Raw genomic sequence first — 57,671 nt, forward strand, 5'->3', positions numbered from 1 at the left:
GAACCACGTCCACGGATCTGTAGCAGACCCTGGCCCACCGACTTCCGCAACCAGGTGATCATCCTGTGCGTGGATCTCGTAACGCTCCCGGCGACAATTCTCGCCGATCTATTTCCACTCGGCGATGGTGTCCTCACCAGCATGCGGATCAAACAGTTTTCAACGAGCCCCGGTTCTCACACACGGACCGCACCCTGCTGATTTCCCTGTCCGCGCTACCCCGCCCCGGTTCCTGTCTGGCGGGCTTGCTCCTCACGGGGCGACCTGAGAAACGCCGAACCATCCGATCCTGCTCCACGCCCCCAACCGCCGCAATCTCACCCACACGGGTGCTGTTGGACGGATCAGCCTGCGGCACACGCTGCGACAGGCAGATCAAGAATCGATCACTGCGGGTCGTACGGCACGGATCATGCGGGGTGTTGTCCGCATCATCTGTCGTCAGGCGTCACCTCGGTCTGACACAGGCAGTTACCCTGCCACCGACACGCCATCGGCGCATACTCCCCGGTCTTATCGACCACGGCCAGACACGCGGGACGCATCCATGACAGGCACTGGGCGGGGCACCTGGTGGGAAACATTCCAGTTCAGACCGTAATCATGCACTCAACGTCACAGTGGCATGTGTCCCGTCCGATCAGCGGCTGCTTCGTTGCGCCCGGGGCGATCTGCTCGATTACCCAACGCTGCCCGTTACGCACCATATCCCCCACACCCGTGTCGCCCCCTCACAAACGCTCGGTCATCTGACCGCGCTCCTTCACGGCCTTTAGCGCCACACGGTTCAGAGGTCCCGCTTCGGGGCCACCAGATATTGCCCACTCTCGGCGGTACCACGCTTCCAGTCGTGCGGAACACCGTTCATCATGACGGTAGTCGAGCCTGCGGCCGAGCGGTCATGATCCGGTGGAGGTCCGCCGCACTCTCCGCATCTGGCAACTCGTGGGTCAGGATGGTCAGCAGTCCACCGTGCACCTTGCTTCGCTATGCTGCTGCGCGGTACCAAACAGCGACGCGAGCCTGTGTGCCGGGTGATTTTCAGGGTGCGCACCGTCTCCCGGGGGAGCATGCCTACCTCATCCACGAGGCCACAAGATTTTCGGCGTTCCGGCCGAACATCTGCCACTGCGGCCACCGGTTCCGCATCAGTCGTGCGGCCCGGAGCCCGGGCGATCATCTGCGCCGATACGGCTACGCTCCGCCCCTCTCCCATCTCGTCAGCCACTTTTTCCCATCAGAACCAACCCAACACCAGTTTTGCCGGGGTTCTTCCACACACTCCACACCGCCCTGAGCATAGGATGTTTTGTTGGCGCAGGCCGGGACAACGACAAAGCTGACACTCGAGGTCGGGGGTTGCCCTCCTAATACACCGTGAGCGAATCAACCGGCAGCGGCATGCCCGGCTCCTTCGCTTTCGCCATCATCTTGCTCCCGTACTTTCCGAATTGTGCACGGTATCCAGCTGGACGGATCCTCCTTAGCACCCGGACCCGATCCACCGACCGGAAAGGCCCGGTCCCGCTCGGGGAGAGCGGGACCGGGCCTTTCGTCTGGGACGAACTCGTCTAGATCGACACCCCGAGTTCGATCCCCAGTCCGGGAACGGAGTCGATGAGGTCCCGGGTGTAGGCCTCCTTCGCACCGGCGAAGATGTCGTCCGCGGTACCTGCCTCGACGACCTGTCCCTGTTTCATCACGACGATGTCGTCGGCGGTCTGCCGCACGACGGCGAGGTCGTGGGTGATGAAGAGGTAGCTGAGGTCGAGTTCCTCCTGGAGGTCCGCCATCATCTGGAGGATCTGGTTCTGCACCAGCACGTCCAGTGCGGAGACGGCCTCGTCGAGGACGATGACCTCCGGGTTGAGCGCGAGTGCGCGGGCGACGGCGATGCGCTGGCGCTGGCCACCGGAGAGCTCGTTGGTGTACCTGCGCATCGTCGACCGTGGCATGGCGACCATGTCGAGGAGCTCCGCGACACGGTTCTCGCGCTCCTTGCGGTTGCCCACCTTGTGCACCTTGAGGGGTTCCTCGATGCACCGGTAGATGGAGTACATCGGGTCCAGGGAACCGTAGGGGTTCTGGAACACGACCTGGAGCTTGCGGCGCATGGCGAACAGTTCGCGACGGTTCAGCGTCGACAGGTCGGTGCCCTTGTAGTACACCTTGCCGGAGGTGGGGTCCAGCAGGTTGAGCACCATGTTCGCGACGGTTGATTTGCCAGAACCGGATTCGCCCACCAGCGCGAGGGTCGTTCCCCTCCGGAGACCGAAGCTCACGTCGTCGACGGCCTTGAACTTCTTCTTGGCGCCCTTCGCACCCCGGATGTCGAAGACCTTCGTGAGGTTCTCGACCCGGATGACCTCCTCCGCGACCTCCGCGGAGGAGTGGCTCAGCAGTTCCGAGCTCTCCACCCCCTGTTCCTGTGCGGAACGGATGCGTGCACTCGCCAGGGACGGAGCGGCCTTCACGAGACGCTGGGTGTAGGGGTGCTTCGGGTCACGCAGGATCTCGAGTGACGGACCGGACTCCACGACGCGTCCGCGGTGCATGACGACGAGGTGCTCGGCACGTTCCGCAGCGAGTCCGAGGTCGTGGGTGATGAAGAGTACGGCGTTTCCGAGTTCATCCGCGAGCGTTCCGAGGTGATCCAGGATCTGCTTCTGCACCGTCACGTCGAGCGCGGACGTCGGTTCATCGGCGATGAGGAGGTTCGGCCGCGCGGCGAGACCCATCGCGATGAGCGCACGCTGGCGCATACCACCGGAGAACTCGTGCGGGTACTGCTTCGCACGGCGTTCGGCATCCGGAAGTCCTGCCTCCTCAAGAAGCTCAGCGACCCGCTTGTCCGCGCGGGAACCGGTCGCGATGTTGTTGGCCTTCAGCGACTCCTTGATCTGGGTTCCGATGCGCCACACCGGGTTCAGGTTACTCATCGGGTCCTGGGGGACGAGGCCGATCTCGGATCCCCGGTAGCTCTCCATCTCCTTGGATGAGAGCTTCGAGATGTCCTTGCCCTTGTACAGGATTTCGCCGTTGGTGACTCTGCCGGTTCCCGGCAACAGCCCGATCACGGCCATGGCGGTGGTGGACTTACCCGAACCGGACTCACCTACGATAGCGACGGACTGCCCCGGGTAGATCGTGAGGTTGACGTTCCGGACCGCCTCGACGGTGCCGGTGGACGAGGTAAACGAAACGCAGAGGTCCTTCAGCTCAAGCAGCGGATCATCTCCGTGGCGGTGCCCCATGTGGCGGGTGCCGTCGGCGTCCTGGGTGGTGGGGTTCACGGGATCGCTCATCGCTTCCTCGCCTTCGGATCGAGGGCGTCACGTACGGCATCGCCCATCATGATGAAGCTCAGCACGGTCAGTGCCAGAGCCATAGCCGGGTAGAAGAGAACCATCGGCTGAGTACGCAGCGAACTCTGCGCCTTGGAGATGTCCCCACCCCAACTGACGATCGTCGTCGGTAGGCCGATGCCCAGGAATGACAGCGTGGCCTCGGCCACGATGAACACGCCCAACGCGACGGTGGAGTAGACGATGATCGGTGCCGCCGCATTTGGCAGCACGTGGCTGGTCAGAATCTTCGCCGGTGAAGCGCCGACGGCACGGGCCGCCGTGACATATTCCTCGTTCTTCACACTCATCACGGCACCACGGGTGATGCGGGCAATGGACGTCCAGCCGAATAGACCGAGCACCAGAACGACGGTGATGATGGTGCGCTGTTCCTTGAACATCTGCATCACGACGATCGCGGCGAGCACCAGCGGAACAGCGAAGAATGTGTCGGTGATACGGGAGAGAATGGCGTCGATCCAGCCACCGATGTACCCGGCGAGCGAACCGATCACCGTTCCGATGAACACGACGAGCGCGGTCGTGAGGATACCGACGGTCACCGACGCACGGGCACCGTAGATGGTACGCGCAAAAATATCGCATCCTTGCCTGTCAAATCCGAAAGGATGCCCTTCACGGGGTCCTTCGAGAGAGTTCGACAGCTCACACAGTGCAGGATCAGTCGACGTGAACATCCCCGGGAAAACTGCCAGCAACACCGCGATAAGAATCAGAGTCGCAGAGAACCAGAACAGCGGGCGACGACGCAGGTATCGCCACGACTCGCCCCACACGCTGGTGGGCGCAGATTCATCGGCGACCGCATCAACGGCACCAAGACCTGTCTCGTCGGTCTCGGCGATGAAATGGTTCTGGCCACGCCGGTTCGAGGGGAACAAGGTGCCTGCGGCGTCATCGACGGTCGGGTTGGGCAATGGCTTGTCAATGTTGTCATGCATAGCGGATCCTCGGGTCGAGTACGGCGTAGAACAGGTCCACGAGAAGGTTCGCCAGGATGTAGACGACGACCAAGACGGTGGTGAAACTGACCACCGTAGTCGGCTCGCCCTTCAGGATGGCGTTGTATATCGTGCCACCGACCCCGTTGATTCCGAAGATACCCTCGGTGACGATGGCTCCGCCCATCAAGGCGCCGAGATCCGCACCGAGAAACGTGGTGACCGGAATCATCGAGTTCCGCATCACGTGGCGAACCATGACGTTGTTGTTGCTCAGGCCTTTTGCACGTGCTGTACGAACGTAGTCGGCGGTGAGATTCTCGGATACCGATTGGCGGGTCAACCGAAGGACATAGGCGAGGGAAACGGCTCCGAGAACCAACGCGGGCATGAGGAGGTTTTTGACCGTGTCGTGAGGTCCGACCGTGGACGGCAGGAGACTGAACTTCACTCCGACGACGTACTGGAAGACGAAGCCGATGACGAAGCTGGGTACAGCAATGACGATCAGGGACATGACGAGCACGGTGGAGTCGAAGATGCCACCCCGACGGACTCCGGCGATAAAACCGAAGCCGACACCGATGATGGCTTCGAAGATCAGAGCCATCACCGCCAGCTTGATGGTCACCGGGAATGCGGTGGCCATGACCGAGCTAACGGGTTGACCGGAGAAGGTGGTACCAAAATCGAGGGACAGGATTCCCTTGAGATACAGCAGATACTGAATGATGAACGGTTTGTCCAGGTTGTACTCGGCACGGATTCGCTCGGCGGTGGCCTCGGTGAGTCCACGATCACCTCCGAGGGCTTGCACCGGGTCACCGGGCATGAGGAATACGAGCGCATAAATCAGGAATGTCGCACCGAAGAAGACCGGAATCATCTGGAGCAGACGGCGCCCTACGTAACGCAGCATGGGGGTTCCTTCTGTCGAGGGAAGTGGGGGCGGAACAATCCCGGTTAGGAAAACACCGGGCTACCGCGCCAGGCCCCGGGTCGCCGGAAAACGGAGACCCGGGGCCTGGCGTCAACCCAGCTCACCTGAGTACTGGTCCGATCCGTTGGACGAATCGCACTACGGTCGGTGAGGAGTCGGTGGTACCGGGCGAACCGGCACCTCTGATTACTTCTTGGTGATCCCGTAGTAGATGGGCTGCGAGTTCCAGCCGAACTGGACGTTGTCAACAGCCGAGGACCAACCAGCCGTGACATTGGAGTACCACAGCGGGATGACGGGGAGGTCCTGAAGCAGGATCTCCTGCGCCTCATTGTAGAGCTTCGTGGATTCCTCAACACTGGATGCACTCGCGGCCTGCTTCAACTTCTCGTCGAACTCCGCCGAAGAGTAGTCGCCGTCGTTGGAGCCGGCACCGGTACCGTAAATCGGAGCGAGGAAGTTACCCACGGACGGGTAGTCGGCCTGCCAACCGGTACGGAACGCACCGGAGATCGTGCGGTTGGTCACGTCATCGCGCAGGGACTTGAAGTCCGGGTAGGGGTTGCCCACTGCGTCGATGTCGAGGGTGTTCTTGATAGAGTTCGCCACGGCATCGACCCATGCCTGGTGTCCACCATCAGCGTTATAGGAGATGGTGAACTGACCGCTCCACGGGGAGATCTCGTTGGCTTTCTGCCACAGTTCCTTGGCCTTCTCCGGGTTGTAATCGAGAACGTCGGAGCCCTTGAGTGAATCACTGTGGCCGTCAATCACGGGGGATGAGAAATCCGTCGCGGGAGTCCGGGTTCCGTCGAAGATCTTGTCGGTAATCTCCTCGCGGTTAATGGCCATTGAGATGGCCTCACGGCGGAGTTTACCTTCATCACCACTAAAGTGCTCCAGCTTCTCCGGGATGGTGAAGGACTGGAAGACTGCTGAAGGCTCGTTGACCCAGCGTCCGTCGAGCTCATTCTTGTACTTGGTGAAGGCAGAGTCCGGAATTGCATCGAGGACGTCAAGGTTACCGTCGAGGAGTGCAGCATAGGCCGAGTCCTGTTTGGGGTAGAAGACGAACTCGATGCCATCGTTCTGCACCTTGCGTCCGCCGTCGTAGTTCTCGTTGGGAACCAACGTCAGGGACTGGTTGTGCGCCCACTTCGCAACCTTGTAGGGGCCGTTACCGATCGGTTCCTGGCCAAAGGCATCCATGTCTTCGAAGGCTGAATCAGGCAGAGGATAGAAGGCGGAGTACCCGAGACGCAGCGGGAAATCCGCTTCCGACTGAGCCAAGGTAACGGTGAAGGTGTGATCATCGTTGATCTCGAGTCCGGTCAGCGGTTTGCCGTCCTCATAACCTTCGATCGGCTCAAAGAAGTAACTGGACAAGGTTTCGTTCTCGACAGCATAATTCCAGGCGTCCACAAAGTTCTTCGCCGTCACCGGGGAGCCGTCAGAGAAGGTCTCCCCTTCCTTGATCTTGATGACGAACTTCTTATTGCCATCCTCCGGAGTGATGGACTCAGCAAGGTCATTGTGCGGCTTACCCTCTGCGTCGTAGTACACCAGACCCGCAAAGATACTCTCGACGATGCGCCCACCACCGGTCTCGTTGGTGTCCTGCGGAACCAGCGGGTTCTGCGGCTCGGAACCCCAGGCAGTGATGTACTTACTATTTGACCCACTGCCGCTGCCTGTATCCGACGACGAGCAAGCGGACACGGAAACAGCAAGCGCAGCCGCGGTCATCGCGGCAATGGTCTTCTTCAAAGTCATGCGGGAACCTCCCAGTGTGGATGAACGGAAACCCGACAGTTGGGCGAGACTGAGCCCGTACCAGATTCAACTGCCTGTTTCATTGTGGGTCATTTTAACTGTGACACACCTCAATTATCGAGAACGGCACCCGCATCTGTCACATAGTTCACCTGCAGCAATTACACTCCACCGCACCAAAGCAAAGGAATTACCAGCACTTTTTCGGAAACACGGCCGATGCAGACCTTACGCGCGTTATTAAATCGTTATTGACACCGAGGTAAACGGGAAGTGAAACGACCTTGTAGATCGACGGCACGAGATCGTCAACACAGTTCCGGGAACACCACGTCCCGGCTGAGAGGTGCAAGATCCGGATCCGTCGAGTCCAGAGGAAAGAACCGGGCTTCAGCGATCTCAGCCAGAACTTCCGGCACACCGTGCAACGGGTGCAGGTAGGTGAATACGTCACAGTCCACGGTGCACCCGGCCTCATTCGCAGCTTTCGCACTGAATCGCCCGAGAGCAACAAGTGAGGCAGGTTCCAGGTCAATTCCAAGTTCCTCGAAAATCTCACGGACCGCAGTCTGACGTGCGCCCTCCCCTGGTTCGAGTTTTCCACCCGGAAGCATAAAAGATGCGGTTCCGCGCTTACGCACACTGAGAACATCGCCCGCCACATTACGGAGCACGACTGCCGCAATCCGTATCACTGTCATGCCAAACCAGCCTACCCGCCGTCAACAACAAGATCGACGGTGCTCAGGACGTTCTTCGGATCAGCAGCATGGCTTATTTCCTGTTCCTCCCAGTATCTCCACCAGTCAGCGAACCCTGGATCACGAGATAGCGCCCGATTCCGTCGAGTCTCAGTGGCAAGCTCCATCCTGACGGTGAAACACGGACCACGCCGGAGGGCAGCCCGCAAATTAGCCGGAGTCAGGGCCCCAACCCCCTCGACGATGAAGGTCTCCTCCGGATCCAGTGCGACCCACTCCCCCGGACGGTCCCTGCACCAGTCCCACCTGGTATACCCGGGAGCAATCGGATCCAGGACATCACGGGCAACCATCAGGCTGCCCTGTGCAAGCCCTCCCCAACCAGGGTAAAAGTCATCGAGGTGAATCACTCGGTGCCCCGTCCGTTCACCCAACCTGTCTGCGAGCGTCGTCTTGCCGGATCCCGAACGTCCCCCAATCAGAACTGTCCGGACCCCTCGGGCACAAGCATCGACAAGAACATCCACGACATCGTTCGACACATTTCTCAACATTACGCACCCAGGAAACGGAAGTCACCGGTCGCGACAGCAACCCCGAGTGACAGAAGTGACGCAGCGAGACAGACCGCCATCAGCAACCAATCCCATCCGGACAACCGAGTCGGACGCGCCCAGGTGCGCGGAACATCCGTCCCGAACGCTCTGGCCTCCATCGCCGTGGCCAACTTCGCACCGCGGCGTAGTGCAAGAACCAGCAGACCGAAGAGCATCGTCACCCCCCGGATGAGGCGAGCGTCATCAGCTAAACCACGGGACCTCCTGGCCCTGCTCATCGCCTGCCAATCCCGCTGAAACAAGGTAGCAAGCCGCACCCCGGCAACGGCACCGATGACAAATCTGGCGGGTAGACGCCAGATCTGCGCGAGGCTGTCCCCTAGATCCGTGGGGTCGGTCCTACCGATCAGAACCATTGCCGGAATCCCCACCGCAAACACGCGGACCATGATTGCCAACGCCAGTTGAATAGAGTTATCGGTAATGTGGATCCAGCCGAAGGAGAAGTATTCGGCCCCTTCCGGTCTGCCATACAGTGCCATCGACACGCCGGACAATGGAGCGGCGAGAAACAGGGGCCAGGCACGGATCAACAATTGCCGGATACCCGTACCAGTGAACGGCAACGCGACGATGATCAACGCCAGACAGCAGGATGCGGAAACGACATCGACGGAGAGCAGCAGCGGGGTAGTCAGGAACGCCAGCGCCGTGATCCTCGCGACTGGGTTTGTACGCGCCAACAGGTCAGGCATGCCCATCAACCTCTATCCTATGATCCCCGAGAACATGGGCAAAAAGCGGATCGTGTGTGATCGAAGCCAACGTGACCCCGTCATCCACCAGATCCCGGAGCAACAGGATGAGTTCCGTGAACGTCCTGCGATCCTGTCCGAACGTCGGTTCATCGAGAATGAGGACGGAAGGAGTCGTCACGAGTGCCGTCGCCACGCTCAACCGACGTTTCTGTCCACCCGACAGCGAGAACGGGTTGGCCTCTGCCAGATGCTCGAGACGCAGCCGCTCAAGGAGTTCATCGACCCGGGCACGGTCTGCCGCGGTGACAGCGTCCGCCGGAGGGTGACCCGTGAGACGCCGCCACAGACCGAAGCGTCCTCGGCGGCCCGCGGTAACCACTGGTCCGATCAACAACTCTGATCGAACTGTCCGGGCCACGAACTGGTGCTCAGGGTCCTGGAACACGAAACCGATCCTCGTGGCCAGCTCACGGGAGGACCAGGAGTGCGGCCCCCCGGACAGCTCCTCCGCCACCCTGTCACTCGCGAGCACCTCCCCACCGAGAGGGGACATCAGGCCTGCGAGAGTGAGCGCAAGAGTGGATTTACCGGCGCCGTTCGGTCCGGTGATAACGGTGGAACGTCCCTCGGGAAGGCGGAGGTTGCGGGGCGATCCCACAGGGCGTCCTTCCTCCCATCCGACGGTGAGTTCCCTGGCTTCCAGGGCGGGATCGGCATCCGTTCCTGGAGCGTGAGATCGTACCGGAGGAAGATCGAGGGGGATACCGGGGATCCAGACCCCTTCCTCCGCCAACCGGAGGCCCTCGGACGCGATGACCTCGTCAAGTGGACCAGCCGCGACTAGTCCCCGGTCAGCGCCCCCAAGAACCAGCGCGTAATCAATGATCGGGGACCAGATCTCCACCCGGTGTTCGACAACAATCAGGGTAGCCCCGGTTTCCCGCACGACCCTGTCGACGGCGTCACGAACCTCGGCGACGCCGTCCGGATCAAGGTTGGCGGTCGGTTCATCCAGGAGAATCAGGCGCGCCCCCATAGCGATGACACCCGCGAGGGCGAGCCGTTGTTTCTGACCACCCGATAGTTCGGCCGTGGGGTGATCGAGTGGAAGATCCAGGCCGACCATTTCCAGTGCACGGCCGACGCGGCGCCAGATCTCGGAACGCTCGACCCCGAGGTTCTCACAGCCGAAAGCGACGTCGTCACCCACACGTGATGAGATGACCTGGGAGTCCGGGTCCTGGAGGACCATTCCGACAACACCCCGAGCTTGTTCGGGAGGACGTCCCTCAACGAGCAACGAACCTGTCCGGTCACCTTCGTCATCACCACCAAGGACACCAGCGATCGCAGCGAGTAGGGTGGATTTTCCGGATCCGGATTCACCGAGCAGGAGGACCCGCTGCCCAGGTTCAATGTCAAGATCAAGATCCGAGATGGTGGGGCGGAGTCGACCAGCATGCCGCCAACCGAAACCGACGGCTCGGACTGTAGCTCCCCGAGGTCGATCACCGTGATACGACTCCGGCACCACGTTCTAGACCTGCCGCTGACGTTCACGCCCAGCAGCGAAACGGTCGAGTGCACCGGTCGCCGCAAGTGCCCGAACGAGCAGCCAGGAGAAAACACCGGCGATGACAGCACCAGAGATCAGGAGCGTGACTAGGTAGGTGACCTGGAACTCGGTGGATTTGGCAAAGTTACCGGAGAGGAAGCCCTCGAGAATCCACGCACCTGCACCTGCACCGGCACCGGCGAGTGCCGCGATGACCGGGCCAAAACGGTGGTAAAGGAAGATCGCAAGAATGATCTCGGCACCAATGCCCTGTGCGATACCGGAGTAGAGAGTACTGATCCCCCACTGGTTCCCGAGCCCAGCAGACACCGAGGCCGCGATAACTTCACAGAGTAGTGCGGCACCCGGTTTGCGAATCACGAGGCCTCCCAGAACCCCAGCGAACAGCCAGGGGCCGACTGCAAGACCACCGAGTCCGGGGGTCACTGCGTCGACTGCCTCGTAGAGTGCGTACCCCGGCCCGTTGTAAACCCAAAACACAAAACCTGCGGCGACACCGAGGACGGCAAGCGCAATGATGTCAATCACCCGCCAAGCCTTCCTCGACGGTGCGGTGACCGTGATCGGTGTACGGGATTCAGGCACAGATGTGCTCATTATTTTTCCTCTTCTCCCTAGCGCCGGCATTACCCGGATCAGGTTGTTACGGTCACCGGTACGCCACGCGGTGTGCACCGCGCGGTCAACCGACGTCTCAGCCCGATTCACGCTCGGGCACCCGTGGGACCGGACCAATGATACAGACCGCTATCAACCAACGCGAGGATGCCCACTGCAGCCATGTTCGCAGTAAGGTGGCGATTATTCCCCCCGATCACCCCACCCGAGAGCATGACCCCAACATCGGCAGTGAATATGCTATCCGGCGGCGCATGCCCAGCCCGAAGAATGCCACCACCGGCTACACAGGCTAACCTTAAGGAATGAAGAGCCACAGCAGTCCCGGCGGTAACACCAGTCACCGACTGCGCACGCTCCGGATTCACAACGATCGGAGTCTGATCATCACGGCCGCTGCCCTCGCAGTGGGATCAACCTTGATTACCGGATGTATAGGGCAGAACGCATCCGAGGTGTCGCTCATGGGAGACACCGGTACTGACCACATAACGACCAGTGGATCAGCCCCTTCCTCCCCCGAATTACCCGATGTCTCCCCTATCTGCTCCGCGGATCGACTCACAGCAACAATTGATTCAACCAGCGCCGGGGCCGGACACACCTTCCACGTCATCCGGCTGACCAACATCGGTGATCCTTGCACACTATCCGGATACCCTGGAGTATCGCTCATCGATGCGACCGGCAGCCAAGTGGGAGCGGCATCTGACAGGGAAAGCGGGGCGGAAGGATCCCCTGCGCTGCTCTATACAGGTGGTTCAGCGGTCTTCTCCGTGAGCTTCAGTCAGCCCTACGCCTACGGCCGTGATATCTGCGAACCCACCGAACGTGCCCGGCAACTGAAGATCTACCCACCGAACGACACCGGCTGGTTGACAGTGCCGATGAATGAACCGACCTGCGGATCGGAACAGGTTTCCACAATCTCCGTTACCGGGGTGAAACCGGGCTGATCGAGCTCCCCGAGATCTGTCATGGCAGCCACCTTTGGCTTCGTGCAATCGTGGGGCGTCTCAGCTCACACCCATAGAGTTCGGGGATTCAGGCATATTGCCGTCACCGTCGGCAGTCCGGGGCACAGATCCGGATTCAAGTCGTGCGCGCACAATCGCACGGTACCGCACGCCCCTCACCACGGGTAGGTTCTTCAGACATGGCCAGTGGACTCCTCGATTCAGCAGTACTACTCGGAACCGGTCTGCTTGGAATCTGCATCGCAGCAGGTCTCCTGGCCCGCCGCGTCAGAATCCGGCGCACCTGGTATCACACCGAAGGAACGGTGATAGACGCCATCCCACGTCCCGGCGCGCCCTCTGACGACCCATTCCTCTGTGCGGTGGTCAGCTTCACCGCCCCGGACGGCAGCCTGAGCCAATGGATAGACCCTCACCACACGACTTTCGCACGGGAACAAATCGGACAACGGGTCGAGCTGTTCATCACAGAGCACGGATCCGGCAAGGTTCTTCGCCCGCCGACTGTGGATCCCTTCTTCTTCCTTCTCACATTCCTCTCCGTCGGAGGTCTCGCCCTGATCATGACCGGTGTCGTACTCGGCACCGAGGCGACACTGCGTTAGCCCGTCTCCGGTCAACGACACGGTATGAGGCATTCGCCCGGGTGGTCCTCCGTCAGTAATACTGTCTCCATGCACACACCCGAATCCGAACGATCGCGGTCCATCTGATGGCCGGTGGACTCGCCGCTCTGCTTGATGACGTCGCTCTCATAGCCCGCTCAGCGGCAGCCAGCATCGACGATGTCGCGGCGGCAGCCGGTCGTACCAGTGCGAAAGCCGCCGGGGTGGTCGTCGATGATGCGGCGGTGACACCACGCTTCGTCCAAGGGGTACGCCCTGCAAGAGAACTGCCCATAATCTGGCGGATCGCCAAAGGATCCCTATTCAACAAACTCATCATCATCCTGCCGCTGGCCCTCCTGCTCAGTGCTGTTGCACCGTGGCTACTCACCCCGATTCTGATGCTGGGCGGCACCTACCTCTGCTACGAGGGCGCGGAGAAGGCGTGGGAGAAGTTCGTCGGTACCGGTGAGGGACACGACACCCCTGTCCGGGAATCCGGACCGAATGCAGAAGACAAATTGGTGAAAGGGGCGATCACCACCGATCTCATCCTAAGCGCCGAAATCATGGTGATCTCCCTCAACGAAGTATCCACAGAACCGTTCTGGACCCGGACATCAGTACTGATCATCGTCGCCCTGGGCATCACCGCCCTCGTCTACGGAGCTGTCGCCATCCTGATCAAGATGGATGATGTGGGTCTGAGATTCGCACAACGCCCGGGCCGCAGGTCAAAAAATTTCGGTCGTGGCCTAGTGACGGCAATGCCGAAGGTTCTGGACACCATCGCGGTCATCGGCACCTTCGCCATGCTCTGGGTAGGCGGACACATTCTCCTCGTCGGACTGGACGAACTCGGATTCCATGCCCCACACGGGTTCGTACACCACCTCGAAGAGAGTGTACGCGGCTGGTCCGCTATCGGAGGAACCGCGGCATGGATCGTGAACACGTTCTTCTCCATGATCCTCGGTGCAATCTGGGGCGGCATCGTCCTCGCCGTCATCCATGCGCTTCCATTCGGGAAGAAACACTGACCTGAACAACGACAACGGCTCCACCCCAGTACAGAGGGCGGAGCCGTTTTGTCGTGCAGCACAGAATCTAGCGGGACGTACCGAGTCGACGGTAGAGGATGTAGCAGCCGACGAGGATCAACAGAATCGGCAGAATCTTGAAGATTCCTACAACCGCACCAACGAAAGCAAGGATCAGCGCAATGGATGCGAGAACGATGGTCGCGGCCCCGAGAGCAAGCGAGTACATCTTGTTGCGCTCCCAGGTGAAGAAGCCTGCCACTCCCGTAATCACGGCGAGGACAGTAAAGGTAACGGTGGCACCGAACATGATGTGGTTCTCCTGTGTTTTTGTCTGCCCAAATGGGCTTATCAACGTCGCAACCGTGAAAGGACCGGCCGCGGATGTTCGATCATACGTTACTTTCCCGTCCGATCCGCACTCGCGGTACACAGATCAGAAATCACGGGAAACACTACTGCACGAACGTCAGGTAGATGAGCAGGAAGTTGAGGGCCACGATAGCCACCGAGATCGCGGCCATCGCCGAACGCACCCACACGTTGTCCCGCCACTGCCCCATCACAGCCCTGCTCCGTCAAGCAGAATGATGGTGAGCGGGATACCGAAGGAGGGCGCAACCTGCGAGAGAACCGGCGCCCATCTCGGGTCCGGATAGAGCCAGAGGATCAGCAGGGCGGGAATCAGGGTGATCACCCGCGTAGCACCAGCGGAACCCGGGTGTTCAGGAGAGCGGCCATGATCTCCGAGCCGGCCTAGGCACCGACGGAGGTGGACGCCAGGCCGGAGGCGAGCAACCCGATGGCGAAGATGACACCGATCACCGGGCCCAGCGCCTGCTCGATCGCGTGGTGCGCGCCCTCGATACTGTTTTCAGGTACAGCAGGAGGTATCCAAAGGAGTTCGCGGCGGTTCGCACGGAATGCGAGGCGAGAGTCGCGGAGTCACGGACGTGGAGGTAGCGTGCAGGTTCCACGCCACCGCGAAACGAACGTTGCATGCGTGAAATCTACGCGTCTGCAACCAACCCTACGAACCCCCACTAGGTCGCCCGGATTGAGGGAACAACGGGCCATGTCCCGGACCGCCCATTAAGGATCGACAATCCGTTGGCCGGGCTTCTCTCTCATTCACGCCCCACCTCCGCGACTCAGATCAGTCGAAGGACAGACCGTGACGGACCGGGTCACCGTTGGAGGCGACCGGCCTCAAGCACCAGGTCCTTGAGTGGCCTGATCCCCTCAGGAGTCTCAAGTGCCCAAAACGCGAGACCACCCATGTTGGTCACGCCCAGGAAATGAGAGGCTTCTTTCAGTGACTCGAACTGCTCCATACCGTCGATCACCAGAATTCCGTCATCATTGATGACGGCGTCGACGACCCAGTCCGGGGCCAGAGGATCGAGAAGATCGCCGGGAGCCAGGATTCCGGACTCGATCAACTCGGCCAGTGAAGGTTCATCGATCGTTTCGGCAAACTGCGGAACCCGCTCCATCGTCTTTCCCGCGGTCGATCCAGAAAGAAGCTGATAGGCGTCGCGAGTGACCCCGGCCATAAGGCGCCGCCTCTCGCTGAGGAATTCCTCGTAGCTCATGTTCTCCCAATCCTGGGGAAGCGCATGCCAGTACATCTGCTTCTCCAACCACTCAGCAGAGACGGAACGCTCCTCGACGAGCTTCGGCCAATAGTCGGACGGCGAACCATCCGCGATCCTGATGTTGGTGTTCCAATCCGTCGTCGCAAAGTTGGCTGCCTGATTAATCCTCTTGATGTCGGTGATCCCCAGCACCTTCTCCTGATACGCCCTCGGGAACAGGTGATGCCCTTCGGTTCCTTTGACCGCAGGCTGGGAGGGGTCCATCCAATCGACCACGCGATCATCCAGCATGAACATCTTCGCGTCGAGCACGTTGAGGGCCGCCAGGTAGCACTGATAGTGCGGGGACAGTCCCGGTCCTGAGGTGATGAGATTCTGCGGAAGGTTGTACTCCCAGAAATCCGGCGTCAGCTGTGAACCGATGATTTCGTCGAGCAATGCCACGAAGCCTCCGGCATCCCCCTCATCAACACCGGAGATACGATCGAGATCCTTCTGGATCTGGGATTCCGAGGAACCCGTGTACCGGCCGGTCATCTGGGCCATGAACAACCAGCGTGCACTGAGATTCCGTAGGACAGCCAGTTCCACCTGGTACCGTGTTCGCCCCAGGAGGAAGACAACATAGGAGTAGATGATGTTCATGTTCGACGTCAGGTTCGCGGCCTGACGGAAAACCCGCCGTCCTGATCGCCCGCACATACTCCGTCCAACTGACCTGGTTCGTGACCACCGGAAGTGCGGACATGAACTTCTCGAGCTCGACTTCCTGACGGGATGAATCGACTTGGCCCGTGGTCTTGTCTTTCGCCTGCAGTGCAGCGTACGCATCCTGGAGTCGACCGCGCCCCTGCCCGACCGCGACCAGGGCGCGAACAACGTGGCCGGTCTCGACCTCGATGTAGGGGTTCTGGGCCGTCCAGGTGACCGGAGCACCGGCGATCTCCGAGGCTCGTTGCGGGCTGATCCTCGAATTCCTCGCGAACGCCTCGATCTGTTCGCGCCCCTCCGGCCAGAAGACACTGAGCCAGGTCAGGATGTAGTCGTAGGCCTTCAGCCGTACCCCCTCAGAATTGATCCGGACGAATACGTCCGCCACGAGCTTCTTGTCCACGTCCTTCTGAATGTGCACCACATTGAACTGATAGTTTTTGAGCTCGGTGAGCCGTGCGAAGACCGACTCCACACGCTCCTCCTCGTCCTCCGAGAGTTCGATCTCCGCATTCTCACAGCGTTTCAGGAAAGCTTTACGGGCAGCGATGGGCGAGGTGAAGCAGGTCGAGATGTCCTCGACCCACTGCACTGATTTCGCCAGCGCGGGGGTACGGACCTCAAATCTCTCACTGAACGGGTTGAAGGAGATGACGATTCTGCGCTGTCGGTACGCTTCGTCCCGGACAGGATGCCCCTGCATGGCCGCATAGAGACTTGTCAACCGCTGTTGACCGTCGATGATCTGATGGCTCGCGGACATCTGCGCGGAAGCACTGATTCCTCGCGTCTCGCCCTCCGCGGGCACATCCCAGAACATCAGTTCCCCGACCGGGTATCCGCGGTACATCGAGTCAAAGAGATCCCGAACCTTGGTCGCGGGCCAGACGAAGGGCCGTTGGAGATCCGGAAGCTGAATCTGTCCCGTACTGACACCATTGACGAGCTGCCCCACCTGCCAGGGGACGGTCTTGAAGATTGCGGTCATGTTCTACCTTCCACCGGGCTTCAGCGCCCTCGGATATATCGGGGAGATGAACACATTCAACCATCAGCGCACTGGCGGCGAACATACACGGGGAACGCCGTGGCCGACTCATCGGCCGGACGGGTCCCGAGACTCACTGGTCAAGCAATTTTTCCATCGTAGGACCACTTCCCCCGTGAATGCCCCTGACAGCTCCCCTGTTTTCCTGAAAAGACACGGAAAAGTCCCTGCCACCACTTCACAGGTGAAGCGCCAACAGGGGCTGTGCAGCGTGAATCAGACGTTGAACTTGAAGTCCACGACGTGTTGAGTAGGTCTAACGTCGCACATTAGATCGGAACTCACCACGTCACCAGAGTTAGTGACGTCAGGTTCGGACTGTAGCTCTCGTTTCCCTAGCGTTTCCCGTGGCGTCGGTCCACGTAACCACGCAGTCGACCGCGTCAGGTGACCCCATAGCCAGCAGCAGCGGGAATCGCACTTCCTGATTGGGCGGAATCGTTCCGAGAGGACCTTTCTCTCGATGAACGTGGAACAGTGCGTTCTCCTGCAGATCGAGGAACTCAAAGTCGACACCGCTTGCCGGCCCGCGGGAGGAGTTATGGAGCACGAGTGACCAGTGCCGCTGGGTCTTGATTCGGCCCTTGCTGTCAGTCGTCACGTTCTCGCGCACCTCGGCGCGCGGCCACACCCCCTCAGAAGGGTCCGTCTCCTCTGGCTGCACATCCTTCGAGGACTCGACCGCCTGCTGGAACTGCGCCGTCGCTCGGCTGAGGAAGTTATTGAGGTGACCAATGAGAGTCCCGTCGTTGCCGTACTCAAGGACGAGTGCGGACCTACGCAATTTTTCCAGGTAGATACCGAGCCGGTGGCGCTCATCGAGCGCCGTGCCACTCAGAGGCGGGCGCGGAGTTGTGTTGACGAGGACCGCCACCGACTTTCCCGACGCCACGAGGGCCTCGATCTCTTCGGCCGTGCCCGACTCGGCTTCACCGGTCGGCGTCCCAAGACGATCTTGGAATAGCGCCACAGCGAGGTCAGCCTCCTCGACAATCTGATGGTTGAGGATCGCCTGCGGTCGTTCGCCGAACTCGGAAGCGGCATGCTCGGTCCAGGACACGGGCAGAACCGTGAGACCGACATGGCGACCGAGGTTGAGATTCCACTGGCTGATGGTCTTACGGATGACGGCCATGTCCTCGAGTGGCACGTCGCCTGGGGCAGAGATGAGTAGGTGGAGTGCGAGCGTGGGATAGGCCATTAGTAAGGATCCTTGGTCGTCAGAGGATTAGGGGAACGGTCACGTATGGCGCAGAGGTCATCCGTCGCCGACGATTCGCAGGACCGGGCGCTCGTCGATGTCGCCAAGGAGGTTTCGGACCTGCCGGGGGCTGATCTTGAGGGCCTCGGCCAGGGCCGGAACGCCCGCACCGTGCTCCCCGGCGAGTTCGGCGGCCTTCCTCAGCAAAGTCGGCACCTCGCCCGGGTAGGCGCTCGAGGGGTCGGCCGACAGATCGTTGACCATCTCTAGGCGCTGATAGGCCCTGCGCGCCGACGACTCCGTGGTGCGACCGCGCTCGACCATCCGGCGCACCAGCGAGTGCGGAGACACGCCCCACGTCCGTCCCAGACGGTCGAGTGCGGCGAGGTCGAGACGCTGCGGCAGAGCTGCATCCATGGATGCGGCAGGGGTGAGGAACGCCGCGGCGAACTCGTCCGCTTCCTTCTCGACCGCAGCGCTCTGCTCACCGGAATCGGCGTGCAGCAACAGGTGCCCGATCTCGTGGGCGATGGAGAACCGGTGCCGGAACACGTTTTCGCTCCGTCGCGGTGTCGTGACGATGATCGGCCGGTCGACGATGACGACCGAGAACGCGTCCACGGCATCGATCTCGTCGCGTGGACGGACCGCGACGACGATGCCGTGCGACTCTGCTGTGGCGACCAGATGCTTGACCGGGCCGTCGGGCAGACCCCAGTGGCGTCGCAGGAGTGCGGCTGCTTTGGCGGGCGAGCTGCTGAAGTCAACTGTTGGGAGGTCGACCTCGGGAAGCCTGACGTGACGTTCGAGGGCGAAAGTCAGTTCCCACATCAGAGTCGCCGTCGCCAGTGCCTTCTGGCGGTCACTCACGCGAGCCGACCTCAGGCTGCGGAAATGAGCGTTGACCGTGTCAATGCGAGCCAGTGGCCGGCCGACGGCGAAGAAGTCAGGACGGACGTCCAGCGCCTTCGCCAAACGGTCTAGGACGTCGGTACGAGGTGAGTTTACGCCCGCCTCGTACTGGCCGATCGCTGCGGGGGAGACGCCTACCTCGGAGGCCAGGGCGGACTTGGTCACCGACCGACGAACGCGAGCTTGGGTCAGGCGCGCCGGCTCAAAGCGGCCGTGTATCTGCGCCGTTCCCGAGACGTCGAACAGGCTCGGGGTGTCATAGCGCATCGGGATCGATGCCTTCCTGTTCACGCGGCTCGACGACGGGCTCGACCGGAGTGCCGTGGTCGAAGGACTCGGCGTCGGAAACCTCCGGCACAATATTCCCCTCCGGCTCCCAAATGGACTCGCGCCCATGCAGCTTGACTTCGCCAGAATCGTCAAGCTCAGCGACAGCCCACTCGATCGACTGTAGCTGGCGCGGCGAGGAGTGGACCATGACAAGCACCACGGGCATAAATCCGACCACCTCGCTCAAGAGGCGCTTGACTTTGGCCTCATCCGTGTTCTCGGACACCCCCTCGTGATCAAACTCATCCCCAAATCCGGATTCAAACAGAGTAGGGGCTGGCGGCTGGGCTGAGAATACGTTCTTCCTCGTCGGACTCGACGCGAAGTCGCTCTCCGCGCCAAGAGTACTCGAGACCCTCCAAGTGTAGAGAATACAGTCACTAACAACGGGGAGCTTGTAGCCAGCAGGTGACAGCTTGTGCGACTGATAGCCACGATTGGCAAACGCCTCCTGCACGTCGTCGAGCAGGTCACGCCACTGGCTACCGAACACGATAAAGTACCGCGAGTCCGATACCTGGTGGGCTTCCGCCGCGCGGTCGTGGCGGGACCGGATGACCTCAACGAGCAGGTCGCGAGTATCGTGAGCGCGGGAGCCGAGAGCCTCGGCGGGTGAGCGTGGAACCATCGTGGACCTTCCAGAATTAGCGCGTCCTCAGCCGTGAATTCGGCCAAGACAGTAACTTTAGTATACGGCGCGAATCGAGCACTGGCACTTTAGGACTCACTACGGAGTTTACCGAGGATGGTCGCACCCCCGGGGGATTGACCGTGCCCCGTCAGAACGCAGAATCCCGCGTGTGCTCAACCACAAGCCGCGGAAGAAGACGGTCCCCCACGTCGCCACGCGATGCCACGTCGTCGAGAGAGACGATGATGTCGACGTTAGATCACGGCTCGAACCTCCCGGCTAAGCCCATCGCCTTGTTGCACACGTTCCGGGGAGTCGTCCCTACCCACGGACAGAGTGACTCCAGATTCCACTGTGACAGCAACGACGCAATCAAGCTTTGACACATCTAGTCAACGGCATGAACCGGTCGGCGTAGCCGATGAGACTCGTGACCAGCATCAGAACCTGGACACAGTTGCGCTTGCTGAACTGACGCGAGGAGACACCATGCACGCTCGCATGGCGCGAGTAGTAGTTCGGCACCTTGTCGCCCTTGTGCTGCCAGAACTCTTCGTGGGCGTTCCAGATCGGCAGCCAGACCATCGCCTCGTGGACGCCCATTTCATCAATGGCGCTCGGCACGTCCGCGTCCTTCTTCCGATTCGTGATGGGCCGTCGGGCGGCCTGGTCGGGGTAGAAGCGGTAGATGAGTGTGTCGAGCGTGACGGTAAACATCGCTTGGGCCGAGCGGAAGTGCCCAGAACGCATCGCGCCGAGCCCGTCGAGTACAAACTCGAGCTCGTCGCCGACTACGTCGTGGTTCGCCTGCTCAAGAACAGTGGCGCAGTCATCGGTGATTGTCTTGTAACAGTCGCCCAGCACCCGCCGACGACCCGAGCGGTTCTGTGCCCGAAGCAGGCGAAGCGCTGTGCGGCCGCGCGGCACTAGGTAGAGCGGGATGCCCTCCTGCTCGAGGAACTCACGCACTTGATAAGCCTTGATTTCGTCTACGTGGCTCCTCAGATTAGGCGGGAGGAGCGTACGGTTGAACTCGCGCAACACCGGGTCGAAGAGCGGCTTCAAAGAGCCGCGCAGCCCGTCAAGCACCGCTGATTGCTGGCTCACAATCTGCATGGGTATCGATTCGACCGCTGGACTGACTCCCACGCCCTTCAGCGCCGGAAAGTCGAGCATCTGAGTCGTGAACGTCGGAAGGCCCGCACTGATCGACGCCACCTGCGACTGGACACGCTCATTGTACGGCTCGAGTACTTTATTGACTAGGGCGTTATAGTCAGGAAACAGCAAGTTCATCTGCTCCTCCAAACGCCGGTTCATCGACCTCGTGATGTCCCGCGCGTATACCGAGGTATCCGGAACCATCCCCTTCATCTGCGCCCGTATGGGCTCAAGCCTTTTCGCGACGACGTCCCTGCTGGGCCCCAACAACGACGCATATCCTGGCGACAGTCGAAACCTCGCCTCGTCGTCCGCAGCAGGGTCTCCGCTCTGCTCGCTCTCAGAGTTGCGCTCGCTCTCTTGGGCGGGCTCGAGATCGTCCTCACGATCATCGTCGTCGCGTGTCATAGCACTCTCCTTGTCGCCCACGCTCGCCCACACCGACGCTGCATCATTGAGACCGCTGTCGGCACTTTCAGAAACTCTTGTGAGCATCACGTCGCTGAGTCGGTAGCACCTAACTGTGCAGCAACGTGGGCTGCGAAGGTCGGATCGTCGTGGATTCGTGCGACGACGTCATCAGCGATCTTGTCCACGTCAAGGGGGCCAGCATATTCCACGGATGGTGTCGGCCAGTGAACGTCGACTCTGGGAGTGTAGGCACTTTCGCCATCATCACCGTAAGCGGTAAGGACGTGATCGAAAACCATCTGCACCTTGGAAGTGAAGATCTCTCGGGTGTAGGGCATCTCGGGTAGCTCCCGGTCCAACACTCGTCGGATCGTGCTGTCGACGTCGTTCATCACATCAACTTTACGACGCCAGTCCTGCACGAGCTTGTCGTGCAGGTGTTCCAGCAGTTTCTTGGAACTGGCTTTGACCAAGTCTCGTTCCTCGTCGGTGAGCACAGGATCGGGATGGGTCAAGAGGTCGAAGATTGCCAGCTCTTCCTCAGTCATTCCTTCTCGGACCGCGCGCTCTTCCTCAGCCGTCAATGTATTCGAAAGCTGGATCAGACGACGAAGGTACTCATCAATATTCACGCTGCCAGCGTTGTAGTCATCGATCAGCTTCTCGATGCGCTCAACCAGTTCATAGCGAGTCGGGTTACGGGTCGCTGCGCCGATGGCCTGCTGTCGCAGCAGTTGGGCCAACCGGTCTGTTTCCGCTCGCTTCCGACCAGCGAGCTTGGCTGCCAAGCCCTCGAAGTCGATTTGCGACAGGTCGATGAGCGGATCCGGTTTGGCGCCCTCTGCAGCGGCCCGGATGACGTATTCCTCGGCACCCACGGACCGGTCAAGCAGCGCATCAACAGCGTCTGCGGCGGCCCCCAGGTCTGCCCCAGGTGGTCGCGTAACCTCTGCGATGCGTTCGGCGAGAACTCTGATTGCTGCAACATTGCGTTGTTGGGCGGCGGCTTTGGGATCAGGCAGGAGCGCCTTGAAGAGTTTCCGCACCTGCCGGGCGCGCTGCTGAAATTCGGACCGAGTCTCTTCGTCGACCAGTAGCGCTTCGACGGCTGCGTCACGCTTGGCGACGTGGTCAAACCCTTCAGCATCGCGCATCGCGGCAAGGTCCACTCCCACACCGGAGCAGAAGGTGAACAGATCAGCAACCGATACGTCCAGCTCGCCGGAGAGTGCGTCGATGATCTCGATCGGCGACTCACCTACCCCGGCAGCGCCGTAGATCGCCAGGGCTTTCTCCAGGTTCCGGAAGACTCCGACGTAATCGACGATTAGGCCGTTGTCCTTCTCAGGGAAGACCCGATTAGCACGAGCGATCGTTTGCATCAGTGTGTGGTTACGCATCGGCCGATCGAGGTAAATAGTCGAGACACTAGGCGCGTCGAACCCGGTCATCCACATGGCACATACGAACACCAGGCGCAGCGGGTCGGCTGAGTCCTTGAACTTCTCTGCGAGGTCCTCGCGGTTCATCCGCTCACGATGCGGACGGATGTCCAGTCCCAGGTCGTCGAGCATCTTGAGTTCGTTCTGGCTCTGCGAAACGACGACCGCCATGTCGGTGCTTTCCATCAACTCGATTCGTGACGCCAGCCAAGGACGTTCCAGCTCAGGGAGACCGTCATGCTTAGCCCTCAATTCGGCCAGATGCTCGGCCCAGGCTTCCTGAACCAGGTCGTACATCCGCACGGCGACTGCCTTATCGAGCCCGACGTACATCGCCTTCCCAGAGAACCCACGACCGACGAAGTGCGCTACTAGGTCTTTGGCAATAGCCTTCAGGCGCTCAGGACGCGTCAGAAGCGTGTACTGCGTGCCGAAATCTCGGGCCAGTTGTCCTTCCGCATCCTCGTCGAGTTCAGCATTTTCGAGCAATTCCTCAAGTTCTTCGGAAAAGTTCTCATTGATCAGTTGGAGTTCCGGGATACGGTTCTCGTAATACAGTGGAACCGTGGCCCCGTCCTCGATGGCGTCGCGGAAATTATAGACACTGACGTAATCACCGAACTGTTCGCGAGTAGCTTGTTCCTCCCCTGCAATCAGCGGTGTCCCGGTGAAGCCCATCATCGAGGCGTTGGGCAGGGCTGTGCGCATGTTAAGGGCCAGGGTGTCGTACTGACTGCGGTGAGCCTCGTCGGTAATGACGATGACATCGGAACGATCCGAAAGCACCGGCATCTGCTGCTCCCCCAGCCCCTTGGACAGTTGGAACTTCTGAATCAGTGTGAACACATACCGGTGATCGGCGGCCAACAGTTCGCGTAGGTGAGTAACCGACTCCGCGTGCACCCTAGCCTCCGGTGAGATCGCGCCAGCGTCGGCAAACTCGCCATGCAGTTGGGTGTCGAGTTCCTTGCGGTCGGTGACCATCACGAACGTCCATTTGCCGGGCACCTGGCGCAGCACCTTCTGGGTGAACCACAGCATCGACAGGGACTTGCCCGAACCTTGGGTGTGCCAAAAGACCCCGAGGCGTTTATCCCGCTCGGCACGCGCCCGATGAAGGTTATCGATTGCCGCGTTGACTCCCAGGTACTGATGCGAGCGCGCCATGATCTTGATAAGTCCACCGGGGCGCTCCGTGTAAACAACGAAGTTCTCAACAAGGTCGAGCAGTACCGCTGGGTCACAGGTGCCACGCAGCGCAGTTTCCAAGGCAATTGCTCCACGCGTGCCCTGTGCGTCGATAACTTTCCAGTCGTTGAAGAACTCATACGGAGAATACGTCGAGCCGACCTTAGCTTGGCGGCCGTTAGACAGCAGCACGAAGCAGTTCGGGATGAAGAGCTGCGGGATGGTGTCGCGGTAATCAGTCAGGTTGTTGTCATAGGCAGACTTGACCGACTCGTTCGGCTCCTTAAACTCCATGAGCACCAACGGGATGCCGTTGACGAAAAGCGCTAGGTCCAGTCGTCGGCTATGCAGATTGCCCTTGACCCACATTTGCTGCACCGCCAGCAAATCATTGTTCAACGGTGCGCTAAAGTCGATGAAGCGCAGCAGCTCCATCTGCTTTTCCCCCTGCTCGTCAGTCCACTCGGCCTGGTAGCCGTCACGCAGCAGACTATGAACCTCACGGTTGGCCCTCACTCGGTCCATAGCCGAGCGGTCCTTGGCCAGCACCTCGATCGCCTCGTCGATTGAGGTGTCGGGTACGTAGTCCGTGTTTATCTGACGCATCGCGGCACGCAGACGGTGCGTGAGCACAATGTCACGTCGGGAATCTCGTCCCAAAGTGCCCTCGGGTCCCAGAACTTCCTGAAAGGCATCTACCGATGTCCAGCCCAGCTCCGTAAGAAGCTCGATACTAGGCTTTTCGACGTAGTCGTACTCCGGCCCCCGCGACAGCATCACACCTCCGCCTCCTCGCCGAATGAGCCTGTAGCAATCAGCGCATCGAGATCGAGCGTCGACACATCGATCTGTCCCGTCACCAACTTCGGGAGGAGGAGGTCGCGCAACGCCCCAAGCCTCATGGATTCATCGAAGAGGACGGCAGTCTGGGATATAAGCGGCTCTACTGTGGTCTCGAACTCGTTCGCCAGCCATCCCGGCGGAGTAGCAAGCCGATACGAGTCAAAACACTCGTTTCGCACACGCTGACGACCGCTGGCCCCGCTCATGCTCGCAATGGCGTGCCCACGGAAGCTCTCCTGTCTCGCCAAGCAGTACGTGAAGGCTGATCCGATGAGCCTACCTCGTAGAACAATGAACTCGGTCGATCCGAGACCAACTTCGCTTTCAGCCAGAGACTGTACGAGGCCAATCTTACCGTTCTGAAGGCATGGAGTAATTCGGGCGAACAAGGTATCACCTTGCTGGAACTTCGCTCCGCCCCCTCCCGTACGAACACCGCTCGGACGACACCCCATGTTTCGTCCATCGAGGTCACCCATTGTAATCAAGGGGTGTTCGGCCGATCTGTCCAGCTTGATGCGAGGGTTGATCTCAATGGCTTCAGAAGCAGAGACAACCTCCCATCCCTCGGGAATCGGACCGAGGGCGGAGTCGACCATGGGCACATCTTTATGACCGGGATAGCGGAACTTCACGAACCACTCGCGGTAGATGGCCCGCGCCATCTCCTCCAGAACCTCCACCCGTCGCCGATTGTTCTCGATCAGGTCGTCAAGGGACCGAAGAATCGCTCCGATCTTCCATTGTTCTGGCAACGGAGGCGAAGGAATCGTGATTCTCTCGCAATCCGGAACCCTCAGATGTTCAACTGTGGAGCCCGAGCCAAGACTCTTAAGCTCTGCCTGAACACCTGGCCCCATCATGCTGTACATCAGGAAGTGAGGATCGCACTCCGTCTCATCGGCCCTATACATGACGAGACGCTGTCCGAGAAACACTTGGTCGTCACTTCGGATCATCCCCACATTGCCAAAGGGTGCCTCCCGGGTCAAGATAATGTCGCCTCGTTTAGGGACCATCCGCCGTGTCCACTTGGTGTAGGTCGCATAATCTACATATTTGACGCTCTCGGTATCGACCCAGCCGCCACGGACATTCGTCGTACGCAACATCTTGTATGGCGTAGGAGGCGACTGTTGCGACGGCGCTGTCTTGTTAACGCAATCCACGACCGCTAAGCAGAGGTCTTTGATGGACCTATCGACCCATAGACTCATAGGTCGAAAATCCCTTGAACAGCCGCATCCACCTTCGCGCGGAGAATATCGGCCTCGTCGCTCAGCTTCGTGAACTCCTCATACAGCGCGCCGAGATCGCCCATGAAATCGACGTCGCTCTCTTCGACTGCTGCGGTACCGGTGTATCGGCCAGGGTTGAGGCTCCAGCCTTGCGCTTCGATCTCAGCGCGAGTGGCGACCTTGCAGAGGCCACCAACATCGACGTACTTTCCATCCGGGAAGTTCTCGTTGAGCAGCGTCTCGCTACCGTCGATGGTCTCCACTTCCTCGCCTCGGTAGAGCCGAACAATGTTGGCGAGGAACTCGATCTGCTCGGGTGTGAAATCACGATGAGCACGATCAATCTGGCGGAAAATGCTTCGGGCGTCAAGGAACAGCACGGTGTCCTCGCGAGGCGTACCAACCTTGGCCTTGTCGAGGAACCACAGCGTCACCGGCAGAGTTACGGTATAGAAGAAGTTCGAGCTAATCGCAACCATGACGTCGACTGTCCCGGACTCGATGAGCTGTTTGCGGATCTCCATCTCCGAGTGGCCCGCATCGCCGGCCGAGTTGGCCATAACAAAGCCGGCGCGACCCTTCGGCGAGAGGGCCGCGTAGAACTGCTGTATCCACAGAAAGTTACCGTTGTCGGCCCTCGGCAGTCCGAACGGGAACCGCTTGTCGCCGGCCATCTGATCCTTCTTGATCTTGTCGACATTGAACGGCGGGTTGGCCATCACGTAGTCGAATACCCCCACAGCGCTGTGCGGGTCCTCGTAATAGCTGTTGGCCTGACGAATATCGCCAGACAGTCCATGGAGGGCAAGGTTCATCTTGGCAAGCGGAACGGTATCCTCAGTCTTTTCCGTACCGAATACCGAGAGCTTGCGGCTGGCCGACTCGTGGTGACGTTCAACGAACTTCGCACACTGCACGAACATTCCCCCTGAGCCACAGGCAGGATCGAAGACGCGCCCCTGGAACGGCTGCAGGATCTCGACGATGAGACGGACGATGGAGTACGGCGTGAAGTACTCACCGCCGCCTTTGCCTTCTTGGGCGGCGAAGTTAGAGAGGAAGTCTTCATAGATGAAGCCGAACGCATCACCCTCGAGCTGGGTCGGCAGCGGAGCGAAGAGCCGCAGCAGCTCGATCAGGGTCGAGCGCTCCAGCTTCTGGTAGCCGCGCGGCAAGATGTCCTTGAGTTCGGGGTTGGCGGCCTCGATGGCCTTGATCGCCTCATCAGTAACCTTGCCGATGTCCTCGCCTTCGGGCAGATCCACCAAACTGGAGAGTCGAGACTGCTGGGGCACGTACAGAACCGACTTCGCCTTGTAGTCTGCGATCGTCGCCGGGTTGCGGGCGCTGGTGTTGGCCTCGACCTCACCTCGAACGGCTTCGAACCGGTTCTCGGCATACGCGAGAAACACCAGGCCCAGTACCGGGTCACGGTACTGGCCTGGGGTGAGTTTGGAGTTGGCACGCAATTCGTCGGCAGCAGCCCACAGCGTGGCGCGCACATTGGAGAGATCGACTGTCTTCACTTCTTGTCTCCAGACGTACTTTCACTAAACATTGAACTTGAAGTCCACCACGTCGCCGTCGGCCATGACGTAGTCCTTGCCTTCCTGACGGACCTTGCCACGGGCCTTGGCTTCCGCCATGGAGCCGGCTTCGTCGAGGTCGGTGAAGGCGACGATCTCGGCCTTGATGAAGCCACGTTCGAAGTCGGAGTGGATCACGCCGGCGGCCTGGGGGGCGGTGTCGCCCTTGTGGATCGTCCAGGCCCGGGATTCCTTGGGGCCTGCGGTGAGGTAGGTCTGCAGGCCGAGGGTGTCGAAGCCGGCGCGGGCGAGGGAGTGCAGGCCGGGTTCGTGCTGGCCGACGGATTCGAGGAGCTCGGCGGCCTCCTCCTCGTCGAGTTCGAGGAGCTCGGTCTCGGTCTTGGCGTCGAGAAAGACGCAGTCGGCGGGTGCGACCAGGTCGCGGAGTTCCTGCTTGCGGTCCTCGTCGGTGAGTACGGTCTCGTCGGCGTTGAAGACATAGAGGAACGGCTTCGCGGTGAGCAGGTGGAGTTCGCGCAGCGTTCCGAGGTCGATCTCGTCCTTGGCCTTGAACAGGGTGCGGTCGTCCTCGAGGATCGTCTGCGCCTTCTTGACGGCCTCGACCTCGGCGGCCTTGGACTTGTCCTTGCGGGCTTCCTTCTCCAGTCGCGGTATGGCCTTCTCGATGGTCTCGAGGTCCGCGAGGATGAGTTCGGACTCGATGACGGCCATGTCACTGACGGGATCGACGCGTCCGTCGACGTGGATGACGTCGTCGTCACTGAAGACGCGGACGACCTGGCAGATGGCGTCGGATTCGCGGATGTTAGCGAGGAACTTGTTGCCCATGCCCTCCCCCTGGGAGGCGCCCTTGACGATGCCGGCGATGTCGACGAAGGACACGGTGGCGGGCAGGATGCGTTCGGATCCGAAGATCTCGGCGAGACGCTTCAGGCGCGCGTCCGGCAGTTCGACTAGCCCGACGTTGGGCTCGATGGTGGCGAACGGGTAGTTCGCCGCCAGCACATCGTTGCGGGTCAGTGCGTTGAACAGGGTTGACTTGCCGACGTTGGGCAGTCCGACGATTCCAAGAGTAAGGCTCACAGTCGCACATCCTATCAACCAACGTCACACGGACCGGACATCGCCAGAGCCGCAGCATCCCGGGAGGAGTGGTGGCGTGTCGTAAAGCGCTCGCCGATCACCACACCCGGGTTCCCACTTGGTGGACACCATGTTTTACCCAGTGAAATGTGGTGCTAAAATCATCGGCGGTTAAGAAAAACCGTAGAACGCGCTGAAGGTTACCGGCGTGGCGCCACACCTGCCACCAGGTACCTGCGTGGACACATATCCGCGGCCGTGTCTCACAGTCACCACCCCGACACCCTCCCACTGCCGTGGCCCCTCATCCGACTTGATTCGAAAGGCCGGCAATGGCTGCTGACACTTCTCAAGGTCGCGAAGTATTTTCCACCCGCATAGCGTTCCTGCTTGCGGCGATTGGTTCCGCTGTGGGCCTGGGCAATATTTGGCGCTTCCCCTACGTCGCCTATGAAAACGGTGGCGGAGCATTCCTGATTCCCTACATGGTGGCTCTGATCACCGCAGGTATCCCCCTCCTCTTCCTCGACTACGCGTTGGGCCACAGGTTCCGCGGTTCCGCCCCCCTCGCCTACCGTCGTCTGCGGACTTGGGCGGAGCCCGTCGGCTGGGTACAGGTGGGCATCTGCTTCATCATCACCATCTACTATGCCGCCATCATCGGTTGGGCAGCTCTCTATACGCTGAAGTCCTTCAACACGGCATGGGGCGATGACCCCAACACGTATTTCTTCGAGGATTTTCTGAAGTTTGACAGCACACAGATGGTCTCGATGGACATCGTGCCGCAGATCGCCCTCGCCCTGGCTTTCGTCTGGGTTCTGGCGATCATCGTGCTCGCGATGGGTGTCGATGAGGGTATCGGCCGAATCTCGAAGGTGTTCATGCCGGTTCTGACGGTACTGTTCATTCTCGTTGTCGGATACTCCGTCACCCTGGAAGGCGCGGCGGAGGGGCTCAACGCCTTCTTCACTCCGAACTGGTCCGCACTGAGCGATCCGGGTGTGTGGGTTGCAGCGTACGGTCAGATCTTCTTCTCCCTATCCATCTGCTTCGGCATCATGCTGACGTACTCGTCATATCTGAAGCCCCGCACCAACTTGACCGGCACCGGTCTGGTCACAGCGTTCGCGAACTCCTCCTTCGAGGTTCTCGCCGGCATCGGCGTGTTCTCGGCCCTCGGCTACATGGCTGTCCAGCAGAACGTTCCCGTCGACGAGGTCGCGACCTCCGGCATCGGTCTGGCGTTCATCGCGTTCCCGGCGATCATCAACCAGATGCCTCTCGGCCCCGTCTTCGGTGTCATGTTCTTCGGTTGCCTCACCGTGGCCGGTTTCACGTCTTTGTTCTCCCTTCTTGAGGTCGTTGTCTCCGCTGTGAAGGACAAGCTCGCTCTACCCCGCAAGGCCACCGCTTTGGGTGTCGGTGTTCTCATGACGCTGATTTCCCTGACCTTGTTCGCCACGACCTCCGGTCTCGCAACCCTGGACATCATGGACAAGTTCGTGAACAACATCGGCATCGTGGGTATCGCCCTGATCGCGATCATCATCGTGGACTGGGTTCTGCGTCGATCGGATGAGATGGCCCTCCACCTCAACGCAGTTTCCAGCTTCCGGGTCGGTAACCTGTGGCGCATCTGCGTCGTGAACATCACGACGATCGTTCTGGGTTACACGCTGCTGCAGGAACTGATCAGCCTGGTCCAGGAGAACTACGGTGGATACACCGACGTCCAGGTGAATGTCTGGGGTTGGGGCGTCGTCGCCCTGATCCTGACCACCGCCGTCGTCATGAGCCTCGTCCCGTGGCGCGGAAACATCGCCCTGGTCGGTCCTCCCGGTTCCGACTTCGGTGTCGACCCCGACCTGCAGCTCGAGATCACCACCCCGCAGAAATACGATCCGGAACGCCCGCGGCACGCAGGCTTCGCGGTTGAACAGTTAGGAGCCCGCAAATGAGTGGCATCGCAATCATGATGATGGTCCTTTTCATGGTCGTCATTTGGGGCGGCCTTCTGGTCAGCATCCTCGCCCTGCGCAAGCATCCCGATGATTCCTCCGGGGTGCTCGGCACGTCCCATCTCGCGACGGACGATGTCCTGATCGAACAGGAAAAGGCCGGCCTCCCGGCCCGCCCGACCGACTAGACACATCAGCTTCCCAGCCGTACCCCGACCGCCTCAGTGCTGTCGGGGTACGGCTTTTCCTCCACCAACCCGGGGATTTTCCATCCTGCTAAATCCAAGGTCGGAGCAGGCATCACAACACTTACGCTGTCCTTCGATCACGATGTTCAGAAGCACGGTGTTTTAAGGCAATATAGGGGCTGTGACCGACCCTCGCGAACCTTCCACCCCCGACTCCGGACGTAATCCCGGAAATGGCCCAGCGCTGTCCGGAGCAGTCGATTCCCCGGGTGTAACCCCCCTCTCCGGAACCGATCACCCGCCCGCTGCAGAAACCCTCGCGGAAGAGGCTTCCCGGGCTTTCGAGGAAGTTCAACCGGATGCACCGATCGACCGGTCGGAGGTCATCGCCGAAGGACTACGGGAATTCGCGGCATGGTGTCTCCGATTGTTGATCGTCTCTGCAGCCGCCTGCATGGTCGGTTTTGTTCTCCTGAAGTTCTGGCAGGGCGTTCTCCCGGTGGTTCTCGCCCTCATCGTCTCATCCGTACTCCACCAACCGGCGTCGTGGCTTCGACGCCACAGGGTTCCCGCCGCACCCGCAGCCATCATCACGATTCTCGGTACGATCGCACTTTTTGGCGTGGTCATCGCCATGATGGCACCCAGTGTCGCCCGCCAATCCCAGGCTCTCTACTACCAGGCGTTTGAGGGCGTTCAACGTGTCCAGTTGTGGTTGCAGGATCCCCCGGTCCAGCTCCAGGGCAATGATCTGGGCGACTGGTTAGCTGAGGGGGCAACGTGGATGCAAAATCAGGCTTCGGCGATAGCCGGTGAGATCTTCGCCGGACTCGGAATCGCGTCGACGATTCTCATCATGCTCGGCATCGTTCTCGTGCTGACCTTCTTCTTCCTCAAGGATGGGGACCGGTTCCTACCCTGGATGCGGGAGGTCACCGGGCCCAGGGTCGGGTGGCATCTGACGGAGCTCCTGACCCGGGCTTGGAACACGTTGTCGGGTTTCATTCGCGCCCAGGCGATCGTGGCACTGTTGGATGCGGTTTTCATCGGTCTCGGGCTGGTTCTACTCGGCGTGCCGATGGCCCTTGTCCTCGCCCTACTGACTTTTATCGCCGGTTTCATCCCCATCATCGGCGCGGTCGCAGCGGGGGCTCTCGCGGTGCTCATTGCCTTCGTGTCCCTGGGTGTCACAGAAGCCGTAGTGGTACTCGTTCTGGTAATCATCGTCCAGCAGGTCGAAGGCTACGTTCTTTCTCCTTGGCTGCAGTCCAGGGCCATGAACCTGCACCCCGTCATCGTGTTGGTCTCAGTCACCGTCGGAGGTGGCCTCTTCGGCATCATCGGGGCTTTCCTCGCAGTACCGACCGCCGCGATGGTCGCGGTTCTACTGCGCTATCTCTCGGATATGGTTGCACTGCGTGCCGGGGAGAAAACCGCGGATGAGATCGTGTTCGCCACTGTTGCCGGTTCACTCACCGCCCGCCACGGTGAGGAGGCCGGTCGTCGGATGCGTGCAGCGCGTCGATCCGGGGACAGGTTCTCCAGCGGGTTACGCACCGCAGAGGCAGGTACCGATATGGGGGCATCGCCGCGGCGGGGTTCACCCACAGCTCCGCAGAACCGAATCCAGGATCTCACCTCGAAATTCGTACATATTTTCGACACGCCGCGCCGGTGACACCACCGTGTCCGATGCAGATGGCACAGTGGTGTCATGAGTCCGTCGGCAGGTTTTCTTCTCACGCTTCTCCTCGGCATCGTCATCGGTGCCCTTCTTGGTTGGTTCGCCCGTGGGCAGACGACGGGAACCGCAGCTCCGGACATCGACCGCCTCGCAGAACTTGCGACGGCACGTTTGCGGGCAGACACCGCAGAGCGCACCTCAGACGCGGCAGAACAACTCACTGGGAGGGTAAACACCTCCCTCGCACCTCTCCAGCAGGCTGTCGTTCAACTGAGTCAGCAGGTTCGCGCACTGGAGCAGGAAAGGGTCGAAGCCTACGCAGCACTCAGCAGCCAGGTTCAGTCGATGACACGCACCTCGACGATGCTGTCGGATCGCACGGGCAAGCTCGTCACAGCACTCCGGGCACCTCAGGTTCGAGGAAGATGGGGCGAAATGCAACTGGAACGCGTGGTGGAGATGGCAGGCATGGTTCGGTATTGCGACTTTGACACCCAAGTACACACCCGCGGCACCGATGGGGCCCTCCGCCCCGATCTCGTCGTACGGCTTTCGGGCGGACGCACCATCATCGTCGACTCCAAGGTGCCATTCTCCGCGTACCTCGATGCCCTCGATACGGAAGATCCGGAAGAGCATGCCGCACACCTTCGTCGACACGCCCATCATTTGCGCCATCACGTGAATCAGCTTTCCTCGAAGAACTATGCTGCCGCATTCGATCGGACACCGGAGTTCACCGTGCTCTTCGTCCCCGCAGACCCATTCCTCGACGCCGCACTGACCACCGATCCTGAGCTTCTCGAGCACGCATTCTCCCGAAATGTAATCCTCTCCACACCGACAACTCTGGTTGCGTTGCTCCGCACGGTCGGGCTCGGGTGGCAGCAGGAGGCCGTGAATGAGCAGGCTGCGGAGATACACCGGCTGGGCAGGCAACTTTACTCACGCTTGAACACGATGGCGGAACACTACAATAAGGTCGGAGCCGCTTTGGACCGCGCTGTGGACGCCTACAATTCGACGCTCGGGTCCCTGGAGTCGAGGGTCATGGTCACAGCCAGAACCCTGGACGAAATGGATGCCGGTCCCGTCACAAAGTCCCGGCCGGTGAGTCTTCATCCGGCGACGACACGGAGCCGACGGATCACCGGTCCGGGGAACATCTCCGCTCCCTGATCAAGCACGTTCCCAAGTCTTCGACATCCGCCACGGGGTGAGGCTACCGAATTTCAGGCCTGAAGTCGGTAACATAGCCTTCCGTGCCCCAGCAGCCCATGAATCGGTCGAAGACCCGACGCCCCGGCCAATCCGGTCTGCGTGCCGGTTTCCCGATCTGGATTTGTCCACTCATCATGGTGCTGACGCTGGTCACCGGCACGGCGATCAGCGTCGATCAGCAGCAGATCGGTGTCGTCTATCTCGGCTTGTTCGCCGCAGCAGCCCTCGGCTGTACGCTAACAGTGTGCCCCCGGGGGCTCTGGTTAACGGTCACCGGAATGCCGCTGTTCTTCGGTGTCGCCACCCCCATCGCGGCGTGGACCGTCGCCCGTTCCACAGCGGCTGAAGGAAGCGACGCATTCTCCACCACCGGAATCGTCACGGCGATCTACCCGTTGGCCCAGCATTTTCCGGTCCTTGCGGCAACAACCGTCGGATGCATTCTGATAGCTATCCTCCGACTGGCCCGTGTCCGTAAACTACAGATCGCGGCCCAACGAACCCATCGTCAGACCAGACGCAAACTCACCGTCGCCGAACAGCGCAACATCGCTGCCGCGTCTCGCGCTAGGAGAATCGGAGCAGCACGGGACGTCGATTCCAGGGCTCGCCGCGAGAAGATCGATGGGGATACTCGACCCACGGTCGCCGAGCTACGGCAGAAAGCACTTGAAGAGAAAGCCGCAGCAGCAAACCGGAAGCGGCCACGCACCAGTGAATCCCCCTCAGATAGTTCCCCACTCCCCCGCCGTCGACCTTCAAGGGAACACCCCCACCCGCAGACAACCGGAGATGCCGGTCGGCACACCGTGACAGAACGTGCCTCAATCCGTCGTCCTACGGAGAACAGCCATCCCCGGACCCCACGGCCACGTCTCCCGGAACGCACAGCCGGGACAACCGACCGTCCCATCAGAGTGCGGCCCGCGCCTCGCCCTGGGTCGGTGTCCGGCGCATCGCAGCGCCGCCCTGATCTCAGGAGAGACCGGTACATGATCGGGGAGACCGCACGCGGTCGGATCCAGGATCCTCGAGGCACCCGATCCCGTCACGCGGAATCCTCCGAATATCCGCGAGATTCCCGCCAGCGGCGCGCAGCATCACGTCCGATACGATCTCGGGACGACCGCCCAGCGGGCAACAGTCCGGCACGACCCCAGGCTCCGGCACCCGGCCCGTCGTCTGAGAGCTCTCCGGAGCCCGAACCCAGGCGTCGCCCGACATGGCTGGACGACGATCTCTACACCTGACCTGTGTCGCACAGGTGTTCAGTGGGCGTTGCCCACTCGGTCTAACACCCCTGATTTTGTGCCCCAGTACCCCACATAGGAAAACCGGGATCTATCTTTCTTCTGCACGAAGATGAGATCCCGGTTCCTTATACGGCTCGCCGAGCTTGAGGAGCCGGGTGTTTTATCTGCGTCCGACGGAGTCCTTCGGGCGGAGATCCCGTGGTAGTGCGAAAACCAGTTTTTCAGCCGCTGTAGTGACCTCCTCAACAGTGGTGTAACCATGTTTGGCAAGGAGCTCGAGCACATCTCGGACGAGGATTTCCGGGACGGAGGCGCCTGATGTCACGCCAACGCATCTGACCCCCTCAAACCAGGCTGTGTCGACCTGGGAAGCATAGTCGACGAGGTAGCTGGCGTCGGTTCCAGCTTGGAGTGCGACCTCGACGAGGCGCTTGGAGTTCGACGAGTTCTGCGAACCAACAACGATCATGAGCTGGCACTGTTCCGCGATAGCCTTCACCGCAACCTGACGGTTCTGGGTGGCGTAACAGATATCGTCCGAAGGAGGATCCTGGAGTTGGGGGTACTTCTGTTTGAGTAGATGGACGATGGTCATCGTCTCATCCACCGAGAGAGTGGTCTGGGACAGCCAGATCAGTTTCTCCGTGGCCTTCAGATCGAGTTTATCCACTCCCTCCACACCGTCAACGAGATGGACGACGTCAGGGGCCTCACCGGCGGTTCCCTCGACTTCTTCGTGTCCTTCATGTCCGATGAGAAGAATCTGGTATCCCTGGCGCGCGAAGCGCTTCACCTCATTGTGGACCTTCGTGACGAGGGGGCAGGTGGCGTCCAGTGTCTTCAGGTCGAGAGTCTTGGCTTCTGCGTGCACGGCGGGGCTGACACCGTGCGCGGAGAAGACGAGGTGAGATCCCTCGGGTACCTGGAAGGTCTCGTCGACGAAGATCGCCCCGCGCTCGGCGAGAGTGTCCACGACATAGCGATTGTGCACGATTTCCTTACGTACGTACACCGGGGCGCCGTATTTCTCGAGGGCCCGCTCGACGGTCTCGACCGCACGGTCAACTCCGGCACAATAACCGCGCGGGGCGGCAAGCAGAACCTTTTTTTCAGTGGCAACGGGTGACGTCATGGGCTACAGCGTAACCAAAGGTGCGGTTGAACGCCTACAATGAGGCTTTCGGAACCGGCTCTTCGGGACAGGTTCCCGCCGCACCTGATGCCGAGCATAATCAAGGAGTAGTGCGCCTGTGACTTCCGCCGCCCCATCCGCTGATCGGCCTTGGCCGGTTCGTGAAGTGAACGCGAAGGTCAAAGCCTGGATCGAACGCTTGGGGCACGTCTGGGTGGAGGGGCAGCTCACACAGATCAACGCGAAACCTAGCTGGAAACTCTCCTACCTGACCTTGCGGGACACGGAAGCCGACGCGAGTGTGCAGCTCACCTGTTACACTTCGCTGCTCCGCAACTCTCCGACGCCGTTACGCGACGGGGAACGGGTCCTCGTACACGGTAAACCTGCTTTCTATCCCGGGCGCGGCAGTTTCTCTCTATGGGTGACGGAGATCCGCCCGGTGGGGATCGGTGAACTACTCGCCCGAATCGAGATGTTGCGGCGCAGTCTGGCCGCCGAGGGCTTGTTCGATCCGGCACGGAAGAAGCGGATCCCCTATCTTCCGAATTGTGTGGGACTGATCACAGGTAGAGGGTCAGCAGCGGAGCGGGATGTGCTTTCGGTTGCGAAGGACCGGTGGCCGGAGGTCCGGTTCCGGGTGATCAATACTCCCGTACAAGGGGCGACGGCAGCGCCGGAGATTATCCGGGCACTGGGTACTCTCGACGACGATCCGGAGGTCGATGTCATCATCATCGCTCGGGGAGGTGGGTCAGTGGAGGATCTCCTGCCGTTCTCAGAGGAGTCCCTGCAGCGGGCCGTCGCCGCGGCATCGACACCAGTGGTGAGTGCGATCGGTCATGAACCGGACACACCCGTGCTGGACAATGTCGCGGATCTTCGTGCCGCCACCCCGACGGACGCCGCGAAGCGGGTTGTTCCAGATGTCGCGGAGCAACGCGCACTGATCACCGAGCTTCGTGGCCGGAGCGCCCAGGCATTGCGTGGGTGGGTGGAACGGCAATACCAGGGGCTACGTGACCTGCGGAGCCGTCCCGCATTGTCGGATCCGATGCTTCCGATCAATAGGCGCTCCGAAGAGGTGGTGCAGTTCGTCCGCCATCTGCGCATGCAGGTAACTCACGATCTGGACCGCCAGGAAACCCGGGTCCAGGCCCTCCGCTCCCGAATTTCCACGCTCGGCCCCTCCGCCACCCTCGCCCGCGGCTACGCTGTCGTACAGGTGGGGCCCGTTACAGCGGAGCCCGAGGTCGTGACATCGATTACTCAAACCCCTCCCGGTAGTCAGCTCCGGATCCGGGTCGCCGATGGCTCGATCACCGCTGCGGCGATGGCTGTCCGCCCATCTGACTGAAGTGGGTAACGCCTCCGTGGAACTGATTCGACACCAATACAGGAGAGAAAACGTGAACAGTGATGCAGTAGGTACGGGGCGCCCGAAGGAAGATGCCTTTCCTCCGGTTTCGGAACTCAGTTATGAGGCGGCCCGGGATGAGTTGGTCGAGATCGTGAAGATCCTCGAGCACGGGCAGATGCCCCTCGATGAGTCGCTGAGATTCTGGGAGCGCGGTGAGGCCCTGGCCAAGCGCTGTGAGGAGCATCTCGATGGAGCGCGGCACAGGGTTGAGGCTATTCTCCGGTCCGACGCGGAGATCACGTCCCGGGCGGCTGATGACGCCTGATACCCAGGGATACACCTGCGGTGGTGATCAGTGGCGGAACGGTTCCGCCACGAGTGTGTTGTGTATGAGTTCAGTGAATTCCTCGTCACTGGCGCTGCCCGCGAAAATGAGGTTCACATCTCTGTAGGTCGTGGTCCACACGGTGTCTGCGGTGTCCTCAAAGGGGGTCCAGACAGTGAACTCTCTCCCGTCCACGTCGCGGGTGTCGGCGATCTCACGAGGGTGGGAATCCAGGCCCTTCACCGCATCCTCCACAGGCTGGTCCGTCTGTAAGAGCTGCAGGTATCCCCGTTTCGCCGTAACCCAGCCTACGAGTGGTGCGGGAGTGTTGTTGACCGGGTGCCGACGCGCTGAGTTCGCGATCCACCCCTCGGGACTCTCGGGGAGCCGGACCGGGAAGGTCATGGCACGGGACTGGAGTTCCAGGAAGCTCTCCGCATCCACGGCATGGATCGGCCCGTTCTCGACAGGATCTTTGCGGAGCGAACACATCCCGGTGAAGCTGACTACGACGGCCATGATGACGACGATAACGACCAGAGACATGATCATGTCCCTGCTGTCCTGGAAGATACGGGGTTTATTCTCGGCCACGGTGACCAGTATGTCAGAACCCTCTTTTCCACCCGCCCCCAGTATCCGGCCGACACTACGGTGATCAGACGGGGGTAACGCAATTATCTGAACCGTACAGATTGCCCCCAACGGTGGTCAGAAAGTGCAACAATGGAGGCAGCGGACGCACGGACAGATCCCGGACGCAGTACCGCGCGTGCAGTTCGTGCGGGATACGTCGGGGGCGCCTCCTGGTGGAATATGACTGCGCGCCCGTAGCTGAAAAATATTTGACCTACGACTACAAACAAGCGGTCGCATCCGTACCGCCTGCTGTGCCGGGTGTTTTCCGGGTCACTGTGGGCGGGATGACGGCCGCACATGAGCGCCTTACAGGAGGCACTGACATCATGAGCATCCAGAAACCCGAGCTTCCGGACCGCAACCTCGCGATGGAACTCGTCCGTGTCACCGAGGCGGGCGCACTCGCATCCGGCCGGTGGGTTGGACGCGGTAAGAAGAACGAGGGCGACGGCGCTGCAGTCGACGCGATGCGGAAGCTCATCAACTCCGTGAACATGCGTGGTGTCATCGTCATCGGTGAGGGCGAGAAGGACGAAGCCCCCATGCTGTTCAATGGTGAGGAGGTCGGCACCGGTGAAGGGGCCGCCGTGGACATCGCCGTGGACCCGGTCGATGGTACAACGTTGATGGCGGAGGGCCGTCCGAACGCCATCTCGGTGCTTGCGGCGGCAGAGCGCGGTTCGATGTACGACCCGTCCGCGGTCTTCTACATGGACAAGATCGCCTGCGGCCCTGAATCCGCCGGTAAGATCGACATCCTCGCCCCCGTCGAGTACAACATCAAGGCCGTGGCGAAGGCGAAGAGCATTCCCGTACACGACGTTACGGTCGTCGTACTTGACCGTCCCCGCCACCGCTCGCTGATCGCGGACATCCGTGAGGCGGGCGCAAAGGTCCGTCTCATCCGTGACGGCGACGTAGCCGGTGCGGTCGCCGCCGCACAGACCACCAACTCGGTGGACCTGATGATGGGTATCGGCGGCACCCCGGAGGGCATCATCACCGCCTGCGCCATGAAGTGTATGGGCGGTGAGATCCAGGGTAAACTCCACCCCACCAGCGACGAGGAGCGCCAGCGCGCGCTCGACGCCGGCCACGATCTGGATAGGATTTTGTTCACCGACGATCTGGTCCGTTCGGACAACTGCTACTTCGTTGCGACCGGTGTGACCAAGGGCGACATGCTGCGCGGTGTGACCTACCGCGCGTCGTCCGCGACAACCCGTTCGCTGGTCATGCGGTCCCGCTCCGGAACGGTGCGCCACATCGAGTCTGTACACCAACTGGCGAAGCTCCAGGAGTACTCCGTGGTGGACTACGGTTCCTGATCCGTCACCGGGGAACACCATCCTGAACACAGGGTATCGACACCCGCCCCTGGAAATCCGGCACGGGTGTCGTCGTTCTCTCGGGCACCGAAGGCTTGAGGTGTGACGGCCGCGGTTTGTGGGGAACCGGCTTGGAGAAGACCGAATCACCCCCGGATGTGTGGACCCGATGACGCTCCGTACGGCATTGCGCTGCGATCTGTTTCACAAGCCACCCACCACGGTGATGGGAACCTGACGACACCCCCGTTTTCGGCCATACTGGGAACGCGTGCACCGCATGGTGTCCGGGTCCGACCGACTGATCGACCCCGGTTGAGCACAGCGCTATGCAACCAGCATCGAGACATTCATTCACACGACAAAGAGGTTGGTTATTCATGACTGAGCAGGAATTCCGCATCGAACACGACACAATGGGCGAAGTGAAGGTCCCCGTCAATGCTCTCTGGCGCGCCCAAACTCAACGCGCCGTGGAGAATTTCCCGATCTCCGGGCGCGGCCTGGAGTCCGCGCAGATCCGGGCCATGGGCCTGCTCAAAGCCGCCTGTGCGCAGGTGAACAAGGATCGTGGACTTCTGGACGCGACGAAGGCTGATGCGATCATCGCCGCCGCACAGGAGATTGCGGAAGGTAAGCACGATGGTGAATTCCCCATCGATGTTTTCCAGACCGGTTCAGGTACCTCGTCCAACATGAACACGAACGAGGTCATCGCTTCTCTCGCCAAAAAGTCTGGCGTTGACGTCCACCCGAACGATGACGTCAACATGGGTCAGTCCTCAAACGACACCTTCCCCACCGCGACCCACGTCGCGGCCACGGAGGCAGCCGTCAAGGATCTGATTCCGGGCCTTCAGGTCCTGCATGATTCCCTTTCCGCAAAGGCGAAAGAATGGGAAAACGTCGTCAAGTCCGGCCGCACCCACCTGATGGATGCAGTTCCGGTAACGCTGGGCCAAGAGTTCGCCGGCTATGCGCGCCAGGTCGCCGCCGGCATTGAGCGTGTGGAAGCGTGTCTGCCCCGTCTCGGCGAACTCCCCATCGGTGGCACCGCCGTCGGCACGGGTCTGAACACCCCGGTCGGATTCGGTGAGGATGTGACTCGGGAACTGGTGAACCTCACGGGGGTTGAGGAACTGCGTGAGTGCATCAACCACTTCGAGGCGCAGGCTGCCCGGGACGGCCTGGTCGAGTTCTCCGGAGCCATGCGGACCGTCGCGGTGTCCCTGACCAAGATCGCCAACGACATCCGGTGGATGGGATCGGGCCCGTTGACCGGCTTGGGCGAAATCCATCTCCCGGATCTCCAGCCGGGTTCCTCGATCATGCCGGGCAAGGTCAATCCCGTGCTGTGCGAGACCGCAACCCAGGTTGCGTGCCAGGTCATCGGCAATGATGCAGCCGTCGCATTCGGCGGCGCACAGGGTGCTTTTGAACTGAACGTGTTCATCCCGATGATGGCCCGTAACGTCCTGGAGTCCGCTCGGCTCCTGGCGAACACCTCCCGGGTCTTCGCCGAGCGTCTGGTCGACGGCATCGAGCCGAACACCGAACACATGAAAACCCTGGCTGAGTCCTCTCCCTCAATCGTGACCCCGCTGAATTCCGCGATCGGCTACGAGAACGCCGCGAAGGTCGCCAAGACCGCACTGAAGGAGGGCACCACCATCCGTCAGACCGTTATTGACCTGGGCTTCGTCGACGGCGACAAGCTCACCGAGGAAGAGCTGGACAAGCGCCTCGACGTGCTCGCGATGTGCAACACGGACCGCGATTCCGAGTAGTCAACGCTCAGGACATGGGCAACGCTGTCCCGGCCCCCGCAGGTGTATAGAGCACCGGTGGGGGCTTCGTCTCCTCCGCATCCGGCAATGTGGCTGAGACGATGAGCTGTCCGTCCGACGACTGAATGTACTCGGTGCATTTTGTCGCACCCGCGTTTTTAGCTGCGCTCAGCGCCATACGCACCAGTGATCACCATTACTCGAGACGAAGGGACATGTGCAGTGCGAGCCATAATTGATGGTCACACAACCTGACCTGTAATTGCAGTGCAGGTTCTCCGCTGCGACGACCGATAACATCTGTAGCACTGCGGGGATCTCCTCCATGCCTTCTTCAATTGCATCGATTTCAAGGAAAACACCGTCATTGGCAAGTAGCCCCATCCACTGGCCAGTACCAAAAACCCGGAACACATTAGCGAAAAGCTACCGAATCTTCCGTAACCGGTGACGAACGCTGCCTTTCTGATGAGCAATCGTCTCCGTCCGGACAACGGGAGTGCCACGGAACCCGGTGTGATCGATACAGGTGAATTACTGCGCCGACAGAGGAGAAACTGTCACACCAACCCCCGGTCGACACCGGAGGGGCGGCGCGCGAGCTGGCCGGACGTCCACACGAGTCTCGTTGATGCCGCGAGTAGCTATCTGGAGACCCATCCGGGGAAAAGAAACCGTCGACGGTGGAAGTATCCTCACAGCAAAAACCGATGGCGCCAGTTCAGCACACATCGGCTTTTTGTGTCTTTACGGGTAACCAGTTACACAGATTCAGGCTTCGGCAGGAGTTTCTCCCAGATGACGGTGTCTCGCCACTGACCCGCGAGTTCGCCGTAGGGCATCTTCGCGAGATGGCTGAGTGTGCCGGCTTTTTCAAAACCCCGGGACTGGTGGAGTTTCGTGGATCCGGTGTTCTCCGGGAAGATCCAGGAGTGGATCGCCCACTTCTCCAGCTCGATGCATTTCGCGATGAGGGTATCCAGCAACGCGCCCGCCACCCCGCGCCCCTGAGCTTTGGGATCGATGTAGATCGAATCCTCGACGACGCCGTGGAACACCTCGCGCTGCGAGATAGGAGCGGCGGAGACCCAACCAAGGACGGTCTCGTTGTCGGAACGTTCAACCGCGACAAAGGCGCAGTCCATGATCTTGTGGCTGTTGAATTCCTCCCAGCTCATGGCGTGGCGCTCGTAGGTCGCGTGGCCGGTGTCCAAGCCTCGCTCGTAGATGTACCGGACCTGACCGTAATCGTCTTCGGTCAGCGGTCGGATGATGAAGTCGCGTTCAGACATGCCACGAAGAATATTGCGTGGGGGCACCCACGGCAACCTGAGAAAAAGGTAAGCTCTTTGACCAGCACAGTCTCGGAAAAACATCTGTCCCTGCATGATGCGAAAACGAGAAAATCCCCGGAGATTGCCGGGGATTTCTCAGTGCATTGCACCCATCAGAGGGAGAGTGGTCTCATTCTCCGATCAGTGGGTCTCAACCTTGGCGCTCCAGGTGCCATCGGTCTTGGACCAGATGATGTCTCCGTGCTCGAAGTTCTGCGCCCAGCCATTGCCGTCCTTGCGCTCAATCTCATAGGCGGTGGGCAAGCCCAGATCCGAGTCGAGTCCCCCCTCCTTCATCCATGCCTCGGCGATCTTGCCGTTAAGACGGTGGGCACCGGTCTCCTTGGAGTAGGCGATGTAGTAGCCCTCGTTGAAGGCGGCGAGGTAACGGCCGTCCTTCTCCTTGACCTCCGTCAGCTTACCGAGGTGACCTGCAGTGCCGCCAAGGGATTCGTACATGTCGACGATCGGGGTAGGCACGCTGACGTTCTTACCGGATGCATCCGTGACATCGGTGTTCTGGTCGTCTCCGTCGTCCTGTGCGTCCTTCTTAGCATTCTTAGCCGTATCCTTGGCATCCTTAGCCGTATCCTTGGCATCCTTAGCCGCGTCCTTGGCATCATCCTTGGCGTCCTTGGCCGCATCCTTGGCGTCCTCGGCTGCGTTTTCAGCGCTGTCCTTGACGTCTTCAGCGCCATCCTTGACGGCATCCTTGGCGTCCTCGGCGGTGTCCTTGATCGCATCCCCGGCATCTGAAGCCGCGTCAGCGACCTTGTCGGTCGCGTTATCCAGGTCTTCCTTGGCTTCCTGAGAGCAGGCGACGGCGCTCAAAGAGATGCCCAGTGCCGCAACACCAGCAAGAATTCGGGTACGGGTTTTCTTGGTCATGAGAATCAAATCCTTAGATTCAGGGGAGTTCAGTGCCGAGTACCTACTATGACACCTCTGCTTCACCTAATGCCAATCCTGATACCAATGCGTCACAATCCCGTCACTGACTTGTAACACCATTATTCTTGGCGGTGCGTGAAAAGAAGCCGATTATCTGCGGCGGCGTTGACGCTTTGGGCCGCCGCTCCCCTCCCTGACGCCCGGCTGGCGGCGCGTGCCCCCGATGCCTTCCCGTCGCGCCTTCTTCACCGCCGCTTTCTCCGCCGCACTCCGTTTAGGCTGCACCGTTCTTGAACTTCCCCCCGTCCGCCCCCTGGCGATACCCACGAAATCCTGAATTTCGTCACAGTCGTCCCGCATGCGCCAGACGAGAGCGACGGTTGTCGGGTCACCGCCGAGGTAGTCACGGTTTTCCGTTCTCCTTGATCCGAGCCTGCGCAGCAACGGTCTCGGCCCAATGGCGACGCCGACCCCGGTCGCGACAACGTCGATCCCTTCATTGAGTGCCACGATATCCACAACACCATCTTCCCCGGGAGAGTAGAAGATACTGTGGCCCGCAAGATCATCATCCCCCAACGCCTCGGTGAGCGTGAGTTCACTGTCCTTCGGAACCGCAACTCCGGGTTGTTCTTCGTAGAGTTTCACCAGGTGAAATGTGTCATCTATGCGGAGATCTGGCAACCGGACGAGCGCAATGTCCGCCCGCCCGTCAATGAGTCGGCCGAGAGGATCGGGGCTCTCTTCGGTCAGCGGCTCCCGATGACCCGTGCGCTCAGTGAATCGAGTGAACCACTTGCCGGGTGCGGTTCCCGTGGCGAACGCGATGGAGAGAGCCGACTCGGAGCTACGGAGATTCATACGCGGAATGTTACCGTGATGCAATGACAGAGCCTGAAGCACGCACGCCGTCGAGTACCGCAATGAAGCCGCTCACCGCAGCCAAGAAGCTGGGCATCTACCTGCCTGCGGCACCGGAGGAGTTCCAGCGCAATGCGCTGACCCACGCGGAGTTCGCCGAACTCCAGCACAATCCGCCGCAGTGGCTGACCGACCTGCGGGCCACCGGACCGCATCCTCGGCCGGAAGTTGCGCGGAAACTCGGCGTCACCGTCGCCGCGCTCAAGCGCAATGACATGGACCGACCCCTGACCACCGATGAGATCAAGACACTCCTCGCCGACCAGCCTGAGTGGCTGCGGAAGGCCCGGACCACACTCGCAGAAGAGCGTGCAGCGGAATCCCGCAAAGCCACCGCTGGGGACCCCACGGAAACCGGTGACACCGCGGAGGAAGGATAGCACTCGCGCCAGGTACCCCGTTCCGGGGCTGATATGGATGACAGAAAGATGAATTAACGGTAACCAAACGAAAAATCCCCAGCAGAAAAAGCAGCGCATTCGATATGACGCCATTGGTAATATGATCCACTGATTAACTGCAAGGGACCGTGATCCGTATCTCATTTCCCCATCGGAGCGACCTTGCAATGAATACCCACCGCCGTTCCCTCCTCTCCACACTCACCGTGGGCACACTGACATTCAGCGGTCTGGCAGCGCCGACCGCGAGCGCTGAGGAAGTGACGCCAGTCACCCTCAACATCCTGGCTACCAGTGACTTCCACGGTCACATTTCGGTGGCCCGGGACCGCGATGGTTCCCTCCTCGATCCCGGGGCCGCAGCTCTCGCCTGCTTCATCAATGCCGAACGGGACAGCAATCCAAACACGAACTTCGTCGCCGCCGGTGACCTCATCAGCGGCTCTCCCTTCGTTTCCTCGATTCTCCGCGACAAGCCCACCTTGGATGTATTCAACGCCATGGGCCTCGATGTGTCAGCCCTGGGCAATCACGAGTTCGACAATGGCTTCGAGGACGTCAGCACCCGAGTCTCCTTCGACGGCACGGGCCAGGCGCGATTCCCCTACATTGCGGCGAACATCACCGGCGCCGATCCGGCACCAGCGCCCAGCCACATCATCACCACCGAGTCCGGGATCCGGGTTGCATACATCGGTGGAGTGACTGCGGAGACCCCCTCCATCGTCAACCCCGACGGCGTCGCAGGCCTACGGTTCAGCGAACCCGTAGCCGCGATGAATGCCGAGGCCGAACGGATCGCCAGGGCCGATGTGGCAGACATCATCATCGGACTCGTTCATGAAGGAGTCCACGTGAACTCCGGATTCAGCGACGTGTTCGACGCCGTCGTCGCGGGGCACACCCACAAGGAGACCCTCGAAACCGGCCCTGAACGCAAGGGCCGCCAACCTCTCGTCGTTGTGCAGCCCGGCGAATACGGGCGCCTGCTCTCCGACATCGACATCGTGATTGATCCCTCGACCGGTGAGGTCACCTCCGTCACCGCCTCAAACCACACCGCCGACGACATCTGGGCGAAGTGCAGCAAAAACCCCGACACCGAGGTGCAGGCGATAGTGACCGCCGCAGAGGAAGCGGCCGCCGAGGAGGGGCAACGGGTCGTTGCGACCGTCCCGGATGCCTTCCTGCGTGGTCGGGATTCCACTGACAGTGACACCGGCGGCAACCGGGGCGTGGAGTCCTCCCTGAACAGTCTTCTCGCCGATGCGGCACTCGATTCCATTAACGCGAAGACAGCACTGAAAGCCGACATCGGCATCATGAACGCCGGTGGTGTGCGGGCGGACCTCGCGGCCGGCGAGGTGACCTTCGCCGACGCGTACCAGGTCCAGCCCTTCGGCAACCCGATCGGCACGGTCGACATGACCGGTGCACAGTTCATCGAACTCCTGGAGCAGCAGTGGAAACCCGGCCAGTCCCGGACCCGTCTCGCCTTGGGTCTCTCATCAAATGTCACCTACATTTACGATCCGGCCGGTGAACAGGGTGCCCGGATCACCCGGGTACTGGTCAACGGTGCCCCGATCGATCCCACAGCCACCTACCGTGTCGCCGGGAACCGGTTCCTGCTCAACGAAGGTGACAGTTTCACCGCTTTCGGCACCCAAACGGGATCGAACACCTTCACCGACACCGGTCTGCTGGACGTTGATCTGTTTATCAGCTACCTCGCGGCTAACCCGAACATCGCGCCCCGTAACCAGCAGACCTCCGTCGGCGTCCACCTGGACGGAGCAGCCGACGACGGATCGGTGAAGGCGGGCTCCAAGATCACGGTCAACCTGTCCTCACTCTCCTACACCGGCGGGGAACCGGTTCCGGACAACGTCACCGTCACGCTGGGCAACGAGAAAGTGACCGTCCCGGTCGACAACACCATCGTCGCCGGCAACGATGAGACCGGCCGTGCGACCGTGCCCCTGACTGTCCCGGTCGGCTCCGATACACTCACCCTCCACATCGAAACCGATTCCGGCACCATCGCAGAACTGCCTCTCACCGTCACAGGTGGTGACACCGGTGAACCGGAGCCCCCGACCCCCGGCAGTGCGTCGGTCCTCAGCTCGGGTATCCAGAAGCTGAGCAGTCCCCTCGGTAACCTGGCGTACATCCTCAACGGAGGTCTCGCGGCTCTCATCGAGCTGTTCATCGCCTGGTTGGGCATCCGGTGAGGTACACGGTCATGACACGACGACTCTCACTCCCGACCACCGCCCTCATCACTGTCGGTGTCTCCCTACTCGCGGGAGTTCTCCCCTCGACAGCGACACCCGCCGGAGACAACATCGTCATCAGCCAGGTCTACGGTGGTGGCGGAAACAAGGATGCCGCACTCACTTCGGACTTCATCGAGCTGTACAACCCGACCAGCTCCCCCATCAGCGTCGACGGGTGGACCCTGCAGTACCTCTCCGCGAAGAACACGACGGCGAAACCCGGACAGATCAGTGAGCTGACGGGGACAATCGCACCGCACTCCCACCTGCTGATCCGCGGGGCACGGGGATCCGGTGGCACCGTCGACTTCGCGGCAGACATCGACGCACCGCAACTCGCGGTGGGAAGCAGGGCCGGTGCGGTGGTCCTGGCCACCGACGCCACCCCGTTCAACGCCGACACTGCCGGCGGTTCCGCCATCGACATCCTCGGCTACGGCGGCGCAGCGGTTTCCGAGGGAACCCCGGCACAGTCTCTGGACAACACTCTGGCAGCCACCCGCGGTGACGACGGGGCGGACACCGATGACAATGCCACGGATTTCACCGCCGCCGTCCCCTCCCCGAGGTACTCGGGCGGCGCAGCCATGGGCGCCACGGTCCCTGATCCCGAACCGGATCCCGGAACACCCGCCCCAGCCGATCCCCGAGAGGTGACGATCGCGGAGATTCAGGGCGTGGGTGACGTCTCCCCGCTCGTCAATGAGAAGGTACGTACCACCGGAATCATCACCGCCACCTGGCCGGACGGCGGACTCGGCGGTTTCGCGCTGCAGACCGGAGGCACCGGTCAGCTCCACGGCGCGAATGCGGCATCCACGGGTGTCTTCATCTACACCGGGCGGGGTTCCGAGCCCTCTACTGATCTCATCGGTTCCTGCGTGAGCGTCACCGGAACGGTTTCGGAATTCCACGGACAGACCCAGGTCGCGGGGCAATTCGTCCCGATCGACGCGGCGACCACACACGACTGCGCGGAACCCGTCACCCCGATCACCGACACGATCCCCGAGGATCCGGCACTGCGGGAAGCCCACGAAGGTATGCTCTTCCAGCCAACGGGCGTGCACACGGTGACCGAGAACTACAACCTCAACAGATACGGCAGCTTCGGTGTGGTCGCGGGTGACACCCCGCTGTACCAGGCGACCGACGTTGTCCAGCCCGGCGCGGCCGCTATCGCGTACGAGCGGGACAACGCACGCCGACTGCTGACAATCGACGACGGCAGTTCCCGTGATTTCCTCCGCAACAATGAGGCCCGCGACGTGCCTCTGCCGTATCTCAGCGCCGGTGGAGAGCCCCGCCCCCTTCGCACCGGGGATCACGTGACCTTTTCTCGGCCGATGGTGCTCGGCTACTCCTTCGGGTCATGGACCCTGCAGCCGACCACCCCCGTCGATGGTTCGACCCCGGCAGACGGCCTACCGGTGGATTGGACCTCCGGCCGGGATGCGGAACGCGGCGGGCCGGACGAGGTCGGTGGCGACACGAGCCTGGCGAGCTTCAACGTCCTCAACTTCTTCACCGATCTCGGCCGCGACGAACCGGGGTGTGCTCCGGTCACGGACCGTGCCGGTATTCCGGTAACCGGTGACCGCTGCACGGTCCGGGGCGCCTATACACCGGAGGCGCTGGCGGACCAGCGGGCGAAGATCGTCTCTGCGATCAACACCCTGGACGCCGATATCCTCGGATTGGAGGAGATTGAGGACAGTTCCCGGTTCGGACACGACCGCGACGCCACGCTCAACCATCTCGTCGACGCACTGAATGCAGCCGGAGGGAACTGGGCCGCGGTGCCTTCTCCAACGACCATTCCGGGTGGGTCGGGTGCTGGTGACGTGATCCGCACCGCCTTCATCTACGATCCGGCGCGCGTCCGTCCGGTCGGTGAGTCCAGGATCCTCACGGACGAGGCCTTCACCGGCATCGCCCGGGAACCACTCGCCCAGGAATTCGCTCCGGTGGACGGCGGCACACACGTCGTGGCGGTGGTCAACCACTTCAAGTCGAAGGGTTCTGTCGCTCGCGGTGACGCGGACACCGGCGACGGTCAGGGCAACAATGCCAGGTTGCGTGCCGCCCAGTCCCTGGCGCTGGTGTCCTGGCTCGCGGATCAAGAGGACTGGGGTGACCTCCCGCAGTTCATCATCGGGGACCTGAACTCCTATTCCCGCGAGGACGCGGTGCGGATCATCGAGGACGCCGGATTCACCAACGTCGGCCGGCACTTCGACGCCGGAACGAGCTACCAGTACGGGGGCCGTCTGGGTTCCCTCGACCATGTCCTAGCCAACCGGCGGGGTATGGCGGTGACCACGGGAGCCGATGTGTGGGACATCAACTCCGACGAGTCCACCGCGTTCGAGTACTCAAGGCGGAACGTTAACGCGGTCGATTACTTCGCCCCCGACCCGTTCCGTGCCTCCGACCATGATCCGATCAAGGTCGGGTTCTCCCTCGGTGGAGGCACGCCCGGGCCCGGGACACCGGACGGATCAACGGGACCGGTGCAGGGGTCGACGTTCCGGGCGGTGGTGGCGGGATTCCTGACACTGCTGGGACTCGGGGGGCTCATTGCGTGGCTCACTGGACTCCCCGCACTAAAGGGACTGCTCCATCGCTGATCGCACGACGGTTTCACGGGACGGCCCCCGCACATCCGGAAGGAATGGTGCGGGGGCCGTTCCGTGTTTCCACAACTCCGATGGAGCAGTGGACTACTTGCACCCATATACCCCGGGGGGTATATAATTCCGTATCGGTACTCCCGTCAACACACCATGAGACTCATCATCGCCGGAGGTGTCACAGTCGGAATCACCTGCGCCCCCACTCCCGCACCCGGCCAAATCCGTCAAAATCATCGCCCTCGAACTTGTTCTCTCACCTTCGCGAGCTACAGACTCCTCTACTAGACGGAAAAGAAAAACACCGCGGGCATCTTGCCCATCCAGGCCCTGGAATCACTGCGCAGCACCGCGAACGGAAGGCCCATCCCAGATCCTGTACACGTCCAACGCGTATTCGTATCTGGCCTACCGTTTCCGCGATCAGAGATCAGAACGGTATCGACGCCGTGCCCCTCTCCGGCGGCATACTAACCCTCGAAGCCCGGATGGGGGCACAACCAACGTCGTCCTCAAACCCAACCGGTCCTGACGGCAAACTGCACGAAAACCCACCTCAATCCCACGGAGCGATACCACCATGACCGACTTCCAACCCGAGGACAAGAAACGCATACTCAACCGGCTGCGCCGCGCACGCGGACAACTGAACGCCGTCATCGAAGCGGCGGAATCTGGCGCGCCCTGCCGGGACGTCGTCACCCAGTTGGCTGCCCTCAGTTCGGCTCTCGACCGGGCCGGCTACGCCATCATCTCCGGAGCGATGAAAGGGTGCCTCCGTGACGAAGACTCCCGGGAGGACGGCGACCTCACCCCCGAGGAACTGGAGAAACTGTTTCTCATGCTCGCCTGAGCACCCGACCACACCTCACAGAAACCGCTAACCCAATCAAGGAGAACACGATGTGTAGAGCAGTCACCTGCCGCAAATGCGGGAAAACAACCTGGGCCGGATGCGGCCAACACGTCGAACAGGTCATGCGCAACGTCCCGAAATCGGAGCGGTGCCCGGGACACGCCGATGAACCGCCAACCGGATTTCTCGCTCGCCTCTTCAAGCGGAGCTGAGTCTGTCCGTCTCCACTCCCGGGTACAGGCGCTACACTCGGCGATGATCCGACTAGCAGAGACCAGACGAGACCACACCGCCGGTCCCCCGTGCGGTGACGGAAGGATGATCGGCTCCATGCCCGAGAAAAACAACAACACCTCACGTTCCACCGTCCGTCTCGACGTGAAGGCAACCGGCGAAACGGCAGACGGCATCCCGGTGGTCCTCATCGGATCCCTCGGCTCCGACCGTTCGATGTGGGAGGAACAGATCGGACCGTTATCGGAGAAGTGGCCCCTGGTGGCCGTGGATCTTCGTGGTCACGGTGCCTCCCCGGTGCCGGACGGACCCTACTCGATGCCGGATCTCGCGGCGGACGTGCTGGCGACCCTCGACGACATGAGAGTCCGACGTGCACACATCGTCGGCCTCTCCCTCGGCGGTGCAATCGCCCAGCAGATCGCGCTAGACGCACCCGAGCGGGTGACCAGTCTGACCCTGGTGTCCACCGCGGCGAAGTTCGGCGAGGAACAAACATGGCGGGACAAGGCCGCCACCGTGCGTGCGGAGGGGACGAAGGCACTGGCGCATACCGTCGCACACAACTGGTTCACACCGACGTTCGGTGAGGCCGGAGCCTTCGCTGACTATGAGGCGATGGTGTCCGCCTGCCCGGACGAGGGCTACGCGGCGTGCTGCGAGGCACTCGCCGAGTTCGACTCCCGCCCCCGGCTGGGTGAGATCAGCGCCCCGACGCTGGTCATCTCCGCCACCGACGACCCCTCCACCCCGCCGGACGTGGTGCGCGTCCTCGCCGACGGAATCCCCGGCGCCCGTCTCGAGTCCGTGAGCCCGGCCGCCCACCTCGTCAACGTGGAGCAAGCCGCCGTGGTCAACCAACTGCTCGCCGAGCATTTCACCGCCGCGGTCTGATCCCACCCGGACAACAGCCGGACGCGAAACCGCCCGCCCCACCGGTGTACAAAAACGGTGAGACGGGCGGTTTTCCGTGTCACGAGCGGATCGGTCATCCGGCCGATGAAGTGACTGTGTACCTGAACGGTCCCTGTCCAATCCGGTGAGTTCGCCAGAGCCAATCGACGGTGACACCTCGTGTTGACGAGGAAGTGTGGTCCGGCGGCACTCGATAGCCGACCGACGAAGTTTAAAAACCAGCCGGATCACCATGCTCTAGCTTCTGTGGCACACGGGATGACGTACGTTCATGCCCTTACAGACTGGTTTTCCTCCATTCGTAGCAGCCCGGTTTTTAGACCGTCCTCTCCCCCCCTGAGCGATCGAATGCGATGTAGTCTAGTCGATATCAGTGCGTCGTTACGCCATCGTCCTGGAAATAGTCCGACTACTGCACTCCCATCATCGTGACCGTTGCCGTCAGCACCACGAAGGGCGTCCCATGCCAGACCACTGGCATGGGACGCCCTTCGTGGTGACTACTGAGGTTCCTGCTCGTCCTTGGCTGCCACGATCATGTGTGCCAGGACCTCAAGGAACTTGTCGAGTTTGTCTGGGTCAGCCGTGATGGCCTCGAAGACCTCCTGAGACTCCCGGGCCGCCTGGACGATGGCACCGAAGCCCTTGTTTTTGAAGGCGTCTGTACCGGCAATCTGGGAAGGGTCGTTCTCCCTTGCAAGTGCCTGCACGGTCTTGTCCTCCACAAGGATGCCGTAGCTCGCGCGGATCGCCGATCCCGCCGCTTCTGACGAGCCTTCGAGGCCTAGATCCGCCATGAGCTGATTGACCTGATCCACTGCCTCGTCGAACGCAGCCTGAACCGGTGAGTTCTCTCCTACCGGGCGGCCATCAAAACCCGGTAGCTCAAGCTTGCCGTCGGCTTCTTCACCAGCCAGACCAAGATCAGAGGAGTCAGAAACCGGTTCCACCGCCACACCGACCAGCTCGATACCGACGGTGTAGTCATCATCGTCATCCTGGTGCTCGAGATTGAGGTTCTTCGACAGAAGGCCCGCCACAATGGCTCTCTTGTGCAGCAGGGCGTCCTGGAAGTCGACGATCTGGCTGAGGAACTCCCACGCATGGGCGTACTTGATGAGGTTGGTTCTAAAGGAATTGCCGGTCTCGTATGCTTCCTTGTCCTGCTTCATACGGGCATCGCGCATGTGTTTGTTCCATCGGTCCCGGATGGGTGACACGAGCCCTTGAAGGGTCTCGGCATCCTTGCGCGCAATGTAGGCGTCAGCGAGCTTATCGAGTTCCTCCGGGGTGTAGAACGCGGCTGCATCGAGAATGTCGCCCAGATCAGCCAGAGCATTCGCCGGGATCTCGTCCTCAATGTGGGCATCGCGGTAGTAGGGCGTGAAGGACTCGAGGATGGACGAAGGCTCGTTGATGAAGTCGACGACCATCGGCTTCGGCTTGTCCGGAAACACCCGATTCAACCGTGACAGGGTCTGCACGGCCTGGACACCTGAAAGCTTGCGGTCAACATACATGGCACAGAGACTCGGCTCATCGAACCCGGTCTGGAACTTGTTCGCGACGATGAGCACCTTGGCTTCGTCGTGCTCCCGGAAGTGCAGAGCAGTGTCGCGCACACCATTCATTGAGGCTTCGGTGACCTCCATGGCATCGTCGCCTTCCCCGTAGGTCAGTGCCCCGGAGAACGCTACCAGGGTGGTCATATCCCTGTATCCGCGCTTGGCGATGTACTCGTTCATCTTGTGCGACCACGTGGCAGCCGACATCCGGTCCGCCGCCACCACCATGGCCTTGGCGGTCCCGTTGAGGTGATGCATGACATTTCGACGGAAGTGCTCGACAGTCACCTCGACCTTCTGGGCAATCGAGGTCGGGTGCATACGCACAAAGCGCACCATATCGGATACCGCTTCACCAAAATTGACGGTGTCCTCACGGCCGAGTTCGTCTCGAATACGGGCAAACATGGCATAGGTGGAGTAGTTGGCCAGAACATCGAGGATGAATCCCTCTTCGATGGCCTGACTCATCTGGTACGTATCGAACGCTACTCGGCGGTCAGGGTTGTTCGGGTCCTCCGCTCCGTACGCCGCCAACGTCTTCGGCTTCGGGGTGGCCGTGAGTGCGATGAAGCTCAGGTTCGGAGAGTTGGCCACCGCCTTATCCATGGCCAGCAGGACATCATCGGCGGAGATGTCCTCGCCGTCAGGAATCTCCGCATCGACGAGAATCTCACGCAACCGGGTCGCCGCTTCACCGTGCTGGGAGGAGTGCGCCTCGTCCATGATGACGCAATAGTTGCGCCCAGCCAGAGCAGGTGATTGCTCCATCATTTTCGCCAGAGCAGGGAAAGTCTGGATGGTGCAGGAAATGATGTGCCCACCCTGGGTCAGGGCCGCCTCGAGTGTCTTTAACTTGGATCCGAGCTTATTGTCAACGTTGACGACCAGTCCCTCGGAGGCCCGCAGCAGGTCCAGGCCTTCCTTGATGTTGTCGTCGAGCACAGTGCGATCCGTGACGACGATGACTGAATCGAACACCGGCTTACCTGAGGAATCAATAAAGCGCCCGGCCCGGTGCGCAAGCCAAGCGATGGTCTTGGTCTTACCGGAGCCAGCGGAGTGCTGGATCAGGTAGCGACCACCAGCACCGCGGTCGGCGATGTCACCAATGACTTTCTCGGTGGCCCGCAACTGGTGATAGCGAGGGAACACCAGCCGTCCCTTGTTGCCTTTGGAGGACGGCTCCCATAGCGCGTAGTCACGCAGAATACGCAGGAACAGCTCAGGTTCGAAGACCTCCTCCCACAGATACGCGGTGTCTGAGCCCATGGGGTTCGCAGGATTGCCCGCATGACCGTCGTTGCCCTGATTGAAGGGCAGGAAGAAGGTATCCAGACCAGCCAGCACCGTAGTCATGTAGACCTCCTGGTTGGATACCGCAAAATGCACCAATGCCCGGCCCAGCTTGAGCAGAGGGCGGTTCTTCGTCGGCTTCCGATCAACCTTGTACTGCTTGACGGCATCGCGCACTGCCTGGGTGTTGTCAGTCTTCAACTCCAAAGTAGCCACGGGAATACCATTGACGGTCAAGACCAGATCAAGAGTGTCGGTACCAGCTACGTCGAAAGGGACCTGACGCAGTACGCGCAGCCGGTTGTGCATCGCCTGCTCGATGGCACCGGTGTAGAGCGGATTCTCGGGGATAAAGCCACCATCGGTCCAAAAGTGGCCTTCATCTGGCCACGCTGGGCGTGAGAAAAACCCTTTCTCAGAGTACCGAGGAGACCCTGCTGAACTTTCTTCGTCCGAGCGTTGAGGATGGGTGCCTTGTCCAACACTTGCGTCAATCGGTCAAGGAGCTTTGCGACATAGACGTCACGCTGTACACCAGTCAACGATCCAGGTACCGCTTTGGCGAACTCCTCGGGGTACTGGGTTTCAATCCAGTACGGCACGTCTGGGACGTACAGTGCGCGGGCCTTGTCCCACCCGACGCTGCTACCGCCACCCGTGTGAGGCGAGGTGGCTGACAATAGCGTCTTCAAATGCCTGCCCCATTGTGGACTAGATACCCATGACTACACCTACTTCCGGCCAGTAACGACCTCAGTAATAAGAACGGAACGACGTTTGAGAAGAAGATCACGGAGCCCCGTAGACTCCGTGATGAGGGAATCGATCTCGACAATATCTTCAATTCATTCATGCGCCAATTCCTCTTGCACTTCAAGCAAAGGAAGAAGAATTCTGAACATTCGCAGACCCAGGACGTTCAAAGAGGGGACCGGTCCGGGTTGAACTAATATATCCAGGGTTACCAACGTAAGCGCCAAATGTAAGTAATCGGCTCCAATATGCTCCCCTGCGAAACAATAGCCATCATATTGTTATCCATACAGAATTCAGTACTGTTTACGACAAAGCGGCAGAGACGCATAGCCTACCCGATTTTAACCATCAAAACGCTACTCTTCGAGTAGTATTACGACTGTAAGCTGCGAAGCTACTTCTCTTGATATATAGTTCCTAGCGTCACGAATAATGGCATTGCCGTCCACAATTGAAAGAGATCCAACTTTGCAAAAAGGGAGCTCTTCATCTTCCAACCCCTGAAACTCATGAGGTAAGCCTGAGTCAGAGATGAATTTCCCCAAGGATCCCAAATGCACCATGTGAGTGGAAGGGCCAGAACTGACCCTCTGGAGAATTGCAGAACTGACCACACCCTTCCACTTTTCCAGCAGCTCCACATACCTGTCCAAGTCGGCCACCCAGCGCCAATCTCGACGGTCTCCCGGTCCAGGTAGCCAGCGATACGCCGCTGACTTACAATGTCAGTTTCTAGAGCCCTGTAATCACCAAGGTAACCAGCAGAAATTCGTTGCAGACTGCCAACACCATAAACTGCGCCACAGACATCATCTAGAAACTGACCCGAGAGCACATTATAAGCAATCCATCTCGTGTCAGCCCCGTTCCGTGAACGAAGCACGTGAACTTCTAAAGTCGAAAACTCCGCCTCCGTCTCGATTTTCGCGATCATTGATTGGCCATGAAAGACCGCCGGAGCAACTTTTTGTAACCAACATATCTCCTCTCCGGAATTGCACATAGCTCGCACACGACTTGTCTCATGGTTTACTTCTTGAATAATCTACAGACCCGAAAGCCCAGATACCCTCAAGTGGAAGGAATGTCAAATTTTTGCCGTCCGGGACCTCTTTAAACTCAATTGTGAGGGGATTTATTTCCGCATAATTTTTCAATCCCATCTTACGCACAGGGTGATTCATTCCTTTAACCTCCCCCGGAAGCGATCACGAATCGATTCAAGAATGGTCTCGATCTCGGCATCGTGCTCTTCTAGCGAGGGCATTGCCTCGGGCTTGTAGAACAGCCTGGTCATGGGAATCTCGTAGCCCACCTTTGTTTCGGCCATGTCCCACACCAAAGCAAGTGCAAACGGTACTACCTCACGTGCCATATGCTCATCCACGTCCTCTGCCAATGGGATTCGCTCGGTGAGCTTGGATGTCGTATAGATGACCTTGTTGCCTTTTCGGTCGACTGCTTCTGGGGCGTGCTCATCTTCAATGGCGAGTGCATTCATGATGTGGTCGATC

49 protein-coding genes and 1 riboswitch (1 of these 50 running past the window's edge) are annotated in these 57,671 nt (G+C 60.6%); of the genes, 17 read left to right on the forward strand and 32 right to left on the reverse strand.

The features are described from left to right. Nucleotides 1–1,571 precede the first annotated feature (1,571 nt). From QWU44_RS08000 to QWU44_RS08040, 9 genes are all read right to left on the reverse strand, one after another. The gene (locus QWU44_RS08000; RefSeq protein ID WP_370915366.1) at nucleotides 1,572–3,254 is read right to left on the reverse strand and encodes a dipeptide ABC transporter ATP-binding protein; all 1,683 of its coding nucleotides are present in this window, start codon (nucleotides 3,252–3,254) and stop codon (nucleotides 1,572–1,574) included. Nucleotides 3,255–3,301: 47 nt separating this feature from the next. Further along, on the reverse strand, nucleotides 3,302–4,309 hold the full coding sequence (locus QWU44_RS08005; RefSeq protein ID WP_198735564.1) for an ABC transporter permease: 1,008 nt from the start codon (nucleotides 4,307–4,309) through the stop codon (nucleotides 3,302–3,304). Further along, the gene (locus QWU44_RS08010; RefSeq protein WP_198735563.1) at nucleotides 4,302–5,228 is read right to left on the reverse strand and encodes an ABC transporter permease; all 927 of its coding nucleotides are present in this window, start codon (nucleotides 5,226–5,228) and stop codon (nucleotides 4,302–4,304) included. Before QWU44_RS08010 ends, QWU44_RS08005 begins: the two co-directional genes overlap by 8 nt. A 207-nt stretch (nucleotides 5,229–5,435) precedes the next feature. Continuing rightward, entirely contained in the window at nucleotides 5,436–7,022 is a 1,587-nt protein-coding gene (locus QWU44_RS08015; RefSeq protein WP_370915157.1) for an ABC transporter substrate-binding protein, read from the reverse strand. A gap of 308 nt (nucleotides 7,023–7,330) precedes the next feature. Then, the gene (locus tag QWU44_RS08020; RefSeq protein ID WP_370915158.1) at nucleotides 7,331–7,723 is read right to left on the reverse strand and encodes an NUDIX domain-containing protein; all 393 of its coding nucleotides are present in this window, start codon (nucleotides 7,721–7,723) and stop codon (nucleotides 7,331–7,333) included. 11 nt (nucleotides 7,724–7,734) lie between these two features. Then, complete coding sequence (locus QWU44_RS08025; protein ID WP_370915159.1) at nucleotides 7,735–8,265, reverse strand: hypothetical protein; 531 nt, start codon at nucleotides 8,263–8,265, stop codon at nucleotides 7,735–7,737. A gap of 11 nt (nucleotides 8,266–8,276) precedes the next feature. Further along, entirely contained in the window at nucleotides 8,277–9,035 is a 759-nt protein-coding gene (locus QWU44_RS08030; protein ID WP_370915160.1) for an energy-coupling factor transporter transmembrane protein EcfT, read from the reverse strand. After that, a complete protein-coding gene (locus QWU44_RS08035) occupies nucleotides 9,028–10,569 on the reverse strand; it encodes an ABC transporter ATP-binding protein (RefSeq protein WP_370915161.1) in 1,542 nt (513 codons plus the stop codon). Before QWU44_RS08035 ends, QWU44_RS08030 begins: the two co-directional genes overlap by 8 nt. A 6-nt stretch (nucleotides 10,570–10,575) precedes the next feature. Beyond that, nucleotides 10,576–11,211 (reverse strand): ECF transporter S component, encoded by a 636-nt coding sequence (locus QWU44_RS08040; protein ID WP_370915162.1) that lies wholly within the window; start codon nucleotides 11,209–11,211, stop codon nucleotides 10,576–10,578. After that, nucleotides 11,209–11,346, reverse strand: a riboswitch (TPP riboswitch). Its footprint overlaps the gene before it by 3 nt. Before the next feature lie 191 nt (nucleotides 11,347–11,537). Here QWU44_RS08040 and QWU44_RS08045 point away from each other — a divergent pair. From QWU44_RS08045 to QWU44_RS08055, 3 genes are all read left to right on the forward strand, one after another. Continuing rightward, entirely contained in the window at nucleotides 11,538–12,188 is a 651-nt protein-coding gene (locus tag QWU44_RS08045; RefSeq protein ID WP_370915163.1) for a DUF4232 domain-containing protein, read from the forward strand. A gap of 200 nt (nucleotides 12,189–12,388) precedes the next feature. Beyond that, complete coding sequence (locus tag QWU44_RS08050) at nucleotides 12,389–12,814, forward strand: DUF3592 domain-containing protein (RefSeq protein ID WP_370915164.1); 426 nt, start codon at nucleotides 12,389–12,391, stop codon at nucleotides 12,812–12,814. Between the two features lie 107 nt (nucleotides 12,815–12,921). Beyond that, entirely contained in the window at nucleotides 12,922–13,854 is a 933-nt protein-coding gene (locus QWU44_RS08055; RefSeq protein ID WP_370915165.1) for a DUF808 domain-containing protein, read from the forward strand. Between the two features lie 67 nt (nucleotides 13,855–13,921). Here QWU44_RS08055 and QWU44_RS08060 read toward each other — a convergent pair whose 3' ends face one another. From QWU44_RS08060 to ychF, 14 genes are all read right to left on the reverse strand, one after another. Beyond that, nucleotides 13,922–14,164 (reverse strand): hypothetical protein, encoded by a 243-nt coding sequence (locus QWU44_RS08060; protein WP_370915166.1) that lies wholly within the window; start codon nucleotides 14,162–14,164, stop codon nucleotides 13,922–13,924. Between the two features lie 252 nt (nucleotides 14,165–14,416). Next, nucleotides 14,417–14,551 (reverse strand): hypothetical protein, encoded by a 135-nt coding sequence (locus tag QWU44_RS08065; protein WP_370915167.1) that lies wholly within the window; start codon nucleotides 14,549–14,551, stop codon nucleotides 14,417–14,419. A 59-nt stretch (nucleotides 14,552–14,610) separates the two neighbouring features. Next, complete coding sequence (locus QWU44_RS08070; RefSeq protein ID WP_370915367.1) at nucleotides 14,611–14,679, reverse strand: hypothetical protein; 69 nt, start codon at nucleotides 14,677–14,679, stop codon at nucleotides 14,611–14,613. Beyond that, nucleotides 14,676–14,855, reverse strand: coding sequence for a hypothetical protein (locus tag QWU44_RS08075; protein WP_370915168.1), 180 nt, complete (start codon nucleotides 14,853–14,855; stop codon nucleotides 14,676–14,678). The genes QWU44_RS08070 and QWU44_RS08075 overlap by 4 nt, the downstream gene beginning before the upstream one ends. A 186-nt stretch (nucleotides 14,856–15,041) precedes the next feature. Further along, the gene (locus QWU44_RS08080) at nucleotides 15,042–15,998 is read right to left on the reverse strand and encodes a hypothetical protein (protein WP_370915169.1); all 957 of its coding nucleotides are present in this window, start codon (nucleotides 15,996–15,998) and stop codon (nucleotides 15,042–15,044) included. Then, complete coding sequence (locus QWU44_RS08085; RefSeq protein WP_370915170.1) at nucleotides 15,919–17,151, reverse strand: DUF262 domain-containing protein; 1,233 nt, start codon at nucleotides 17,149–17,151, stop codon at nucleotides 15,919–15,921. Before QWU44_RS08085 ends, QWU44_RS08080 begins: the two co-directional genes overlap by 80 nt. Nucleotides 17,152–17,518: 367 nt before the next feature. Beyond that, nucleotides 17,519–18,412, reverse strand: a complete 894-nt coding sequence (locus QWU44_RS08090; RefSeq protein WP_370915171.1) for a hypothetical protein — start codon at nucleotides 18,410–18,412, stop codon at nucleotides 17,519–17,521. Nucleotides 18,413–18,469: 57 nt separating this feature from the next. Then, nucleotides 18,470–19,615, reverse strand: coding sequence for an XRE family transcriptional regulator (locus QWU44_RS08095; protein ID WP_370915172.1), 1,146 nt, complete (start codon nucleotides 19,613–19,615; stop codon nucleotides 18,470–18,472). Then, complete coding sequence (locus QWU44_RS08100; protein WP_370915173.1) at nucleotides 19,581–20,282, reverse strand: hypothetical protein; 702 nt, start codon at nucleotides 20,280–20,282, stop codon at nucleotides 19,581–19,583. The genes QWU44_RS08095 and QWU44_RS08100 overlap by 35 nt, the downstream gene beginning before the upstream one ends. A gap of 375 nt (nucleotides 20,283–20,657) precedes the next feature. Continuing rightward, nucleotides 20,658–21,854 (reverse strand): hypothetical protein, encoded by a 1,197-nt coding sequence (locus tag QWU44_RS08105; RefSeq protein WP_370915174.1) that lies wholly within the window; start codon nucleotides 21,852–21,854, stop codon nucleotides 20,658–20,660. 86 nt (nucleotides 21,855–21,940) lie between these two features. Further along, nucleotides 21,941–25,264, reverse strand: a complete 3,324-nt coding sequence (locus QWU44_RS08110; protein WP_370915368.1) for a type I restriction endonuclease subunit R — start codon at nucleotides 25,262–25,264, stop codon at nucleotides 21,941–21,943. Continuing rightward, nucleotides 25,264–26,547, reverse strand: a complete 1,284-nt coding sequence (locus QWU44_RS08115; RefSeq protein ID WP_370915175.1) for a restriction endonuclease subunit S — start codon at nucleotides 26,545–26,547, stop codon at nucleotides 25,264–25,266. Before QWU44_RS08115 ends, QWU44_RS08110 begins: the two co-directional genes overlap by 1 nt. Continuing rightward, nucleotides 26,544–28,094 carry an N-6 DNA methylase gene (locus QWU44_RS08120; protein ID WP_370915176.1) on the reverse strand — a complete coding sequence of 517 codons (1,551 nt, stop codon included), beginning with the start codon at nucleotides 28,092–28,094 and terminating at the stop codon, nucleotides 26,544–26,546. Before QWU44_RS08120 ends, QWU44_RS08115 begins: the two co-directional genes overlap by 4 nt. 24 nt (nucleotides 28,095–28,118) lie before the next feature. After that, nucleotides 28,119–29,198 (reverse strand): redox-regulated ATPase YchF, encoded by a 1,080-nt coding sequence (gene ychF / locus QWU44_RS08125; protein ID WP_198735550.1) that lies wholly within the window; start codon nucleotides 29,196–29,198, stop codon nucleotides 28,119–28,121. Nucleotides 29,199–29,530: 332 nt separating this feature from the next. Between ychF and QWU44_RS08130 the strand changes: the two genes are divergently transcribed. The 5 genes from QWU44_RS08130 (at nucleotide 29,531) to QWU44_RS08150 (ending at nucleotide 35,502) form a co-directional block, all read left to right on the forward strand. Next, nucleotides 29,531–31,159: a sodium-dependent transporter gene (locus QWU44_RS08130; protein WP_370915177.1), complete on the forward strand. Its 1,629-nt coding sequence runs from the start codon at nucleotides 29,531–29,533 to the stop codon at nucleotides 31,157–31,159. Beyond that, nucleotides 31,156–31,347, forward strand: coding sequence for a methionine/alanine import NSS transporter subunit MetS (gene metS / locus QWU44_RS08135; RefSeq protein ID WP_370915178.1), 192 nt, complete (start codon nucleotides 31,156–31,158; stop codon nucleotides 31,345–31,347). The genes QWU44_RS08130 and metS overlap by 4 nt, the downstream gene beginning before the upstream one ends. Nucleotides 31,348–31,528: 181 nt before the next feature. Continuing rightward, nucleotides 31,529–33,025 (forward strand): AI-2E family transporter, encoded by a 1,497-nt coding sequence (locus QWU44_RS08140; protein WP_370915179.1) that lies wholly within the window; start codon nucleotides 31,529–31,531, stop codon nucleotides 33,023–33,025. A gap of 36 nt (nucleotides 33,026–33,061) precedes the next feature. After that, on the forward strand, nucleotides 33,062–34,210 hold the full coding sequence (locus QWU44_RS08145) for a DNA recombination protein RmuC (RefSeq protein ID WP_370915180.1): 1,149 nt from the start codon (nucleotides 33,062–33,064) through the stop codon (nucleotides 34,208–34,210). Nucleotides 34,211–34,293: 83 nt separating this feature from the next. Further along, complete coding sequence (locus tag QWU44_RS08150) at nucleotides 34,294–35,502, forward strand: DUF6542 domain-containing protein (protein ID WP_370915181.1); 1,209 nt, start codon at nucleotides 34,294–34,296, stop codon at nucleotides 35,500–35,502. Nucleotides 35,503–35,665: 163 nt separating this feature from the next. On the opposite strand, the gene QWU44_RS08155 is transcribed toward QWU44_RS08150, so the two are convergent. After that, nucleotides 35,666–36,637: a 4-hydroxy-3-methylbut-2-enyl diphosphate reductase gene (locus QWU44_RS08155; RefSeq protein WP_370915182.1), complete on the reverse strand. Its 972-nt coding sequence runs from the start codon at nucleotides 36,635–36,637 to the stop codon at nucleotides 35,666–35,668. A gap of 118 nt (nucleotides 36,638–36,755) precedes the next feature. Here QWU44_RS08155 and xseA point away from each other — a divergent pair, with 118 nt between their 5' ends. Continuing rightward, entirely contained in the window at nucleotides 36,756–37,994 is a 1,239-nt protein-coding gene (gene xseA, locus QWU44_RS08160) for an exodeoxyribonuclease VII large subunit (protein ID WP_370915183.1), read from the forward strand. Between the two features lie 52 nt (nucleotides 37,995–38,046). After that, nucleotides 38,047–38,322 (forward strand): exodeoxyribonuclease VII small subunit, encoded by a 276-nt coding sequence (locus QWU44_RS08165; RefSeq protein WP_370915184.1) that lies wholly within the window; start codon nucleotides 38,047–38,049, stop codon nucleotides 38,320–38,322. Between the two features lie 27 nt (nucleotides 38,323–38,349). Here the strand turns inward: QWU44_RS08165 and QWU44_RS08170 are convergent, their stop codons facing one another. Beyond that, entirely contained in the window at nucleotides 38,350–38,916 is a 567-nt protein-coding gene (locus tag QWU44_RS08170) for a DUF4245 domain-containing protein (protein WP_370915185.1), read from the reverse strand. Between the two features lie 371 nt (nucleotides 38,917–39,287). Between QWU44_RS08170 and glpX the strand changes: the two genes are divergently transcribed. Both glpX and QWU44_RS08180 read left to right on the forward strand, forming a co-directional pair. After that, nucleotides 39,288–40,289, forward strand: coding sequence for a class II fructose-bisphosphatase (glpX, locus tag QWU44_RS08175; protein ID WP_370915186.1), 1,002 nt, complete (start codon nucleotides 39,288–39,290; stop codon nucleotides 40,287–40,289). A 380-nt stretch (nucleotides 40,290–40,669) separates the two neighbouring features. Next, the gene (locus QWU44_RS08180; RefSeq protein ID WP_370915187.1) at nucleotides 40,670–42,076 is read left to right on the forward strand and encodes a class II fumarate hydratase; all 1,407 of its coding nucleotides are present in this window, start codon (nucleotides 40,670–40,672) and stop codon (nucleotides 42,074–42,076) included. A 7-nt stretch (nucleotides 42,077–42,083) separates the two neighbouring features. On the opposite strand, the gene QWU44_RS08185 is transcribed toward QWU44_RS08180, so the two are convergent. The 4 genes from QWU44_RS08185 to QWU44_RS08200 all read right to left on the reverse strand — a co-directional run bounded on the left by QWU44_RS08185 (nucleotide 42,084) and on the right by QWU44_RS08200 (nucleotide 45,162). Beyond that, entirely contained in the window at nucleotides 42,084–42,254 is a 171-nt protein-coding gene (locus tag QWU44_RS08185; protein ID WP_370915188.1) for a hypothetical protein, read from the reverse strand. Nucleotides 42,255–42,837: 583 nt separating this feature from the next. Beyond that, nucleotides 42,838–43,368, reverse strand: coding sequence for an N-acetyltransferase family protein (locus QWU44_RS08190; RefSeq protein WP_370915189.1), 531 nt, complete (start codon nucleotides 43,366–43,368; stop codon nucleotides 42,838–42,840). Nucleotides 43,369–43,551: 183 nt separating this feature from the next. Then, the gene (locus tag QWU44_RS08195) at nucleotides 43,552–44,298 is read right to left on the reverse strand and encodes an LGFP repeat-containing protein (protein WP_370915190.1); all 747 of its coding nucleotides are present in this window, start codon (nucleotides 44,296–44,298) and stop codon (nucleotides 43,552–43,554) included. A 153-nt stretch (nucleotides 44,299–44,451) separates the two neighbouring features. Next, nucleotides 44,452–45,162, reverse strand: a complete 711-nt coding sequence (locus QWU44_RS08200) for a LysR family transcriptional regulator substrate-binding protein (protein WP_370915191.1) — start codon at nucleotides 45,160–45,162, stop codon at nucleotides 44,452–44,454. A 23-nt stretch (nucleotides 45,163–45,185) separates the two neighbouring features. Here QWU44_RS08200 and QWU44_RS08205 point away from each other — a divergent pair, with 23 nt between their 5' ends. From QWU44_RS08205 to pcaD, 5 genes are all read left to right on the forward strand, one after another. After that, on the forward strand, nucleotides 45,186–45,602 hold the full coding sequence (locus tag QWU44_RS08205) for a DUF5997 family protein (protein WP_370915192.1): 417 nt from the start codon (nucleotides 45,186–45,188) through the stop codon (nucleotides 45,600–45,602). Nucleotides 45,603–45,790: 188 nt separating this feature from the next. Beyond that, on the forward strand, nucleotides 45,791–47,857 hold the full coding sequence (locus QWU44_RS08210; RefSeq protein WP_370915193.1) for a bifunctional UDP-sugar hydrolase/5'-nucleotidase: 2,067 nt from the start codon (nucleotides 45,791–45,793) through the stop codon (nucleotides 47,855–47,857). A gap of 11 nt (nucleotides 47,858–47,868) precedes the next feature. Next, nucleotides 47,869–50,532, forward strand: a complete 2,664-nt coding sequence (locus QWU44_RS08215) for an ExeM/NucH family extracellular endonuclease (protein WP_370915194.1) — start codon at nucleotides 47,869–47,871, stop codon at nucleotides 50,530–50,532. Nucleotides 50,533–51,115: 583 nt separating this feature from the next. Further along, nucleotides 51,116–51,388, forward strand: coding sequence for a metal-sensitive transcriptional regulator (locus QWU44_RS08220; protein ID WP_370915195.1), 273 nt, complete (start codon nucleotides 51,116–51,118; stop codon nucleotides 51,386–51,388). 333 nt (nucleotides 51,389–51,721) lie between these two features. After that, nucleotides 51,722–52,519, forward strand: a complete 798-nt coding sequence (pcaD, locus tag QWU44_RS08225; RefSeq protein WP_370915196.1) for a 3-oxoadipate enol-lactonase — start codon at nucleotides 51,722–51,724, stop codon at nucleotides 52,517–52,519. Between the two features lie 521 nt (nucleotides 52,520–53,040). Here the strand turns inward: pcaD and QWU44_RS08230 are convergent. The 3 genes from QWU44_RS08230 to QWU44_RS08240 form a co-directional block, all read right to left on the reverse strand. Further along, nucleotides 53,041–55,710, reverse strand: a complete 2,670-nt coding sequence (locus QWU44_RS08230; protein WP_370915197.1) for a type I restriction endonuclease subunit R — start codon at nucleotides 55,708–55,710, stop codon at nucleotides 53,041–53,043. Between the two features lie 803 nt (nucleotides 55,711–56,513). Next, on the reverse strand, nucleotides 56,514–56,819 hold the full coding sequence (locus QWU44_RS08235; protein ID WP_370915198.1) for a hypothetical protein: 306 nt from the start codon (nucleotides 56,817–56,819) through the stop codon (nucleotides 56,514–56,516). A gap of 518 nt (nucleotides 56,820–57,337) precedes the next feature. Further along, a protein-coding gene (locus QWU44_RS08240) for a hypothetical protein (RefSeq protein ID WP_370915199.1) crosses the window boundary here: on the reverse strand, nucleotides 57,338–57,671 show its 3' portion. Its footprint extends 221 nt past the window's final position; only the last 334 of its 555 coding nucleotides appear in the window; its start codon lies off the right edge, out of view — the gene reads right to left on this strand; its stop codon occupies nucleotides 57,338–57,340.

The sequence above is a fragment of the Corynebacterium sp. CCM 9203 genome, from assembly GCF_041357675.1.
Lineage (GTDB): Bacteria > Actinomycetota > Actinomycetes > Mycobacteriales > Mycobacteriaceae > Corynebacterium.

Excerpts from the sequence above, each read along its gene's own strand:
- QWU44_RS08105 (WP_370915174.1), bottom strand. The coding sequence starts at position 21,854 with ATGACACGCGACGACGATGATCGTGAGGACGATCTCGAGCCCGCCCAA.
- QWU44_RS08230 (WP_370915197.1), bottom strand. The coding sequence starts at position 55,710 with ATGCACAACCGGCTGCGCGTACTGCGTCAGGTCCCTTTCGACGTAGCT.
- QWU44_RS08040 (WP_370915162.1), bottom strand. The coding sequence starts at position 11,211 with ATGAGCACATCTGTGCCTGAATCCCGTACACCGATCACGGTCACCGCA.
- QWU44_RS08130 (WP_370915177.1), top strand. The coding sequence starts at position 29,531 with ATGGCTGCTGACACTTCTCAAGGTCGCGAAGTATTTTCCACCCGCATA.
- metS (WP_370915178.1), top strand. The coding sequence starts at position 31,156 with ATGAGTGGCATCGCAATCATGATGATGGTCCTTTTCATGGTCGTCATT.
- QWU44_RS08050 (WP_370915164.1), top strand. The coding sequence starts at position 12,389 with ATGGCCAGTGGACTCCTCGATTCAGCAGTACTACTCGGAACCGGTCTG.
- QWU44_RS08220 (WP_370915195.1), top strand. The coding sequence starts at position 51,116 with ATGACCGACTTCCAACCCGAGGACAAGAAACGCATACTCAACCGGCTG.
- pcaD (WP_370915196.1), top strand. The coding sequence starts at position 51,722 with ATGCCCGAGAAAAACAACAACACCTCACGTTCCACCGTCCGTCTCGAC.
- QWU44_RS08060 (WP_370915166.1), bottom strand. The coding sequence starts at position 14,164 with ATGTTCGGTGCCACCGTTACCTTTACTGTCCTCGCCGTGATTACGGGA.
- QWU44_RS08045 (WP_370915163.1), top strand. The coding sequence starts at position 11,538 with ATGAAGAGCCACAGCAGTCCCGGCGGTAACACCAGTCACCGACTGCGC.
- QWU44_RS08110 (WP_370915368.1), bottom strand. The coding sequence starts at position 25,264 with ATGCTGTCGCGGGGGCCGGAGTACGACTACGTCGAAAAGCCTAGTATC.
- QWU44_RS08010 (WP_198735563.1), bottom strand. The coding sequence starts at position 5,228 with ATGCTGCGTTACGTAGGGCGCCGTCTGCTCCAGATGATTCCGGTCTTC.
- QWU44_RS08215 (WP_370915194.1), top strand. The coding sequence starts at position 47,869 with ATGACACGACGACTCTCACTCCCGACCACCGCCCTCATCACTGTCGGT.
- QWU44_RS08180 (WP_370915187.1), top strand. The coding sequence starts at position 40,670 with ATGACTGAGCAGGAATTCCGCATCGAACACGACACAATGGGCGAAGTG.
- QWU44_RS08200 (WP_370915191.1), bottom strand. The coding sequence starts at position 45,162 with ATGAATCTCCGTAGCTCCGAGTCGGCTCTCTCCATCGCGTTCGCCACG.
- QWU44_RS08085 (WP_370915170.1), bottom strand. The coding sequence starts at position 17,151 with ATGACCGCAATCTTCAAGACCGTCCCCTGGCAGGTGGGGCAGCTCGTC.
- QWU44_RS08080 (WP_370915169.1), bottom strand. The coding sequence starts at position 15,998 with ATGGCCCAGATGACCGGCCGGTACACGGGTTCCTCGGAATCCCAGATC.
- QWU44_RS08190 (WP_370915189.1), bottom strand. The coding sequence starts at position 43,368 with ATGTCTGAACGCGACTTCATCATCCGACCGCTGACCGAAGACGATTAC.
- QWU44_RS08155 (WP_370915182.1), bottom strand. The coding sequence starts at position 36,637 with ATGACGTCACCCGTTGCCACTGAAAAAAAGGTTCTGCTTGCCGCCCCG.
- QWU44_RS08015 (WP_370915157.1), bottom strand. The coding sequence starts at position 7,022 with ATGACTTTGAAGAAGACCATTGCCGCGATGACCGCGGCTGCGCTTGCT.
- QWU44_RS08115 (WP_370915175.1), bottom strand. The coding sequence starts at position 26,547 with ATGAGTCTATGGGTCGATAGGTCCATCAAAGACCTCTGCTTAGCGGTC.
- QWU44_RS08205 (WP_370915192.1), top strand. The coding sequence starts at position 45,186 with ATGACAGAGCCTGAAGCACGCACGCCGTCGAGTACCGCAATGAAGCCG.
- QWU44_RS08195 (WP_370915190.1), bottom strand. The coding sequence starts at position 44,298 with ATGACCAAGAAAACCCGTACCCGAATTCTTGCTGGTGTTGCGGCACTG.
- QWU44_RS08000 (WP_370915366.1), bottom strand. The coding sequence starts at position 3,254 with ATGGGGCACCGCCACGGAGATGATCCGCTGCTTGAGCTGAAGGACCTC.
- QWU44_RS08185 (WP_370915188.1), bottom strand. The coding sequence starts at position 42,254 with ATGGCGCTGAGCGCAGCTAAAAACGCGGGTGCGACAAAATGCACCGAG.
- QWU44_RS08145 (WP_370915180.1), top strand. The coding sequence starts at position 33,062 with ATGAGTCCGTCGGCAGGTTTTCTTCTCACGCTTCTCCTCGGCATCGTC.
- QWU44_RS08075 (WP_370915168.1), bottom strand. The coding sequence starts at position 14,855 with ATGCAACGTTCGTTTCGCGGTGGCGTGGAACCTGCACGCTACCTCCAC.
- QWU44_RS08005 (WP_198735564.1), bottom strand. The coding sequence starts at position 4,309 with ATGCATGACAACATTGACAAGCCATTGCCCAACCCGACCGTCGATGAC.
- glpX (WP_370915186.1), top strand. The coding sequence starts at position 39,288 with ATGAGCATCCAGAAACCCGAGCTTCCGGACCGCAACCTCGCGATGGAA.
- QWU44_RS08055 (WP_370915165.1), top strand. The coding sequence starts at position 12,922 with ATGGCCGGTGGACTCGCCGCTCTGCTTGATGACGTCGCTCTCATAGCC.
- QWU44_RS08090 (WP_370915171.1), bottom strand. The coding sequence starts at position 18,412 with ATGGCCTATCCCACGCTCGCACTCCACCTACTCATCTCTGCCCCAGGC.
- QWU44_RS08100 (WP_370915173.1), bottom strand. The coding sequence starts at position 20,282 with ATGGTTCCACGCTCACCCGCCGAGGCTCTCGGCTCCCGCGCTCACGAT.
- QWU44_RS08210 (WP_370915193.1), top strand. The coding sequence starts at position 45,791 with ATGAATACCCACCGCCGTTCCCTCCTCTCCACACTCACCGTGGGCACA.
- QWU44_RS08030 (WP_370915160.1), bottom strand. The coding sequence starts at position 9,035 with ATGCCTGACCTGTTGGCGCGTACAAACCCAGTCGCGAGGATCACGGCG.
- QWU44_RS08020 (WP_370915158.1), bottom strand. The coding sequence starts at position 7,723 with ATGACAGTGATACGGATTGCGGCAGTCGTGCTCCGTAATGTGGCGGGC.